Annotated in this window: 50 protein-coding genes, 1 CRISPR repeat array and 1 other annotated feature; of the genes, 12 read left to right on the forward strand and 38 right to left on the reverse strand. The window is 54.3% G+C overall.

What is annotated here, in order from left to right; translation table 11 throughout:
* Window positions 1-237 precede the first annotated feature (237 nt).
* The gene (locus DWZ54_RS09735; RefSeq protein ID WP_118475909.1) at window positions 238-3129 is read left to right on the forward strand and encodes an EAL domain-containing protein; all 2892 of its coding nucleotides are present in this window, start codon (window positions 238-240) and stop codon (window positions 3127-3129) included.
* Window positions 3130-3396: 267 nt separating this feature from the next.
* Window positions 3397-5958 (forward strand): EAL domain-containing protein, encoded by a 2562-nt coding sequence (locus DWZ54_RS09740; RefSeq protein WP_118475911.1) that lies wholly within the window; start codon window positions 3397-3399, stop codon window positions 5956-5958.
* Between the two features lie 750 nt (window positions 5959-6708).
* Here the strand turns inward: DWZ54_RS09740 and DWZ54_RS09750 are convergent.
* From DWZ54_RS09750 to DWZ54_RS09775, 6 genes are all read right to left on the reverse strand, one after another.
* Complete coding sequence (locus DWZ54_RS09750) at window positions 6709-7623, reverse strand: prephenate dehydrogenase (RefSeq protein ID WP_370245769.1); 915 nt, start codon at window positions 7621-7623, stop codon at window positions 6709-6711.
* On the reverse strand, window positions 7620-8633 hold the full coding sequence (gene aroF / locus DWZ54_RS09755) for a 3-deoxy-7-phosphoheptulonate synthase (RefSeq protein ID WP_118015631.1): 1014 nt from the start codon (window positions 8631-8633) through the stop codon (window positions 7620-7622). Before aroF ends, DWZ54_RS09750 begins: the two co-directional genes overlap by 4 nt.
* Before the next feature lie 83 nt (window positions 8634-8716).
* Window positions 8717-8947, reverse strand: a binding site (T-box leader).
* Window positions 8948-9056: 109 nt separating this feature from the next.
* Window positions 9057-9509, reverse strand: a complete 453-nt coding sequence (locus DWZ54_RS09760; protein ID WP_118015632.1) for an N-acetyltransferase — start codon at window positions 9507-9509, stop codon at window positions 9057-9059.
* 4 nt (window positions 9510-9513) lie between these two features.
* The gene (nth, locus tag DWZ54_RS09765; RefSeq protein WP_233541677.1) at window positions 9514-10236 is read right to left on the reverse strand and encodes an endonuclease III; all 723 of its coding nucleotides are present in this window, start codon (window positions 10234-10236) and stop codon (window positions 9514-9516) included.
* A gap of 178 nt (window positions 10237-10414) precedes the next feature.
* Window positions 10415-11776: a PFL family protein gene (locus DWZ54_RS09770; protein WP_118015633.1), complete on the reverse strand. Its 1362-nt coding sequence runs from the start codon at window positions 11774-11776 to the stop codon at window positions 10415-10417.
* A gap of 187 nt (window positions 11777-11963) precedes the next feature.
* Window positions 11964-12233, reverse strand: coding sequence for an ACT domain-containing protein (locus tag DWZ54_RS09775; protein ID WP_118475915.1), 270 nt, complete (start codon window positions 12231-12233; stop codon window positions 11964-11966).
* 332 nt (window positions 12234-12565) lie between these two features.
* Between DWZ54_RS09775 and DWZ54_RS09780 the strand changes: the two genes are divergently transcribed.
* The 3 genes from DWZ54_RS09780 to DWZ54_RS09790 all read left to right on the forward strand — a co-directional run bounded on the left by DWZ54_RS09780 (window position 12566) and on the right by DWZ54_RS09790 (window position 16817).
* Complete coding sequence (locus DWZ54_RS09780; RefSeq protein ID WP_118475917.1) at window positions 12566-13447, forward strand: aminotransferase class IV; 882 nt, start codon at window positions 12566-12568, stop codon at window positions 13445-13447.
* Window positions 13448-13747: 300 nt separating this feature from the next.
* Window positions 13748-15133 (forward strand): pyruvate carboxylase subunit B, encoded by a 1386-nt coding sequence (locus DWZ54_RS09785; protein ID WP_118475919.1) that lies wholly within the window; start codon window positions 13748-13750, stop codon window positions 15131-15133.
* 262 nt (window positions 15134-15395) lie between these two features.
* The gene (locus tag DWZ54_RS09790; RefSeq protein ID WP_118475921.1) at window positions 15396-16817 is read left to right on the forward strand and encodes a sodium:alanine symporter family protein; all 1422 of its coding nucleotides are present in this window, start codon (window positions 15396-15398) and stop codon (window positions 16815-16817) included.
* Window positions 16818-17341: 524 nt separating this feature from the next.
* Here DWZ54_RS09790 and DWZ54_RS09795 read toward each other — a convergent pair.
* Both DWZ54_RS09795 and DWZ54_RS09800 read right to left on the reverse strand, forming a co-directional pair.
* Window positions 17342-19111, reverse strand: coding sequence for an autotransporter outer membrane beta-barrel domain-containing protein (locus tag DWZ54_RS09795; protein ID WP_118475922.1), 1770 nt, complete (start codon window positions 19109-19111; stop codon window positions 17342-17344).
* Window positions 19112-19332: 221 nt separating this feature from the next.
* Window positions 19333-20385, reverse strand: a complete 1053-nt coding sequence (locus DWZ54_RS09800; protein ID WP_118475924.1) for a hypothetical protein — start codon at window positions 20383-20385, stop codon at window positions 19333-19335.
* Window positions 20386-21464: 1079 nt separating this feature from the next.
* Here DWZ54_RS09800 and DWZ54_RS09810 point away from each other — a divergent pair.
* Window positions 21465-22316 carry an Rpn family recombination-promoting nuclease/putative transposase gene (locus DWZ54_RS09810; RefSeq protein ID WP_118475928.1) on the forward strand — a complete coding sequence of 284 codons (852 nt, stop codon included), beginning with the start codon at window positions 21465-21467 and terminating at the stop codon, window positions 22314-22316.
* 488 nt (window positions 22317-22804) lie between these two features.
* Here the strand turns inward: DWZ54_RS09810 and DWZ54_RS09815 are convergent, their stop codons facing one another.
* The 13 genes from DWZ54_RS09815 to DWZ54_RS09875 form a co-directional block, all read right to left on the reverse strand.
* On the reverse strand, window positions 22805-23200 hold the full coding sequence (locus DWZ54_RS09815) for a hypothetical protein (RefSeq protein ID WP_118475930.1): 396 nt from the start codon (window positions 23198-23200) through the stop codon (window positions 22805-22807).
* 9 nt (window positions 23201-23209) lie between these two features.
* Window positions 23210-23962, reverse strand: coding sequence for a SagB/ThcOx family dehydrogenase (locus DWZ54_RS09820; protein ID WP_233541678.1), 753 nt, complete (start codon window positions 23960-23962; stop codon window positions 23210-23212).
* Between the two features lie 4 nt (window positions 23963-23966).
* Window positions 23967-24677, reverse strand: a complete 711-nt coding sequence (gene hisIE, locus DWZ54_RS09825; protein ID WP_118476030.1) for a bifunctional phosphoribosyl-AMP cyclohydrolase/phosphoribosyl-ATP diphosphatase HisIE — start codon at window positions 24675-24677, stop codon at window positions 23967-23969.
* Between the two features lie 8 nt (window positions 24678-24685).
* Window positions 24686-25444: an imidazole glycerol phosphate synthase subunit HisF gene (hisF, locus tag DWZ54_RS09830; RefSeq protein ID WP_118475933.1), complete on the reverse strand. Its 759-nt coding sequence runs from the start codon at window positions 25442-25444 to the stop codon at window positions 24686-24688.
* A gap of 5 nt (window positions 25445-25449) precedes the next feature.
* Window positions 25450-26181 (reverse strand): 1-(5-phosphoribosyl)-5-[(5-phosphoribosylamino)methylideneamino]imidazole-4-carboxamide isomerase, encoded by a 732-nt coding sequence (hisA, locus tag DWZ54_RS09835; protein ID WP_118475935.1) that lies wholly within the window; start codon window positions 26179-26181, stop codon window positions 25450-25452.
* Between the two features lie 168 nt (window positions 26182-26349).
* Window positions 26350-26961 (reverse strand): imidazole glycerol phosphate synthase subunit HisH, encoded by a 612-nt coding sequence (hisH, locus tag DWZ54_RS09840; RefSeq protein WP_118475937.1) that lies wholly within the window; start codon window positions 26959-26961, stop codon window positions 26350-26352.
* A gap of 12 nt (window positions 26962-26973) precedes the next feature.
* Complete coding sequence (gene hisB, locus DWZ54_RS09845) at window positions 26974-27564, reverse strand: imidazoleglycerol-phosphate dehydratase HisB (RefSeq protein WP_118475939.1); 591 nt, start codon at window positions 27562-27564, stop codon at window positions 26974-26976.
* A complete protein-coding gene (hisC, locus tag DWZ54_RS09850) occupies window positions 27561-28598 on the reverse strand; it encodes a histidinol-phosphate transaminase (RefSeq protein WP_233541683.1) in 1038 nt (345 codons plus the stop codon). Before hisC ends, hisB begins: the two co-directional genes overlap by 4 nt.
* A gap of 194 nt (window positions 28599-28792) precedes the next feature.
* Window positions 28793-30136 (reverse strand): histidinol dehydrogenase, encoded by a 1344-nt coding sequence (gene hisD / locus DWZ54_RS09855; RefSeq protein ID WP_118475943.1) that lies wholly within the window; start codon window positions 30134-30136, stop codon window positions 28793-28795.
* The gene (gene hisG / locus DWZ54_RS09860) at window positions 30137-30799 is read right to left on the reverse strand and encodes an ATP phosphoribosyltransferase (protein WP_118015647.1); all 663 of its coding nucleotides are present in this window, start codon (window positions 30797-30799) and stop codon (window positions 30137-30139) included. It abuts the gene before it with no gap.
* A 96-nt stretch (window positions 30800-30895) separates the two neighbouring features.
* Window positions 30896-31474 (reverse strand): HD domain-containing protein, encoded by a 579-nt coding sequence (locus DWZ54_RS09865; RefSeq protein WP_118475945.1) that lies wholly within the window; start codon window positions 31472-31474, stop codon window positions 30896-30898.
* Complete coding sequence (gene hisZ, locus DWZ54_RS09870) at window positions 31471-32655, reverse strand: ATP phosphoribosyltransferase regulatory subunit (RefSeq protein ID WP_118475947.1); 1185 nt, start codon at window positions 32653-32655, stop codon at window positions 31471-31473. The genes DWZ54_RS09865 and hisZ overlap by 4 nt, the downstream gene beginning before the upstream one ends.
* Before the next feature lie 113 nt (window positions 32656-32768).
* Window positions 32769-33092: a YerC/YecD family TrpR-related protein gene (locus DWZ54_RS09875; protein WP_118475949.1), complete on the reverse strand. Its 324-nt coding sequence runs from the start codon at window positions 33090-33092 to the stop codon at window positions 32769-32771.
* A 306-nt stretch (window positions 33093-33398) separates the two neighbouring features.
* Between DWZ54_RS09875 and DWZ54_RS09880 the strand changes: the two genes are divergently transcribed.
* From DWZ54_RS09880 to DWZ54_RS09890, 3 genes are read left to right on the forward strand one after another with little or no spacing between them, the layout of a single operon-like run.
* Window positions 33399-35177, forward strand: a complete 1779-nt coding sequence (locus DWZ54_RS09880) for an ABC transporter ATP-binding protein (RefSeq protein ID WP_233541679.1) — start codon at window positions 33399-33401, stop codon at window positions 35175-35177.
* Window positions 35170-36816, forward strand: coding sequence for an ABC transporter ATP-binding protein (locus DWZ54_RS09885; RefSeq protein WP_118475953.1), 1647 nt, complete (start codon window positions 35170-35172; stop codon window positions 36814-36816). Before DWZ54_RS09880 ends, DWZ54_RS09885 begins: the two co-directional genes overlap by 8 nt.
* 19 nt (window positions 36817-36835) lie before the next feature.
* Window positions 36836-37048, forward strand: coding sequence for a hypothetical protein (locus DWZ54_RS09890; protein ID WP_118475955.1), 213 nt, complete (start codon window positions 36836-36838; stop codon window positions 37046-37048).
* A gap of 192 nt (window positions 37049-37240) precedes the next feature.
* Here the strand turns inward: DWZ54_RS09890 and DWZ54_RS09895 are convergent, their stop codons facing one another.
* On the reverse strand, window positions 37241-37519 hold the full coding sequence (locus DWZ54_RS09895) for a helix-turn-helix domain-containing protein (RefSeq protein ID WP_118475957.1): 279 nt from the start codon (window positions 37517-37519) through the stop codon (window positions 37241-37243).
* Between the two features lie 340 nt (window positions 37520-37859).
* A CRISPR array of direct repeats spans window positions 37860-38347; the repeat unit is 37 nt; unit sequence ATTGTAGCCCTCCTAATACCGTTTTCGGTATTGAACC.
* Window positions 38348-38441: 94 nt separating this feature from the next.
* Here DWZ54_RS09895 and DWZ54_RS09900 point away from each other — a divergent pair.
* The 3 genes from DWZ54_RS09900 (at window position 38442) to DWZ54_RS09910 (ending at window position 41208) form a co-directional block, all read left to right on the forward strand.
* Window positions 38442-39962, forward strand: a complete 1521-nt coding sequence (locus DWZ54_RS09900; RefSeq protein ID WP_118475959.1) for a DNA methylase — start codon at window positions 38442-38444, stop codon at window positions 39960-39962.
* Window positions 39959-40399 (forward strand): hypothetical protein, encoded by a 441-nt coding sequence (locus DWZ54_RS09905; RefSeq protein WP_118475961.1) that lies wholly within the window; start codon window positions 39959-39961, stop codon window positions 40397-40399. The genes DWZ54_RS09900 and DWZ54_RS09905 overlap by 4 nt, the downstream gene beginning before the upstream one ends.
* Window positions 40400-40530: 131 nt before the next feature.
* Entirely contained in the window at window positions 40531-41208 is a 678-nt protein-coding gene (locus tag DWZ54_RS09910) for an NUDIX hydrolase (RefSeq protein WP_118475963.1), read from the forward strand.
* 74 nt (window positions 41209-41282) lie between these two features.
* Here the strand turns inward: DWZ54_RS09910 and DWZ54_RS09915 are convergent, their stop codons facing one another.
* The 16 genes from DWZ54_RS09915 to DWZ54_RS09995 form a co-directional block, all read right to left on the reverse strand.
* The gene (locus tag DWZ54_RS09915) at window positions 41283-42155 is read right to left on the reverse strand and encodes an Rpn family recombination-promoting nuclease/putative transposase (protein WP_233541680.1); all 873 of its coding nucleotides are present in this window, start codon (window positions 42153-42155) and stop codon (window positions 41283-41285) included.
* A gap of 577 nt (window positions 42156-42732) precedes the next feature.
* Window positions 42733-43641 (reverse strand): DNA-binding protein, encoded by a 909-nt coding sequence (locus DWZ54_RS09925; RefSeq protein WP_118475966.1) that lies wholly within the window; start codon window positions 43639-43641, stop codon window positions 42733-42735.
* Between the two features lie 157 nt (window positions 43642-43798).
* Window positions 43799-44671, reverse strand: a complete 873-nt coding sequence (gene rfbA, locus DWZ54_RS09930) for a glucose-1-phosphate thymidylyltransferase RfbA (RefSeq protein ID WP_118475968.1) — start codon at window positions 44669-44671, stop codon at window positions 43799-43801.
* Between the two features lie 86 nt (window positions 44672-44757).
* The gene (gene rfbC, locus DWZ54_RS09935; RefSeq protein WP_118475969.1) at window positions 44758-45324 is read right to left on the reverse strand and encodes a dTDP-4-dehydrorhamnose 3,5-epimerase; all 567 of its coding nucleotides are present in this window, start codon (window positions 45322-45324) and stop codon (window positions 44758-44760) included.
* A 52-nt stretch (window positions 45325-45376) separates the two neighbouring features.
* Complete coding sequence (locus DWZ54_RS11820; RefSeq protein ID WP_147369914.1) at window positions 45377-47320, reverse strand: hypothetical protein; 1944 nt, start codon at window positions 47318-47320, stop codon at window positions 45377-45379.
* 27 nt (window positions 47321-47347) lie between these two features.
* Window positions 47348-47737 (reverse strand): GtrA family protein, encoded by a 390-nt coding sequence (locus DWZ54_RS09945; RefSeq protein WP_118475973.1) that lies wholly within the window; start codon window positions 47735-47737, stop codon window positions 47348-47350.
* Window positions 47715-48668 carry a glycosyltransferase family 2 protein gene (locus DWZ54_RS09950; protein ID WP_118475975.1) on the reverse strand — a complete coding sequence of 318 codons (954 nt, stop codon included), beginning with the start codon at window positions 48666-48668 and terminating at the stop codon, window positions 47715-47717. The genes DWZ54_RS09945 and DWZ54_RS09950 overlap by 23 nt, the downstream gene beginning before the upstream one ends.
* 81 nt (window positions 48669-48749) lie before the next feature.
* Complete coding sequence (locus DWZ54_RS09955) at window positions 48750-50864, reverse strand: glycosyltransferase (RefSeq protein WP_199663342.1); 2115 nt, start codon at window positions 50862-50864, stop codon at window positions 48750-48752.
* A gap of 42 nt (window positions 50865-50906) precedes the next feature.
* The gene (locus tag DWZ54_RS09960; RefSeq protein ID WP_118475977.1) at window positions 50907-51638 is read right to left on the reverse strand and encodes an ABC transporter ATP-binding protein; all 732 of its coding nucleotides are present in this window, start codon (window positions 51636-51638) and stop codon (window positions 50907-50909) included.
* Window positions 51639-51654: 16 nt separating this feature from the next.
* Window positions 51655-52437, reverse strand: a complete 783-nt coding sequence (locus tag DWZ54_RS09965; RefSeq protein ID WP_118476034.1) for an ABC transporter permease — start codon at window positions 52435-52437, stop codon at window positions 51655-51657.
* Window positions 52438-52442: 5 nt separating this feature from the next.
* Entirely contained in the window at window positions 52443-53282 is an 840-nt protein-coding gene (locus DWZ54_RS09970) for a glycosyltransferase (protein WP_118475979.1), read from the reverse strand.
* A gap of 47 nt (window positions 53283-53329) precedes the next feature.
* Window positions 53330-54283: a glycosyltransferase gene (locus tag DWZ54_RS09975; RefSeq protein WP_158573648.1), complete on the reverse strand. Its 954-nt coding sequence runs from the start codon at window positions 54281-54283 to the stop codon at window positions 53330-53332.
* Window positions 54284-54296: 13 nt separating this feature from the next.
* The gene (locus tag DWZ54_RS09980; protein ID WP_118475983.1) at window positions 54297-55169 is read right to left on the reverse strand and encodes a glycosyltransferase family 2 protein; all 873 of its coding nucleotides are present in this window, start codon (window positions 55167-55169) and stop codon (window positions 54297-54299) included.
* Between the two features lie 242 nt (window positions 55170-55411).
* On the reverse strand, window positions 55412-55768 hold the full coding sequence (locus DWZ54_RS09985) for a PhoU domain-containing protein (protein WP_118475985.1): 357 nt from the start codon (window positions 55766-55768) through the stop codon (window positions 55412-55414).
* A 1-nt stretch (window position 55769) separates the two neighbouring features.
* Window positions 55770-56519 (reverse strand): phosphate ABC transporter ATP-binding protein PstB, encoded by a 750-nt coding sequence (gene pstB / locus DWZ54_RS09990; protein ID WP_118475986.1) that lies wholly within the window; start codon window positions 56517-56519, stop codon window positions 55770-55772.
* A gap of 116 nt (window positions 56520-56635) precedes the next feature.
* Complete coding sequence (locus tag DWZ54_RS09995) at window positions 56636-57337, reverse strand: hypothetical protein (RefSeq protein WP_118475988.1); 702 nt, start codon at window positions 57335-57337, stop codon at window positions 56636-56638.
* Window positions 57338-57671: the final 334 nt, after the last annotated feature.

Below are 57671 nucleotides of genomic sequence, written 5' to 3' on the forward strand. Positions count from 1 at the left end.
CTACGACGCTTGTGGATATTCGCAGTCGAGTCGTGTTCTTGCCCGTCAGCTCATGGACCCCTTTCGGCCCTGCGGGCCACTTTCCCCGTGCGCGGGGACAGCTTTCGCTTCGATGCAGCGGCTGTGGCTCTGTTTTTTATTAAGATTTTCTAATCGACAAGGCCATACAGAAATGATAGAATTCATTAATAGAAATAAAACGTTATCTGACATACAGATGGTCAGGAGTCGAGCATCATGAAACCAGAAGAACAATCCCCCACCAACACCTATGAACCGCAGGACCTGCCTGCGAACCTGCCGATGCCGTTTTACGTCTGTCAGGCGCGCGAGCCGCACGATGTGCTCTACGCAAACGAAGAACTCCTGGAGCTCCTGGACTGCCGGGACCTTGCAGAACTGCGCACGCACATCAGCCATCGGGTGAGCAACATGGTCGCGCTCGAAGACTCTGTCCACATCCAGCACGAAGTCAACGAGCAGCTAAAAGCCCGGCACGACCGCTTCGAGCACGTCCACGCGCGCATCTTCACGCGCATGGGACGCATCCGCTACGTCGAATTCTCGGGCCGTCTCGTGCGCGCCGCGGCAGGCAGCGGGCGCGAGGACGTCTTTTACTGCCTCATGACGGAACTCGAGCGGCAGCCCGTCGGACCCCCGATTGCCAAGGACGTGCGCGACTACGTCGTCAACCACATCGACGAAGCCATCGAAAAACACTGGATTCAGATCTACTACCAGCCGGTCATCCGCACGCTCACGGGCAATCTCTGCGGCTTTGAGGCCCTCGCGCGCTGGATCGACCCGCACATCGGCTTCCTCGCGCCCTTCTCCTTCATCCCCGCACTCGAACAGACGCGCCAGATCTACAAGCTCGACAACTTCATCCTGCAGGAAATCTGCCGCACGGCCCACCAGCGCCTCGAGAAAGGCGAGCCCTTCCTCCCCGTCTCCTTCAACCTCTCGCGCCTCGACTTCACGCTCATCGATGTCTTCCAGGCCATCGAGGACACCGTCGCCGCCTATGACCTGCCACGCGACCTCATCCATATCGAGGTCACGGAAAGCGCGATGGCCCGCGACCCCGGTCCCATCCGCCAGACAATGGACCGGCTGCGCGCAGCGGGCTACGAGGTCTGGCTCGACGACTTCGGCAGCGGCTACTCCTCGCTCAACATCCTCAAGGACTGCACGGTCGACCTCATCAAGCTCGACATGGGCTTTTTGCACAATTTCACGGATAAATCGCGCCAGATCATCGCCTCGACCATCGACATGGCAAAAAGGCTCGGCATCAAGACGCTGACGGAAGGCGTCGAGACGCAGGAGCAGGCCGACTTCCTCGCCTCCATCGGCTGCGGACGCCTGCAGGGCTACTTTTTCGGCAAGCCGCAGCCGCTTGAAGGGTCCTTCGCGCACATCGCCTCGCAGGACCGCGGCCTCGAGTCGCGCAAGTGGCACCATTACTACGATACGGCAAGCTCCGTCATCCATCAGACGAAAAGCCCGCTGGCCCTGATTGATTTTGCCGATGACAAGGCCCGCTACCTCTACCTCAACGCGAGCTACGCCGAGCAACTCCTGGGCCTGCACTACGACCGCTCGTCCGCCGAGGAGGCACTCAACGCACCGAAGACAAACATCTACGACACCTTCCGCGAATTTTTGCAGATCGCGCGGCAGAGCGGCAAGCGCGAGACGTATTTCTACATCGACGAAGGCAATTACGTGCGCGTGATGATCGAGGTCGTGCTCGAATCCGCCGGCCACACGCTGCTGCTCATGAACCTCAAGAACATCACGGCCGATCACGAGCGGCTCGAGCACACGAAGCTCGACACGAACCTGCGCTACCTCTATCAGTTCTTCGACAGCATCCATCTCATCGATTTCGACGCCGACACCATCGAGCCGCTGTTCCTGCACGAGACGCCCGGCGCGGACATCCTGCTGACAAAACGGCACGGCTGGCAGGCGCTGCTCTCCTCCTTCGGGCAGAAGCACCTGCACCCCGACGACCGGCCGCGCTACGAGGCCTACTGCTCCTGTGACGCGTTCTGCCGGAAGCTCGCAGCCGCCCCCTCCGGTCAGCTGCACGACTGCTTCCGCGTGCAGGATCAGAACGGCAATTACGCCTGGAAGGAATTCACGGCCATGCTGCTGCCCAACACGCCGGGCCGCCGGCTGCTGACGACGATCCAGGACATCGGCCTGCCCGCTCTCACCATGCAGACGATGCTCCAGGAGAGCGGCGAGGTCGGGAATGTACCGGCCGGCATGTCCCTCGCGGCCCTGCTCTGGAAAAACCTCCAGCAGAATTCCAGGCTCTGCTATTTCTGGAAGGACCGGGAGCGGCGTTTCGTCGGGGCCTCGAAGGCCTTCCTCGCCTACTACGGCTTCCGCTCGGCCGACGCTATCATCGGCAAGACGGACGAAGACATGGGCTGGCACGTCGACAACGGTCCCTACCGCGACGATGAGATCGCCGTCATCGAGCACGGCCGCGTCATCGAGAAGCATGCGGGCCAGTGCATCATCCGCGGCGTGCTGCACCACATCACTTCCTACAAGTGGCCGATCTACCAGGACGGGCAGATTGTCGGCCTCATGGGCATGTTCTTCGACATCGACAGCGTGCTGCGCGAGCGGCTCAAGAATGCCCGGATCACGTATGAGGACGGCCTCACGCACCTCATGAACCGCCAGGGCCTCCTGGACGCCCTCATGCGCTACGAGGAGCAGTGGCAGCTGCACGACCGCCCCTACAGCCTCGTGCTCCTCGGCAGCCGCTCCTACAAGCGCATCTCGGACTCCTACGGCGAGAAGGTCTTGAAGGACCTCATCCGCAAGAAGGCCAGCCATCTGCGAAAACTCGCCGGCAAGGATTCGGCCATCGCGCGCGTGACGCAGTCGATGTTTGCACTCGTGCGCGGCAAGAGCCGGGACGGCGAGGTCGAGGCACTCACGCAGCACATCATCGAAGACCTCGAGGGCATACACGAGATCGACGGCAATCCCGTCACGATCACCGTGCAGTGCGGCATCGCCCACAGCGACGAGCCCGGCATCTCGGGCGAGAACATCTACCAGACGGCCTTTACGCGCCTGCAGCATACCCCCCGAAAATGAAAACAACTCTCAAGCAATGAGCCGGCGTCCCGCTTCGCCCGCGGCGGCCGCAGCCGGCAAAGGGCCCCGCACTTCCGGGACAAGCATCCACAGCCTCTAGGCGGCACAAAACATGCGTCCGGATTTCCGGAAAAACACTGCCCGTTCATGTAAAATGTGACGGAAATCAATCCTATCACAACCCCATCTATGGTATAATGAAAGCGTATTTAAACGAATCGATGAATAACTACAAATAATAGATACCAGAAGGGATACAATTGCCATATGGACGAGCAGGAAATCAAGGATTACGTCATCCATCATCTCGATACGGCCATCCAGAATCATTGGCTTCAAGTTTATTATCAGCCGGTCATCCGCACGCTGACGGGCGAGCTCTGCGGCCTCGAGGCGCTCTCGCGCTGGGTCGACCCGCAGGTCGGCTTCCTCTCCCCCGCCGCATTCATCCCGGTGCTCGAGGAGGCACAGCTCATCCACAGGCTCGACACGTACGTCCTCCGGGAGGTCTGCCGCATGCTGCGCGGCCGTTTCGACGCGGGCCTGCCCGTCACGCCCGTTTCGTTCAACCTCTCGCGCCTCGATTTCAGCATGCTCAACATCTTCGCGCTCATTGAGGGCGTCCGCAGCGAATTCGACCTGCCGCGCGACCTGCTACACATCGAGGTCACCGAAAGCGCGATGGCCAAGGATCTCGGCCCCATCCGCCAGACCATCGACAAGCTGCGCGCCGAGGGATACGAGGTCTGGATCGATGATTTCGGCAGCGGCTATTCGTCGCTCAATATCCTCAAGGACTGCACAATCGACCTCATCAAGCTCGACATGGGCTTTTTGCGCACGTTTACGGAAAAATCGCGCAAGATCATCGCGAGCGTCATCGATATGGCCAAGGAGCTCGGCATCAAGACGCTCGCGGAGGGCGTCGAGACGCAGGAGCAGGCCGATTTTCTCGCGTCGATCGGCTGCGGGCGCCAGCAGGGCTATTTCTACGGACGGCCCGAGCCGCTGCCTTCCGCGCTCGCGCGCATGCAGGAGCAGGGACGCACAACCGAGCTTCGCAAGTGGCACCATTACTACGATGTCGCGAGTGCCGCAATCCGCGCGACGAATCAGCCGCTCGCGCTCTTTGAGTTCTACGACGACAGCGTCCACTACCTCTACGCGACCCCCGCCTACCGTGAGCAGCTGATGTCCACGGGCTACGATCTCACGAAGGCGTCGACGGCGCTCAACGATGCGACGAATCCCTTCTTCTATCAGAATTTCCGCGAATTCTTCCTGCAGGCCCGCGCATCGCAGCAGACGGAGACGTATTTCTACGTCGAGAACGGCAGTTACATCCTCGTGCGCATCAGCATCCTCTACGAGGCCAACGGCCACACGCTCGTGCTGACGGAGTGCCGCAACATCAGCCAGGATACCCTGCATCTCGAGCATCAGAAGCTCGACCGCAACCTGCGGTATCTCTACTGGCTGTTCGAGTACGTCCACATCGTCAATTTCGCCGAGGACTCCATCGAGCCGCTCTTCATCCACACGAGCCCGCTGCACACGCCGCTGCGGCAGAAATGCTACGGCATCCGGCAGCAGCTGCACGATGTCTGCGAGCATATCATCTACGAGGAGGACCGGCCGCGCTTCCGGCGCTTCTATGAGCTTTCGACCATCGTCAGCCGCATCGAGAAGAGCCCGCACAACCGGCTCGTGGACCGGTTCCGCCTCATCGACGCGCACGGCAATTACAACTGGCGTTCGTTCACGCTCATGCTTGTGCCGAATTCGGGCTCGCGGCTCTTGCTCTCGCTCGTGCAGTGCATCGATGAACCCTGCCATAAGATCCATCAGCGGCTCAAGACGTGCCCGGCGCTGACGGCGCCGCCTGCTTCGTCCGTCGGCAGCCCGGCCGCTGTCTGCCGCCCGGGTTCCCTTTCGCATGAATGCCTCGCGCCGCTTCTCTGGAAGAGCCTGCAGCAGAATTCGCATATCTGCTATTTCTGGAAGGACCGGAAACGGCGGTTTCTCGGCGCGTCGAAGGCCTTTCTCGCCTATTACGGCTTCACGTCGGAGCAGGTGATTCTCGGCAAAACCGACGAGGATATGAATTGGCATGTAAACGGCATGCGCTACCAGGCTGACGAGCTCGCGGTCATCGAGCAGGGACATGTCGTCCGCGGCGTGCCGGGCCAGTGCATCGCGCGCGGCGTGCTGCGCCACATCGTCTGCTACAAGTGGCCGCTCTACAAGGACGGTCAGATTGTCGGCCTCATGGGCGCGTTTTTCGATACCGACACGGAGCGGCAGCGCCTCGCACAGGAGTCGGCTTCGTCGTATGAGGATACCGTGACGGGCCTCTGGAACCGCCAGGGCTTCCTCGACGCGCTGAATGCCTACAGCGAGCAGTACCGGAAAAACGGCCAGGGGTACACGCTCACGATCTTTAAGGGCCGCTTCGACGAGCGGCTCGCGAGCACGTACGGCCGGCAGCTGCTGACGCATCTCCTGCAGGAGGAGGCCCGCCGCCTGCGCGAGCTTGCAGGCAAAGATTCCGTCATCGCTCGCCTGCGCCAGTTCACGTTCGCCATCCTGCACCGCGATGCCGGGGATAAAAGCACGGAAGGCAGCGCGGCTGGGACGGAACGTGCCGAGAAGCTTGCGGCGAAGATCCAGCAGAGCCTCCACGATATCCACGAGATCGACGGCAACCCCGTCACGATCTCGTTCCGCTACAGCGTCGTCCACGCCGCAGAGGCAGGCCGCGCCAAAAAGGATTCTCAGGCTTCCCTCGCCCTCTACCGCCAGGCCATCGCCCGCCTGCGCCACAGATAAAGACGGACCTCATCCACCGCTGACGCGGTCCCCCTTCCCCAGTGGGGAAGGCTTGGGGCTCATGCCCTTCGGAAGAACATACGAGTCTAACAAGTTGCGCAGCCTTCCCGCAGCCGAAGGCTGACGGATGAGGTCGGGGAAGCTGTCGCGCCCTGCCGGCCATGGACCTCTTCCACCGCTACGCGGTCCCCCTTCTCCCTGCGGAGTACGCCGCCAGACAGGACTCGTCATCTGTTTGCTTCGAACTCCGCAAGTCCATGGACCTCTTCCACCGCTGCGCGGTCCCCCTTCTCCCTGCGGGGAGAAGGCTTGGGGCTCTTGCCCTTCGGCAGAACACGAGCGCAGCAAGTCGCGCAGCCTTCCCCGCGCACGGGGAAGGTGCCCCGAAGGGCCGGAAGAGGTCCTTGAACTGGCGGGTACCAGCACAACTCGACTATAAGCACCAGCGAGCGGCGTAGCCCCGCGCACGGGGAAGGTGCCCCGAAGGGGCGGAAGAGGTCCTTGAGCTGACGGGCATCAACACGACTCGACTGCGAATATTTACAAGCGTCGTAGCCCGCGCATGGGGAAGGTGGCAGCCGAAGGCTGACGGATGAGGTCGGAACAGTTGTCGCGCCCTGCCGGCCATGGACCTCTTCCACCGCTACGCGGTCCCCCTTCTCCCTGCGGGGAGAAGGCTTGGGCTCACATAAAAACGCCCTGACGTTTTTGTCAGGGCATTTTTGCGTGCGGCAGGCTTTGTACAGGGGATTAATTGGGGTCGAATTTCTTCGTAGCGTTTTCGAGCAGGCTGTCGCGGCAAGCTTTGGACGCGGCGAAGTAGTCGTGGATGGCGGGGCGGTCGTGGCGCTCGATGGCGCCGATGACTTCGCCGAGGATGTTCTGGAGGTTCTTCAGGTCGCTGGCGATGGCGTCACCGTTCGTCATGCAGATATCGGCCCACATGTCGGCGTTCGAGGAGGCGATGCGCGTCGTGTCCTTGAAACCGCCGCCGATGAGCTTGATGCACGACTCGCGGTCGTCGCCCGAACGGTTTAAAAGCGTCACGAGCGCGGCGGCCGTGACGTGCGGCACATGGCTGATGACGGAGGCGCAGCGGTCGTGCTTGGCGATGTCGAGCGTCGTGAAGTTCGCGCCCGTGTACTTGAGCACGCTCATGAGCTTTGCGTGGGCCTCAGGCGGCGCGCCGGTGTCTTCGACGATGACGTAGGCTTTGCCGACGAAGAGGTCTTTGACGGCGGCCTCGACACCGCTTTTCTCGCGGCCCGTCATCGGATGGCCGGCGATGTAGTAGATGTCTTTCGGCAGGATCTTCTGCAGATGCTGCCAGATGTAGCCTTTCGTGCTGCCCGCGTCGGTGAGGATGGTGCCGGGCTTTAAATACGGCAGGATCTTCTCGACCATCGGCACGATCTGGAGGACCGGCGGGCTCAGAAAGACGATGTCGGCATCCGCGACGACGGACGGAAGGTCCGACGATGCGTAGTCGACGGCACCGAGCGCGACGGCTTTGTCCATCGAGGACTGATGCCGGCAGAGGCCCGTGATGTAGATGGCGTCGCCGAGCTTGTCCTTGAGGCAGAGACCGAGCGAGCCGCCGATGAGGCCGACGCCGATGATGGCAAATTTCAGTTTCGCCTGCTTCCTGTCACTCATGCCGCTCATAATGTACGCCCCATGACTTCGCAGATCTTGCCGAGCTCGCTCATGAGCGCGTTGAAGTTCTTCGGCGTCAGGCTCTGGTCGCCATCTGAAAGCGCGACTTCCGGATGCGGATGGACCTCGATGATGAGGCCATCACAGCCCGCGGCGACGGCAGCGCGTGCCATCGGGCGCACCATTTCCCAGCGGCCCGTGCCGTGGCTCGGATCGACGATGATCGGCAGATGCGAGAGTTCCTTGACGGCCGCGACGGCGCTGAGGTCGAGCGTGTTGCGCGTGAACGTCTCATACGTGCGGATGCCGCGCTCGCAGAAGATGACCTGCTCGTTGCCGCCCGCCATGATGTATTCGGCCGCGTTGAGCCATTCGCTGATCGTCGCTGCGAGGCCGCGCTTGAGCATGACGGGTTTCTTCGCCTTGCCGAGCGCCTTTAAGAGCTGGAAGTTCTGCATGTTGCGCGCGCCGACCTGGTAGACATCGGCGTATTTGCCGACGAGCTCGATGTCGTCCTTGTCGACGATCTCCGTGACGACCTTGAGGCCCTCTTCATCGGCGACCTGGCGCAGCATCTTGAGGCCTTCCTCGGCGAGTCCCTGGAAATCGTACGGGCTCGTGCGCGGCTTGAACGCACCGCCGCGCAGGAATTGGGCGCCGCCCTGTTTGACGGCATGCGCAGCCTCGCGCAGCTGGTCGATGCTCTCAACAGAGCACGGCCCTGCCATGACGACGACTTCCTTGCCGCCGATCTTGACGCCGTCGACGTCGACGATGGTGTCTTCCGGATGGAAATGGCGGCTGACGAGCTTGTATTTCTCCGTGATGCGCACGGTCTTCTCGACGCCTTCCATCATGTTCATCTCGAGGTTCGCGATCTTCTTGCGGTCGCCGATGACGCCGATGATCGTGCAGTCCTCGCCCGTCGAGAGATGGGCCTTGAGGCCGACCTGGTGCAGGCGGTCCTCGATGTGTTCGATATTCTCTTTCGTGGCATTCGGTTTCATGACAATGATCATAATGAGTTCCTCCCCTGTTTCTGCGGATGATGGCGGTGGTGATGAGAATTGGACATGTCCCGATACAAAAAAGCCCGCCCCTCTACAGGGACGAGCTGATATACCCGTGGTACCACCCTGCTTGCCGATGCAAGCCTCTCCTTTCGGATACTGACATATCCTAGCCTCTGATAACGGTGGCATTCCGGCGCGGCCTACTCCTTTCAGCCTGCTGCTCCTGAGTGTATTTCGTCCGTGCCCCCTGCGGCGTTTCACCGGCCCGCCGCTCTCTGTCAGGAAGTCCTCGGAGTACTTCTCTCAATCGTCGCATTTCACTTGATGTATATTACAATAACAGTTTTTGCGGGAGTTGTCAACGTTTTTTCGCAAAAACGGCAAAAACTGTACCGTCCTTGCAGACATTTATATCAGCAAAGGCACGGCTCAGACGCGCACCATGGCGATCTCGTCGCAGTTCGGGAATTTCGGGCAGTCGATGCATTCCTTCCAGACCTTGTGCGGCAGCTCTTCCTTCGTGATCGTCTGGAAGCCCAGCTTCTGGAAAAAGCCCGGCTTGTACGTCAGCGTGAAGTATTTCTCGACGCCAAGTGCATCGCCCTCCTCGATGAGGCGGCGCACGATCTCGGCGCCGATGCCCTGGCGCGTGAGTGCGGGCGAGATGGCCATCGTGCGGACTTCGGCGAGCTTGTCCCAGATCATGTGCAGGCCACCGACGCCGACGACCTTGCCGTCATCGTCGACCGCGACGATCATGTCGCGCAGCGTCTCGTAGAGTGTGTTGCGCGCGCGTGCGAGCATGACGCCGTCCGTCGCGTAGTTGTTGACGAGATCATAGATCGCTTCGATATCCTGAAAGGTTGCTTTGCGGTATTCCATTCTGTTATTTCCTCTCCTTTTCCGATGCGTCTTTGGCTGCCGGTGCGTCTTTCGCGGCTTTGGCAGCGCGTAACGCCTTGGCCGGCGTGTCTGCTGCGGCCTCACAGCTCGGGCAGACGGGCGCGAGCGGACAGATGTCGCAGGCGGGCTTCCTGGCCTTGCAGATCTTGCGGCCGTGCCAGATCAGCCAGTGATGCGCGTCGGACCATTTTTCGCGCGGGATGTTCTTCATGAGGCCCTGCTCGACGGCGAGCGGCGTCGTGCCCGTCGCGAGCTGCAGCCGGTTCGCGATGCGGAAGACGTGGGTGTCGACAGCGATGGCCGGCTGATGGAAGGCCACGCTCATGACGACGTTGGCCGTCTTGCGCCCGACGCCCGGCAGCTTCTGAAGCTCCTCGAAGTCCGCGGGGACCTCGCCGCCGTACTGCGTGCAGAGCATCTGGCAGGCCGCGAGGATGTTCTTGGCCTTGTTGCGGAAGAGCCCGCAGTCGCGGATCTCGTTCTCGAGCGCCGGCAGGCCCATCGCGACGATGTCTTCGGGCCCGTGGACCTTCGCGAAGAGACGCTTCGTCGTGACGTTGACGCGCTTGTCGGTGCACTGCGCCGAGAGGATGACGGCGATGAGGAGCTCAAAGGCGTTATGAAAGATGAGTTCGGGCTTCGCGCCGCGGTACGTCTCCTCGAGGATGGCGAGCTGCTCGGCCCGTATTTTCTTGGTAATGCGCATAAATCCACTTCCTGTCATGGCAAAAGGAAAGGCCCAATCCATGAATTGAGCCTTTTCCCGAGTTTCACGATTTATTCCATTATAGCAGATTCCGACCGTCTGGCAAGATGCGGCCCGAGCAGCTCAAGCTGCTTCCGCGGCCAAAGGCGCCTCAGCGGCCCAAACTGCTTCCGCTGCATCAGTTCGTCAGGCTGCGGATTGGCGCCGGGATGCGGCCGCCGCGCGCGATGAACGCCTCGGAGCTGTACTGGTTGCGCACGGGGACGATCGGGCAGTAGCCGAGAAGCCCGCCGAACTCGACGACGTCGCCGACTTTCTTGCCGGGGACCGGGATGACGCGCACAGCCGTCGTCTTGTTGTTGATCATGCCGATGGCGGCTTCGTCGGCGATGATGCCCGAGATCGTCGCGGCCGTCGTATCGCCCTCGATGGCGATCATGTCGAGGCCGACGGAGCAGACGCACGTCATGGCCTCGAGCTTCTCAATCGAGAGGCTGCCCTCCGAAACGGCGTGGATCATGCCCTCGTCCTCGCTGACCGGGATGAAGGCGCCCGAGAGACCGCCGACGTGCGACGAGGCCATGAGGCCGCCCTTCTTGACGGCGTCGTTGAGGAGGGCGAGCGCAGCCGTCGTGCCCGGCGCGCCGCAGCTCTCGATGCCCATTTCCTCGATGATGCGCGCGACGCTGTCGCCGACGGCCGGCGTCGGAGCCAGCGACAGATCGATGATGCCGAACGGCACGCCGAGGCGCTTCGAAGCCTCGCGCGCGACGAGCTGGCCGACGCGCGTGATCTTGAAGGCCGTCTTCTTGATGGTTTCGGCGACTTCCGTGAAATCCGCGCCCTTGAGGTCCTCGAGCGCGTGCTTGACGACGCCCGGGCCCGAAACGCCGACGCTGACGACCTTGTCGGCCTCGCTGACGCCGTGGAACGCGCCGGCCATGAACGGATTGTCACCCGGCGCGTTGCAGAAGACGACGAGCTTCGCGCAGCCTAAAGCCTGCTGGTCGCGCGTGAGCTCGGCCGTGCGCTTGATGACCTCGCCCATCTCGCGCACGCAGTCCATGTTGATGCCCGTCTTCGTCGAGCCGAGGTTCACGGACGAGCAGACGAGATCCGTCGTCGCGAGCGCCTGCGGGATCGAGTTGATGAGCACGCGGTCGCCGTGCGTGAAGCCCTTCTCGACGAGCGCCGAAAAGCCGCCGATGAAGTTGATGCCGACTTCCTTGGCCGCGCGGTCCATGGCCTCGGCGACCGGCACGTACGAATCCGTCTTGCAGGCATCGGCCGCGATGGCGATTGGCGTGACCGAGACGCGCTTGTGGATGATGGGGATGCCGTACTCCGCCTCGATGTCCTCGCCCGTCTTGACGAGGAATTCCGCCGACGTCGTGATCTTGTCGTAGACGTTCTGGCAGAATTTCTCAATGTTCGGATGTGCACAGTCGCGCAGCGAAATGCCCATCGTGATCGTGCGGACATCGAGCTTGTTCTCCGTAATCATGCGGTTTGTTTCTAAAATATCATCAATCGTTATCACAAACAAAATCCTCCTGAACGCAAAAGAAGCCCGGGCCGCCCTGCTGCACCTGCCGCAGGGCAAAGGTCCCGAAACGCTTTCTTTCTAAAATAACGGTTATGCTGCCAAAATCACCGCAGCAGGCTGCGCGTCCCGCCTCCTGAATCTCCTGGATTTCCTGAACGCAGGGGCAAACGCCGCACGCCCTTTAGATGCGGTGCATGACGTTGAAGATATCCTCATGCTGGGCTTTAATCTCGACGTTGATCTCCTGGCCCTTCTCCTTGAGCGTCTTCTGCAGGTCGGCAAGCTTGATTTTGCTCTCGCTGATCTCGGCAATCATGACCATGTTGAAGAAACCGTCCATGATGTTCTGATTGATGTTCAGGATGTTGACGTTGTTCTCAGCCAGGATCTGGCTGACCATGGCGATGATGCCCACGCGGTCTTTGCCGACAACCGTTACTACGAGTTTCATTTACACATTACCCCTTTTCTTCTGCTCTGTGCCGCGTGCCTGTAACGGCAACGCACCATATATCAGCACAATGATTTCTTCCATTATAACAAGGCTCTCTGGAAAAACCAATACCCCGCGGGAAATTTATGCGAAATTCCAGGCCGGGACCAGCGCGGCAAGAGAAAACGCGTTCGCACCAAAAGGCAGGCGGCTCCCCTGCCACGGTCTCCGGCAGGTCCGAGCCGCCAGCGTGACGGCTGCGGCAGATGGCAGCGGATATGGTATAATAAAGGAAGCGGCCTGCGGCATAGAGCTGCGGGCCCCAGTTTCAGATGAAAGGATGATACCATATGGATTATGGATTCTTTGACGGCGCGTTCGTGCCGCTTGATGAAGCCGCGGCGGCCGTTGACGACCGTGGCTATGCGATGGGTGACGGGGCCTTCGAGGTCACGCGCGTCTATGACGGCAGATGCTTCGCGCTGCCCGAGCATATCAAGTCCCTGCGCCATTCGCTGCGCGAGCTTGCCATCCCGATCACCTACATGGACGAGGAGCTCACGGCCATCCACGAGGACCTCATCAAAAGGAGCGGCGTCAAAAACGGCCTCATCCGCCTGCAGGTGACGCGCGGCCTCGGCAGCAGCAGTCTCGCCTTCCCCAAAATGGTCGTGCCGCTGCTCTCGGCTGCCATTCACGATTTTGACGGGGCCGAAGCCGAGGCGGACGGCGCCGGCAGTGAAAGAGACGGCGCGCCCAAAGGACTTGCGGCCATCTTTGCCGAGGACATGCGCTGGCTGCGCTGCGACATCAATTCCCTGAACCGGCTCGGCAACGTGCTCGCGCAGGAGGAAGCGCAGCGCCGCCACGCCGATACGGCCATCCTCTGCCGCCAGGATACGAACCTCATCACGGAGAGCACCGACGCCAATTTCTTCATCGTCAAGGACGGCCTCGTCTGGACGCATCCTGAGGGCCACCTCATCCGCAGCGGCGTGACGCGCGCACAGCTCCTCGGGCAGATTTTCCCGCAGCTCCAGCTGACCGTTGTCGAGAAGGCGTTCGCGCCGGCCTTCGCGCTGACGGCTGAAGAAGCCTTCGTCGCGAGCACCGCGCGCGGCATCGCTCCCGTCACGAAGATCGACGGCAAGGCCATCGGCACGGGCGAGCCCGGCCCCGTCACGCAGTCCCTCGCCGCAGCTTACCAGGATTTCATCAAAGCCCACCTTTGATAAAGGATAAGTATCTTCAGACATACGATAACCGCATGTTATCGTTGCGATTCTTATATGATAAGATAAACGCAGATAATGATTCGAATTGGTTATCGATTGGGAAAAAAATCACGTTCTCCATTGACAAAGTCATTTTTAGTACCTATACTAGTCTTGTGATGCGAATTTGTGTGAACTCGTGAAAAACAATGTACGACGCGCGTTTCCCCTATTTCACAAAACGTTTTTGCCCATTTTAACTATGTATTCTCAATAAGTTCCATTTATGGAGCAATTATCCTAAGGAGAGTGTTATCTATGGCTAAGAAACCCGTTCAAATCATGGAGACTGTCCTGCGCGATGGTCATCAGTCCCTCTGCGCGACGCGCATGCGCACGTCCGACATGCTGCCGCAGCTCGAGGCGCTCGATGCCGTCGGTTACAAGGCCCTCGAAGCCTGGGGCGGCGCCACGTTTGATACCTGCCTGCGTTTCCTCGATGAAGATCCGTGGGAGCGTCTGGATACGCTGAAATCCAAGCTCAAGACCCCGATCCAGATGCTGCTGCGCGGCCAGAACCTCCTCGGATACAACCACTATTCCAACGATGTCGTCGAGAAATTCGTCCAGAAGGCTTCGGCACACGGCGTCGGCGTCTTCCGCATCTTCGATGCCCTCAACGATGTGCGCAACCTGCGTGTCGCCATCGATGCCGCTCTCAAATGCCCGGAGAAGCCGGAGGTCCAGGGCTGCCTCGTCTACACGGTCAGCCCGGTCCACACGAACGAGATGTTCGTCGACCTCGCAAAACAGCTGCAGGAGATGGGCTGCCATTCCATCTGCATCAAGGATATGTCCGGCCTCCTGAAGCCGTATGTCGCCGAGGACCTCGTCAAGAAACTCAAGGCTGCCCTCGATATCCCGGTTGAGCTCCACACGCACTGCACGTCGGGCTTTGGCCATGCGACGTACCTCAAGGCCATCGAGGCCGGCGTCGACATCATCGACTGCGCACTCGCACCGTTCTCCTCCGACACGTCCCAGCCGTGCACGGAGACGATGATCCGCATGCTCGAAGGCACGGAGCGCGACACGGGCATCGACGTCCAGCAGCTCACGCCGATCTCCAAGTACTTCCTCGAAGTCAAGAAACGCCTCATCAAGGAATTCAACCTCAAGGGCTATTTCGACATCAACCCGAACGTCCTCGACTTCCAGATTCCGGGCGGCATGCTCTCGAACCTCGCCAACCAGCTCAAGGAAGCCGGCATGGAAGACAAGTATCAGGATCTGCTCGACGAGATGCCGCGCGTCCGCAAGGACCTCGGTTATCCGCCGCTCGTCACGCCGTCCTCCCAGATTGTCGGCACGATGGCCACGTTCAACGTCATGGCCGGCGAGCGCTACAAGATGGTCCCGACGGAGTTCAAGGATCTCGCACGCGGCAAGTTCGGCCGCACGCCGGTTCCTGTCGACCGCGACTTCCTGACGAAGACGCTCGGCATCGCACCGGAAGACATCATCGAGGATTGCTCCATCGAGGATGCCAAGGCCAAGACGTTCGCCGATTTCAAGGCGGAGCTCAAGGACAAGGGCTATCTGAATCCGTCGGATGAGGATGTCCTCTCCTACGCCCTGTTCCCGCAGGTCGCTGAGGAGTTCTTCCAGCGCCACTTCCAGAAGATCACGGCTTACGTCAAATAAGCATCTCATACAACATCTCGTTTAAAGTCTCTTTCATCAAAGGACGGAGTTCGCAGCCCGGCGGATTCCGTCCTCTTTTTTTGTCCGCGTGCCGCCTCCCAGCTGCCGCTGGACGGAGTGCGGCCAGCCTCCCATGATTCTGTCACTTTTGCCCATCCCGGCGGCTCGTCATGCTTGACCGCCTTAGAAATATTCTATATAATAAGTATGTTATTTTTTTATAGTTTAAAACGGATCACCGGCAGAAATGGAGTTTGATGAAATGGAAATCCTGAACTCGATTGTCAATGCAATCAACAATGTACTCTGGTCCTACGTCCTCATCGTCGTGCTCGTCGGCTGCGGCCTCTGGTTCACGTTCTCGACGCGCTTCGTGCAGCTGCGGCTGCTGCCCGAGATGCTGCGCCTCCTGACCGAGGGCATCGGCAAGAAAACCGAAGGCGACGCCATCAGCTCGTTCCAGGCCTTCTGCGTCAGCACGGCCTCGCGCGTCGGCGTCGGCAACATCGCGGGCGTCGCCATTGCCATCGTCACGGGCGGCCCGGGCGCCGTCTTCTGGATGTGGGCCATCGCCTTCCTAGGCTGTGCGACGGGCTTTGTCGAGAGCACGCTCGCGCAGATCTACAAGCTGCCGCGCGGCAACGGCAAATTCCACGGCGGCCCCGCGTACTACATCAAGAACGCGCTCGGCCAGCCCGGCATCGCCAAGCTCTTCGCCATCCTGATCTCCGTGACGTTCGGTCTCATCTACGTCTCGGTCCAGGCCAATACCATCGCGCTCTCCGCGAAGACGGCGTTCGGCATCGACCCGCTGCTCTCGGCCGTCTTCCTCTGCGTGCTCACGGCCCTCGTCATCTTTGGCGGCATGACGCGCATCGCGAAATTCACGGAATTCCTCGTGCCGATCATGGCGGGCCTCTACCTTTTGACGGCCTTCGTCATCATCGTGCTGCACATCGACATGATTCCCTCGATGTTCGCGCTGATCCTCCACGACGCCTTCTCGCCGCAGGCAGCCGTCGGCGGCGGACTCGGCACGGCCGTCCTCACGGGCGTCAAGCGCGGCCTCTTCTCGAATGAAGCCGGCGAAGGCTCCGTGCCGAACGCCGCGGCCACGGCCGATGTCACCCACCCCATCAAGCAGGGCCTCGTGCAGTCGTTTGGCGTTTACGTCGACACCTGGATTGTCTGCTCGGCCACGGCCTTCATCGTGCTGCTGACGGGCCAGTACACAATCGGCGGCGACCTCACGGGCATCGAGCTCGCCCAGGCCTCGCTCGCGAGCATCTTTGGCCCCATGGCCCCCGCGGCCGTCGCCATCCTCATCCTGATGTTCGCTTTCAGCTCGATTGTCGGCAACTACTACTACGGCGAGATCAACATCGCCTTCTTCGAGGGCAATACGAAAAAGGCCCTGACCATCTTCCGCATCGGCGTCGTGCTCATGGTTCTCTTCGGCTGCCTCGCCGAACTCTCCCTCGTCTGGAACCTCGCCGACCTCTTCATGGGCTTCCTCTGCCTCACAAACCTCTACGCCGTCGCGCGCCTCTCCAAATACGCGCGCATTGCGCTGTTTGACTACGTCAAGCAGAAAAAACAGGGCGTCGAGGAGCCCGTCTTCGACCCCGCCATCTTAGGCGACGAACGCGGCGTCCACGCCTGGGGCGTCGACCGCGAAAAATAATACATCCCACCCAAAAGGAGCTGCCAAACGGCAGCTCCTTTCGCGTCCCCAGGCTTTCAGCCCGTGCAATGGCGTCCCCTTTAGGGAAGCTGTCAGCGCAGCTGACTGAAGGGGTGACGGCTCGCAGCAACTTGCCATTTCCATGCAAATTGAAATATGCGCGGAACTTCGTCCATGGACCTCTTCCGGCCCTTCGGGCCACCTTCTCCGTGCGCGGAGAAGGCTTGGGGCTCGTGCAGATAGCGTCCCCTTTTGGGAAGCTGTCAGCGCAGCTGACTGAAGGGGTGACGGCTCGCAGCAACGTGTCATTTTGATGTAAATCAAAATATGTGCAGGTCCTCGCCCATGGACCCCTTTCGGCCCTGCGGGCCACTTTCCCCGTGCGCGGGGACAGCTTGAGGCTCGTGCAATGGGGAGGATGAGGTTGGGGAAGCTGTCAGCGTAGTTGACTGAAGGGGTGACGGCTCGCAGCAACAACAAAAAAAGACGCGGCAGGCGTGATGCCTGCTGCGTCTTTTTTTCTATCAGAACTGCCAGTTGATGCCGATGTTGCCCTGCCATTTCTTGTGCCAGTCGCTGCCGAACGAGCGCTGGACGTCGCCGTAGAGGATCGTGCGGTCATTCAGGCGGTACGTGCCGCCAAGGCTGGCTTCGTACCAGGTGCTGCCGTAGTCACGCGACCAGTCCATCGTCTCGCCGTCGGCTGCAGAGAGATGCATCGCGCGGCGGCCGCCGAACTCGTGCAGCGCGGAGAGGCGCAGGTAGTAGTCAAGCGGCTTCTCGGCATCCGGCGTGCGGCGGCCGAAGACGAAGCCGACGCGGCCGATGAAGCTGTCGTAGTCGTCCATGTGTACCTGCTTCTCGCGTGCCGTCGTGTAATGCGTGCTGCCGAGATGGCCATAGACAAGCTGCGCCTGAGGCTCGATGAAGACACCTTTGTCATTGAGTTTCATCGTCTTGCCATACTCGAGGCTCAGGCTCGCCGCACGCGTGCGGTAATTCGCCTGATCCGGGTACGAACCGAACGTATGAAGGTCCACATCATCGCGGCCCCACTTGGCCACGGCGTCCGTGTAGACGCCCGAGTCGCCGAACCACGTGCCGTAGACACCAGCCGCCAGCGAATGGTTGCTGCTCGTGCCGTAGTCGTAATGCGGCGAAGCGATGCCGCGCTCGCCGAAGAAGCCGTAGAAGCTCTTGGGATCCGCCGCGTAATCATAGCCGAGCTGCAAAGCGTGATAGCGGCTGTCGTAGCCCGGCCCATCGAACTCGCCGCCGTACATGCGCGCCCAAATGCCCGACGCATCCTGCTTGTCCTTGAGGAACCGCAGCTCGCCCATACGCTGGCGCAGCGTCTCGATATCCATGCGGTACGAGCCGTAGGCGTAATCGGCCGCGCCGAGCAGCGGCTTCGTGTCCTTGTTGATGCTCTTCTGGATTTTCGTCAGGTACCATTCCGTCTCTTTCCCAACGACATTCCCCTGCGCATCCTTTACCGTATCGCCGCGCTGGATGGTCGGTGTCACATCCCAGAGCCCGCCTTTATCGAGGGACTTGCCGGCAAATACGGCGTTCCTGCTTTCATCCGTGATGAGTAGCAGATTCCTGACACCGGTCACCTCCTTGCCCGTGAGGAAACTCTTGTCGTAAACCTGCACGCTGCCCTGGCTGCCGGCCGCAGCTTCAGTAATGTTGATTTTGTCGCCATCCGTCTGGCTGTCCAGGTCCGTCTTCATCAGGAACGTACCGCCTTGCCCGTCGAATGTACCGATGTTTAGCGTCTGGTACGCATCATTAGCCCTCATATCCACCACAGAAGACGTATTGGTCAGGGATGTCAGAGAGCTGTCGCCCTTCATATGCCAGATTGAACCATCCTGCATCGTCAGATTCAAGGTTCCGGCCGTATCGGTATTCTGATAATCAGTGCCACGGCCTTCCCAATCGCCTTGCTTCAGCGTGATATTGGCAGTGCCACCATGACCAGCAGAGATATTGCCCTTGATTTCGCCGCCTTCCGCCGTAGTCAAATCAATGGTTCCTGCCGGCAGATTCGTTGCCTGGGTTTCATCGATATCAGTATCAATATCCGCCATGATATTGCCGTAGATGCCTTTGGCCTTGTCCACGGTGATCGTTCCGTCGCTCAGTGCCGCCAGCGCCGAAGCATCGACATCCCCGTAATCCTTATCCTGGTAGCTAAGATCATTCAGATCCTCGTGAACATTGATGATGGCATTCTGCTTGATATTTACATTGGACAGCCCGAAATAATCGCCATAATCATCTTTCACTTTTTCGACTCCTGCAAGAACGCCTGCTGCCCCTGCATTCTGAATCCGTACAGTGCCACTTCCATCTTGATGTTTCCCATCAAAAGTAATGGTACTACCGTCCAGCGCTTTCACTTCTCCGTTGATGAGATTGTTGTCGGCATTGAGCGCAATAGCACCCTCATACCGGCTGTAAAGAGCTGCATCTGCCCCGGAAACGGTAATATTCTGAGCCGTTCCCGTTACAGCACCGGTAATATCTTGTATCCCGTATCCCCTTCTCCGGTACCACCAATGATCTTCAAGGTATCCTGTGCATCCAGCGTGATTTTGCTGTCGTCTGTGGAAGCACCGTTTAAAAATATCCCTCGGAAGCCATCTACCGGAGGATTGCCATCCAGAGTGAGGTTCCGGCCGCTGAGAGACATGTCCACCAATCCCATTCCCTGCAGGGCTGTGCTGTAGCCGTTAACATTCAGATTTTCTGCTGCTTTCATTGTGAGTTTCGCTGTGGATGGATATCCGTAGGCATAGACGCCCACAGAATAATAAGCAAGATTTTCATTGGGTGTGCTGCAGGTAACATTGATATTCTTTGCCTGAAACTCCATCGTCCCATCTTGATATATCTGATCCATATGGATGCCGCGCTGCTCATTATCCAGATTGAAATCTCCGGTCATGTTGAATTTGACACTCTTAGCATCCTGTCCCAATATCCCATGGCTGCGCACCAGTGGACTATTCGCCGATGTATTGTTGTTAATAGAATCAATAGTCACCGAATGACCGGAAATGGAAGATGTGCTTTTGTTACTAAAATACAGAGTCTTTACAGAATGGCCAGTTAAATCATCGTCAAATACTTTGTCCCTGCTTTTCGCATCATTATAGAAATGATAATCAGCTCCCGCAGATTTCCCATCAATTTTGTCATCTATGGTCAGTCTGCCATTTACACTCCGGAAACTCCGATTGTATCCGACTGCTTCGAAATCGTATGTTCTCCCGTCGGCTTTCCCCACATGGATCGTCATGTTCTGTGCACTGTCGGACACAGCAAAGGCATCTTCCATCGTAGGACGATTGAGAAAAACTCCTTTTTCAAAGGTATATTCGGATTTTACGTCGGCAGGAGGAATGATCTCTCCCTGATACTCCACAAAATCCGTATAATCTCCTGGATGGCCGGTAAACGCCTCCGCTGCCCAGGCATGGTTCTGGAATGCATATCCTCCCGTAACGGCCATAACAGCCAGCATGATCCGCAGCTGTTTTGCTTTTTTTCGATTCATACGAAACCCTCCCATAATACATATGGTGTAAATCCGGTTTACATCATCATGGCTCTCGTTCTACATAAACTGGGAGGATTGTAGCACATATCAAAAAAAAAAAACAGTGCTAAATATCGATTCTTTCTTATCCACAAGCCTAATCTTATTCTAATGAAATTTTAGTCAATTTTTCATAGTCTTTCTCGTGAAGACATCGCTATTGAGGCAAGAATCAAGTCGCCACAAGGATTTGTTTGCATTCAGACATCATAAAAATAAAATTCATAAAACTTTTGTATTGTGGTACAGGACTAACAATCCCGTGAGAGCTGCCATGCAGGAAAACCTGCATGCTGATAATTAAAATGCACACGTCCCCATGGACCTCTTCCGCCTCGCAGGCTCGGCACCTTTTCCGACCTCATCCGTCAGCCTATCGGCTGCCACCTTCCCCAAAGGGGAAGGCTATGGAGAAGTCTTCGCTTCGATGTAGATAACTCAAGCGGAGAGATGTATTCCGCCTGGAGGCGCAGAGCGATTGCCCGCAGGGCTGGGACCCAACAAAAAAAATCCTTTGCGCTGAATGTCAGAACGCCGCGGCAGGCGGCGAGCTGTCTTTGTCGTTCGTAGTAGATTGGTCCCCATTCAGCGTCGCGCTGAAGCCGGAATACATCCCGCAGCGCCTTGCCCATGGACCTCTTCTACCGCTGCGCGGTCCCCCTTCTCCGTGCGCGGGGACGGCTTTGGGCGTCCCCTTGGGGAAGCTGTCAGCGCAGCTGACTGAAGGGGTACCTGCTCGCAGAATCATAGTGCTTCCGTGTAAACAAACATCACGTATCACAATCTCATTTCATCGAGCAGCAACGCCAATACCTGCTGAATCCCCTATCGGCCCTGCGGGCCACTTTCCCCAAGGGGAAAACTTGTTTAGCCAGCCGACTCCGCGCATCGTTGCGCCCTCATCCCTGTCCTTTCACATTTAGCGGCGCGACGAAGCCGGAATACATTCCGCAGCGTCTTGCTGCTAGCTGCCTCCAGCCCCTGACAACCTTTCGTTTTATATGATATAATAAAGACAAAAAGAAAAGGTGCCTGCCATGAAGCCGAAACGGTCTTACAAAGATTCGCTTTTCCGTCACATCTTCAACGACAAGCGGCGGCTCGCCAGCCTCTACACGGCCCTGACCGGCCGCAGCGTTGCTCCGAAGGACATCACGATCACGACGCTGCGCGGTGTGTTCTTCAACGACATCAAGAATGACATCAGCTTCCGCATCGGCGACCGCGACATCATCCTCATGGAACACCAGAGCTCATGGAATCCCAACATGCCGCTGCGCATGCTCTGGTACATCGCCAAGCTTTACAGCCGCCAGCTCGACTCCCGGGAGCTCGTCTACCGCTCGCGTCTCATCCCCATTCCCGCGCCGGAATTCTACGTCTTCTACAACGGCAGTCACGACGAACCCGACTACCAGGAACTCCATCTTTCCAGTGCCTTCTCTCACGCAACCAATTCCCTTGAGCTCGTCGTCAACTGTTACAACATCAACTACTCCACCCAAAATAGGCTCCTTGATTCCTGCTACGAGCTTCGCTGTTGCAGCATCTTCGTACAGAAAGTCCGCGATGGCCTCCGAGACGGACTTGAGCTCAAAATTGCCATACGTCAAGCCATTACCTACTGCAAGACACATGACATATTAGCAGATTATTTCCAGAAGAACGAAAGTGAGGTGTTCGATATGGTCAACTTCAAATGGGATCAGAAACGCGCGCTCGAAGTCGCAAAAGAAGACGGTTTCGCTGATGGCGAGCGCAAAGCCTCGATGAAGATCGCGCTGTCTCTTTTAAAAAAAGGCCTTCCAATAGGCATCATCACCGACTCGACCAACCTCTCACTTGAAGAGATCCGCAAAATCGCCAAAGACAACGGTCTGGCCTTCTGACTAGTCCCTTAATACAAAAGCGAAAAAGCCATGTTCGTATTTTGAGCATGGCTTTTTCTCCATTCAAAGTACTTTGCCCATGGACCTCTTCTGGCCCTGCGGGCCACCTTTCCCGGGGATGCCACCGGCATCCCGCGCTTCGCGCCCGTGCGCGGAGTTACCATGCAAGAAAATCCCCTGCGTCTTGTTGCTTCAGCTGCACACGTCCCCACGGACCTCTTCCGGCCCTGCGGGCCACCTTCTCCGTGCGCGGAGAAGGCTTTTCTTTCGAAGCGTTGCCTCCCCGACCTCATCCGCCCTTCGGGCACCTTCCCTCAACCTCATCCGTCAGCCTATCGGCTGCCACCTTCCCCAGAGGGGAAGGCTTTGGGGAAGGCTTTGGATGCAAAAATCCTTCTTCCGGCATGCGGAAGAAGGATTTTTCGGTTTCTATGACGTACCGGCGGTGCGGACAGGATTGTGTCAGGCGCACGGACCGGAAATGCTGGTCAGATATGGAAGAAGTTCATGCATTTCATGGTCAGCTGCTTGGCGTCGGCGTTTTTGTGCTTGAGCAGGTACTCGAGCGTGTAGACGTAGAAGAACGAAGAGATTGGGACGAAGCGGCGGCCTTTGCGGAAGTTGCCCCAGATCAGGAGCTTGTGGTAGATCTTGGCGAAGTCCTCGGGGGTCGCTTCGTATTTCTTCATGATGCGCCGGAGCTTCCAGTCCGACTGGCAGGCGGCGTAGATCTTCGGCAGCAGCGCGGAGTTGTGGACGTCGTCGCTGTAGGCCTGGATGAGGCGGTTGACGACGGACGAGCGGTGCAGGGAATGGTACATCTCCAGGCCGAACACGCCGATGATTACGATCAGCACGAAAAAATAAAGTGAATATACGTTCATGCTCTCACCTCAGCGCATGGGCTTGCCGGCCGTCGCGGCGTAGATGGCGAATTCCTCGCGGCCATCGAGCGCCAGCGCCTGGTTGAGCGCCGCGTCGTCGAACGAGCCAACGGCACAGACGCCGGTCTTGACGGTCTGCGCCGCGAGATAGAGATTCTCGCAGACGTGGCCGGCATCGAGGAAGAGATAGCGGTAGGCGCGCGGGCCGTAGCGGTGCGTCATGCGGTCGCGCACGGCCGACCAGACGAAGGTCACGGCGCTCTTTTCCACCATGCGGCGGCCCGGGAAGGCCGCGAGGAACGCTTCTTTGTCGAGGTCCGTGAGCAGCAAGAGCGCGTGGTCAAACGGCAGGAAGCGGTAGAAACCGGGCTTCAGCCCTTCGACGCGCTGCACGAAAAGATACGTCTCGAGCGCGTGGCGTGCGCCGGCCGACGGCACGTTGCGCATGCTGCCGCCGTTCGGCAGGGCCATCTTGACGCCCTGCGTGCACCAGAGAAGATACGAGAGCTCCTTGACGGGGATGGGCTCGTCCTGCTGGTACTGGCGCACGGAGGTGCGCAGCTCAATGGTTTCAAGGAAATTGACGTTGATGTCGGGGAAAAAATCCGGCTCGGGCAACGTCACAAAGCTCCTACCGTTCTGCGGCGGCACGTATTTCTCGGGGGCCGGCACGGGCACGCCCTCTTGCAGCGGCACATCCTGGCAGTGCTCGAGCGTCGTGCCGGCCATGAACTGTTCTTCAAGCGAAAGATCCAACATCATCACCTCAGAGATTCGGGCGGACGCCTGTCTTGCCCGTGAATTTATGGTAGCTGGCACCTTTGCGGCGGCCCATGAGCTCGGCGAAGAGCTCCTCCGGCGAGATGTTGTGGTACGCGAGCAGCACGAGGCAGTGGTACCAGAGATCGCCCATCTCGTAGACGATATCCTTGCGCACGTTGTTCTTCGAGGCGATGATCGTCTCGACGGCCTCCTCGCCGACTTTCTTCAGGATCTTGTCCTGGCCCTTCTCAAAGAGATAATTCGTGTAGGAGCCTTCGACCGGGTTGACGCGGCGGTCCTGGATGACGTTGTAGAGGTCGTAGAGGACGGTCGCGAGGTTGGCCTTTTTCTCCGGCGGGATGACGGCGATGCCCTTCTGCTCCTCGCCCGCGAGCTTGCGGCCCGAGAAGCAGGTGTACGTGCCCGTATGGCAGGCCACGCCCGTCTGGTGCACGCGCACGAGCAGCGTGTCGCCGTCGCAGTCATAGGAAATCTCGCGCACGCGCTGGACGTTGCCGGATGTCTCGCCCTTCTGCCAGAGCTTCTGGCGGCTGCGGCTGAAGAACCAGGTGTAGCCGGTCGCAAGCGTCTTCTTGAGGGATTCCTCGTTCATGTAGGCCAGCATGAGCACCTGGCCGTTCTCCTCCTGCACGATGGCAGGCACGAGGCCTTTTTCATCAAATTTGACCATCGAGATATCGACGTTGTTTTGCATTTGTTCCATCAGAATCGAACCTCCACTCCGCGGGACTGCAAGTATTCCTTGACCTGACGGACCGTGAACTCACCGTAATGGAAGACGGAAGCCGCGAGCACGGCGTCGGCCTTGCCGAGCGTCAGCACATCGTAGAAATGCTCGAGCTTGCCGGCACCGCCCGAGGCGATGACGGGCACATCGACGGCCTCCGATACCGCGCGCGTGAGCTCGATGTCGTAGCCGTCCTTCGTGCCGTCGGCGTCCATGCTCGTCAAGAGGATCTCGCCGGCACCGAGGGAGACGGCTTTTTTAACCCACTCGAGGCAGTCGAGCCCCGTCGGCGTGCGGCCGCCGTTGACGTAGACTTCCCACTTGTGGTCGCCCGCGCGGCGCGCATCGACGGCGAGCACCATGCACTGGCGGCCGAAGCGCTCGGCCCCCTCGCGCAGAAGCGAGGGGTTCTTGACGGCGGCGGTGTTGAGGGACGTCTTGTCGGCGCCGGCCTTCAGCATGCGGCGCATGTCTTCAACCGTGCGGATGCCGCCGCCCACCGTGAACGGAATGAACACCTGCGAGGCGCAGTCGCGCGCGACCTGAACCATCGTCTGGCGGTCGTCGCTCGAGGCCGTGATGTCGAGGAAGACGAGCTCATCGGCGCGTTCGGCGTCGTAGCGGGCCGCGAGCTCCACCGGGTCGCCCGCGTCGCGCAGCCCGACGAAGTTCGTGCCCTTGACGACACGACCGTCCTTGACATCCAGGCAAGGAATAATGCGTTTTGTATACATATATTTTAGTCCTCCTTCGCCGCGATTTCAATAGCCTGCGCGAGGTCGAGCGTGCCCATGTAGATGGACTTGCCGACGATGACGCCTTCGATGCCGTCCGCTTCATGCGGCTTCAGGGCCTCGATGTCCGCGAGCGACTTGACGCCGCCCGAGGCGACGACCGCGACGCCGCTCTCGCGCGCAAGCTTGGCCGTGGCCTCGACGTTGACGCCAGAAAGCGTGCCGTCGCGCGAAATATCCGTGTAGATGATCGTCCTGACGCCTGCTTTCTTCATCTCTTTGGCGAGTGCCGTGGCCTCGACATCGCCCGAGACACCCCAGCCGTCGACGGCGACGATGCCGTCCTTCGCGTCGATGCCGACGACGATGCGGTCACCGTACTTCGCGCAGGCTTCCCGCACGAGCTTTGGATCGCGCACGGCCACGGACCCCAGGATCACACGGCGCACGCCGAGCGCGAGCACGTCGTCGATGTTCTTCATCGTGCGGATGCCGCCGCCGAGCTCCACGGGGATGTCGACGGCCGCAAGGATCTTCTTCACCGTCTCGAGGTTGCGCGACTCGCCCGCAAGCGCCCCGTCAAGGTCGACGAGATGCAGGAACTGCGCTCCCTGTGCCTGCCATTTCTTCGCCATTTCCTCGGGGCGGTCCGAGAAGACCGTCTCCTGCTTGAAGTCCCCCTTCAAGAGCCGCACGCATTTTCCGCCGCGGATATCGATTGCTGGAAAAATAATCATCGGAAATCCCCCTGCCTCTCGCTGTTCATTGCTGATTGTTCCATTGTTCCATTTGTATGGTTTCGTCCCGTATGTCTTCTTCCGAAAAAACGGCAAACGGCCGAAATCACGTTCAGCCGCTTCGCCGTTCTCGTTTTCCTGTATATGGCTGCCTCTCAGCTTTGCCTCTTATGCTTCGATAAAATTCTTCAGGATGTGCAGGCCCACGTTGCCGGATTTCTCAGGGTGGAACTGCGTAGCCTGGACGTTGCCCTTGGCGACGGATGCCGTGAGCTGCTCGCCGTACTCCGTCACGGACGTGATGACCACGGGGTCCTCGGGCACGGCGTGGTAGCTGTGCACGAAGTAGACGTAGGGTTTCTCCCCGAGCCCTGCGAAAAGGTCCGCCTTCTGCCGCGGCTCGCGGATGGCAAGCGAATTCCAGCCCATGTGCGGCACCTTGAGTCCCGGGGCCTGGATCTTTTTCACGAGCCCCGGGATGAGGCCGAGGCCGCGGACGCCCGGGCTTTCCTCGCTGCCGTCAAAGAGAATCTGCAGGCCGACGCAGATGCCGAGCAGCGGCTTGCCTTTTGTGACGCAGTCCAGGAGCGCCGGGATGAGGCCGCTTGCCTCGAGGTTCTTCATGCAATCGCCGAAGGCCCCGACGCCCGGCAGCACGATCTTGTCGGCCGCGCGGATGACCGCCTCGTCACTCGTGACGCGGACATCGGCGCCGAGTGCCGCAAAGGCCTTCTCGACGCTGAAGAGGTTGCCCACGCCGTAATCGATTACTGCAATCATACTTCCGCCCCCTTACAATGAACCCTTGGTCGAAGGAATGCCCTCGACGCGGGGGTCGTCCTCGACGGCGATGCGCAGCGCATGGCCGAGCGCCTTGAAGATGGCTTCGACCTTGTGATGCGAATTCTTGCCGTAGAGCACGCGGACGTGCAGCGTGATGCCCGCATGGACGGCAAACGCGCGCAGGAATTCCTCCGTGAGCTCCGTGTCGAAGCCGCCGATCATCGGGGCCATCTCGCCGCCCTCGTAGACGAGGTACGGCCGGCCACTGATGTCGAGCGAGACGAAGGCCAGCGCCTCATCCATCGGCAGGTAGAACGTGCCGTAGCGGCGGATGCCCTTCTTGTCGCCGATGGCCTTCTTGAAGGCGTCGCCGAGCGCGATGCCGATGTCCTCGACCGAGTGATGGCCGTCGACGTCAATGTCGCCGTCGCAGGCCAGCGTGAGATCCATGAGACCGTGCGAGGTCATGAGGTTGAGCATGTGGTCGAAAAAGCCGATGCCCGAGTCGATGACGCCGTGGCCGTTGCCGTCGAGGTTCAGGATAAGCTTGATGTTCGTCTCTGCCGTCTTGCGTTCGACGGTTGCCGTGCGCATACTCATGCTCTGCCCTCCGTGAATGCCTTGAAATAATTGTACCAGGTGTCGTTCTCCTCGCGGCGGCCCATCGAGATACGCAGGCAGTCCTTGAGGCCCGGCGCCTCGCCGAAGTGGCGCACGCCGATGCCCTTCGACTCAAAGAGCTCGTTGAGGGCCTTGGCCTCGGCATAGTGCACGAGGATGAAATTCGTCTCGGACGGGTAGACCGTGACGCCCGGCAGCTTCTTGAGCTCTTCCTGCATGCGCTTGCGCTCCGAGATCATGATCTGGATGTGCGGGATGAATTCCTGGCGCATCTGGTAGCAGATGTCGGCCGTGACGAGCGACAGGACGTTCATGTGGTACGGCATGTACGATTTGTCGATCATCGCCACGATCTCGCGGCTTGCGAGCATGTAGCCGACGCGGCACGAGGCAAGGCCGTAGGCCTTCGAGAACGTGCGCGCGATGATGAGGTGCGGGTATTTTTTGAGGAGGCCCGTGGCCGTCTGGCCGTAGAATTCGATGTAGGCCTCATCGACGAGGAACGGGCAGGAAATGTTCTTCGCGATGTATTCGATCTGGTCGAGCGTATAGGCGTTGCCCGTTGGGTTGTTCGGGTTGCAGATGACGGCAAGCGACGCCTTCTCGTCGTTGACCGTGCGCACGAATTTCTCGATGTCAAGCGAGTAATCCACCGGCGAGAGGTCGACGGGCACGCCCGTGGCCTCGGCGGCCTTTGCGTAAATCGTGTACATCGAGAACGACGGCTGCGGGTAGACGATCTTGTGCGCAGGCGAGCCGCCGAAGCAGTAGAAGAGTTTCTCGATGATCTCGCTCGAGCCGCTGCCGATGAGGATGTTCTCCTTCTGCAGCTTGAAGTTGCGCGCGATCTGCTCACGCAGGAGGTCGTACTCCTCATTCGGGTAGCGGTTGAAGGCCACGCACGAAAGGCGGCTCATCACGCGCTCCGCCACGAGCGGCGGCATGTTCATATTGCATTCGTTGGCATTGACCTTGATGTCCCAGTCGCGTTCGACGACGTCGTAGGACGGCATATCGGCAAGGCCTTCGCGATAGTTGAAGTTCGTCAATTCCCTTTCCCCCTCATCGTATCTCAATATCTCAGTATCTCGGTATCTCTCATGCATTTGTTCATCCATGTTCCCGGCGCATAACGCCTGCCTGGCAAAACAATCCGGCAAGACGGCCGGTATATCGCCCGTATCGGCGTGCGCGGCAGCCGTGCGGCTTATTTTTCGCGCTTGCGCAGGCGGATGGCATTGGCATGGGCCTGCAGTCCCTCCGTCTCGGCGAGGCGGATGATGTCCTCGCTGACATCCTCGAGCGCCGGCTGCGTGTACGAGATGATGCTCGTGCGCTTCATGAACGTCTCGACGTTGAGCACGGAGTAATAGCGTGCCGTGCCGCCCGTCGGCAGCACGTGGTTCGGCCCCGCGAAGTAATCGCCGAGCGGCTCCGGCGAATACGCGCCGAGGAAGACGGCGCCGGCGTGGCGCACGTACGGCAGCAGCTGGAAGGGCTGAGCCGTCAAAAGCTCCATGTGCTCCGGAGCCGAAACATTGGCAAAGCACATGGCCTGCATCATGTCGTCGGCGATGACGATGAGGCCGTTGCGGTCAATCGAGGCCTGCGCGATCTCGCGGCGCGGCAGCTTCGCGAGCTGCTTCTCGGCTTCTTCTGCGACCTTTGCCGCGAGCTCCGCGTCGTCTGTGATGACGATGCTCGACGCGAGCGGGTCATGCTCGGCCTGGCTCAGCATGTCGGCGGCCGTGTAGACGGGGTCGGCCGTCTTGTCCGCGACGATGAGGATTTCGCTCGGGCCTGCGAGCATGTCGATGTCGACGTGGCCGTAGACCTCTTTCTTCGCCAGGGTCACGAAGATGTTGCCCGGGCCCGTGATCTTGTCGACGCGCGGGATTGTCTCCGTGCCAAAGGCCATCGCGGCAATCGCCTGCGCGCCGCCGATCTTGTAGATCTTCTTGACGCCGGCCGCGCGCGCGGCGACGAGGACGTACGGGTTGATCTTGCCGTTCTTCGGCGGCACCATCATGATGATCTCGCCGACGCCTGCCACAGCGGCCGGCACCGCATTCATGATGACGGAAGACGGATAGGCGGCCGTGCCGCCCGGCACGTAGATACCGACGCGGTCAAGCGGGATGAGGGACTGGCCGAGGATCGAGCCCTTCTCGCGGTACGTCATCCACGAATTCGGCTTCTGCTCCTCGTGGTAGCGGCGCACGTTCGCGGCCGCTTTGCGCAGCGACTCGACGACGGCGGGGTCCGCGGCCTTCTCGGCTGCCGCAAACTCCTCCTCCGTCACGAGGAAATCCTCGGGCTTGTAATCGACCTTATCGATGAGGTGCGTGTAGCGGATGACGGCATCATCACCCTCGCGGCGCACATCGCCGACGATCTGGCGCACGAGCTCGGCGGCCGTCATGTCGCGGCCGAACGTCTTCTTGTTGGCCTCGCGGATCTTCGGGTTGAGCTCGACTTCATCGAAGGCAGCCTTCGTCAGAAGGCGTTCGACCTCGGCCTCTCCTGCTTCACTGGCTTTTATGATTCTCATTTATGCTTCCTCGCTTTCCAGGATTTTCTTCAGATCGGCCGCCATCTGGCTGATGCGGTCAAATTTGAGCTTGAAGCTCACGCGGTTGACGATGAGACGTGCCGTCGCGTCGAGGATGTAGGCAATCTCCTCGAGGTCGTTCTCGCGGAGCGTCGTGCCCGTCTCGACGATATCGACGATGCTTTCCGAGAGCCCGACGATCGGGCCGAGCTCGATAGAGCCGTTGAGCTTGATGTATTCCATCTGCATGCCATGCTGGTTGAAGAACTGCTCCGCAATGTGCGGGAACTTCGTCGCGACGCGCGTGTGGTCGTAGTCGACGAGCTTCTCGCGCTTTTCGGCCTTCGGCACGGCCATCATGAGGTGGCAGCGGCCAAAGCCGAGATCCAGAAGCTCATAGACGTCCTTGCCGGACTCCAGCAGCACATCCTTGCCGATGACGCCGATATCCGCCGCACCGTACTCCACGTAAGTCGGCACATCGGCCGTCTTTGAGACGATGAACCGGATCTTCTTCTCTTCATTCGTAATGACCAGCTTCCTCGACTTGTCCGAGAGCCCTTCTGCCGTGTAGCCGATCTTCGCGAGCAGGTCGGCGGAAAGGGAAAACAGCTTGCCCTTCGGCAGGGCGATGGTCAAGTACTCCATATTATTTGACGTCATAGCGGACCTCCAAGTTTTTCTGTTAGTCTTTATCTAATTAAAGCGTTAACATGTAAAATATGTTAACATGTAATCCTGTTTTCGTCAAGATTTTTTCTAGTTCTGTTCATCGGCGGCCTTGAGGATGCGCAGGACGGGCGGGTCTAAAAGGCTCGGCGGCTCGTGGTGCTGCGCGATGATGGCGGCTTCCTCGACAAGGCCGGCGGCGCGGAGCTTCGCGGCGCCGATGGATGGATGATGGCGGTAGACGTAGAGCGCATGGCCGAGTTTCTGCCACGGCACATGTGCGTCACGGCACATCATCCGTCTGCCGACGGCGGGCAGGCCGTGCATCACGAGCACGGCGAAGACCTTGCCCATGACGTCGAGGTCCCCCCTGACGCGTCCCACGTCATGCAGGAGCGCGCAGCGTGCGAGAAGCGCCCGTTCCTCACGCGGGAGATGCTCGCGTGCCGCCATCTCCTCCGCCATGCGCTCCACATGCAGCACGTGGCACTGATCCGCCGGATGCATCGCGCGGAAAAGCGGCAGAGCGTCAGTCGGCAGCAGGGCCTGCACGTGGCGCCAGTCTTCCTCGGTCATATGCTCCGTCATGGCACGTGCAAACTGGCGCACGCGCCTTGCCCCCGGCAGGCGCCAAAGTTTTCCTTCCCGCCCTGCACCATGCCTTCTCATCCGAGATACACCAGCTCGTCGTAGCCCTTGGCCTGCTGCATGGCGGCCGCTTCCGCGCGGGTCTGGCCCATGAGAGCAAGCTCAACGACCTTGCCGGCCTCGCGCAGCTCCTGTGCCTTCGTGATGGCCTCCGCCTCCCGGCCTGCCGCATAGCTCAGGTAGACATCCTTGGGCTGATCGGGCTTCTCGAGGCCCTGGCGCGTCAGCGCGAGCAGGATGCGCTCGATGCCGATCGCAAAGCCCGTCGCCGGGCAGGCCGTGCCGAACTCCGAGAGCAGGTGGTCGTAGCGGCCGCCGCCCGCGAGCGGGAAGCCGAGGCCCGGCGTATACGCCTCAAAGACCATGCCCGTGTAGTAGCTGAAGTCACGGATGATGCCGAGGTCGAAGCGCACGTATTTTTCAACGCCGTACGACTGGAGCAGGCGGTAGATGGCCGCGAGGTTGTCGAGCGCGCGGCGGCTCTGCTCATTGAGCGCGAGCGCATAGCTCTGCTGCAAAAGCTCCGCGCCGCCATTCAAGAGCGGCAGGCGGTTGAGCGTCTCGCGGGCCTTTTCGGGGAGGTCAAGCCCCGCGACGATCTCGCCGAACGCGACGAGGTTGTGCTTCTCCATGGCGGCCTTGAGCTTCTCCTGCGTCGCCGCCGCGAGCTGGAACTGGTTCATGATGCCCGTGACGAACTCGACCTGGCCGAGGCAGATCGTGAAATCCTTGAGTCCGACGCGCAAGAGGCCCTGGATAGCCAGCGCGATGACCTCGGCATCGGCAAAGGCCGTCGCACTGCCCATGAGCTCGACGCCGCCCTGATGGAACTCGCACTGGCGGCCCGCCTGCGTCTGCTCGTAGCGGAACGCGCTGCTGATGTACGAGAGCTTCAGGGGCTGCGGGTAGTCGCGCAGGCGGCTCGCGGCGAGGCGCGCGATTGGCGTCGTCATCTCGTGGCGCAGCGCCACCGTGCGGTTGTCCTTGTCAAAGAGCTTGAAGAGATGCTGCTCGAGCTCCCGGTCGGTGCCGCGCGTCAGGTTCTCGAGGTATTCGATCGTCGGCGTGACGACCTCGTCGTACCCCCACTCGGCAAAGAGCGAGGCGAGCTCCGCCTCGATGGCCCGCTTCTCCGCAGCCTCGACGGGCAGGAAGTCGCGCGTACCGTACGGGATCTCAAGGGCAAATTTCTGGTTTTCCATGTTGTTCTCTCCTAATCAGGTCATAGTCATCCGGTCATAGTCGGATTGCGGTCATCTCATCCTTGCTGGCTCCTGCCATCTGCTGGCATCGGGCGTCCCGGCCGCAGGATGTCTCACTTCTGCCGCGCGGGCTTTTGCGCATCTTCGCCCGGTGCGAGCCGGTCGAGCACGATGTGGTAGCCGTCTGCGCCGTAATTGAGGCAGCGCTTGACGCGGCTGATCGTCGCCGTGCTCGCGCCAGTGCGTGCGACGATGTCGTCGTACGTGTGGCCGGCACGCAGCATGCGCGCAACCTCGAGCCGCTGGCTCATCGCCTTGAGCTCGCTGATCGTGCAGATATCCTCGAAGAACTGGTAACATTCGTCCACCGTCTGCAGCGAGAGCATCGCCTGGCAGAGCTGGTCGTTGAGCTCATCCTTGAGTTTTGGGTTTACCATACCCTTCCTTGCCTCCTCCATCTCAGCTTCCTCAGCTTCCTTATCAAAACAAATTCTCCCGAAAAGCCCCGCCCGCTGCGAAACTTTTCGTCTTTATTCCTTTAGTCTGTGAAAATTTAATGTCATTATAGCACAGCAGGAGACAAAAGAAAAGGCGTCGCTGAAAAAATGTTACAGATTTTAATAATACGACCGGCAGGACACAGGATTTTGTAATTCTTTTGTCGAAATTCATCCATGTCTTGGAAAAGAGGGAATATTGCCATATTTAATAGGAAGAAACGATTCGATTGCGGGGTGTTTGCCTTGAAGACGTCTCCTGACTCCATCCGCTATTATTTCCAGCAGGAAAAGCGGCCGCTCGCCATCGTGACCGCGAGCGGCCTGCTCTACAATGTCGGCATGATTGCCTCGCCGTGGTTCGACGGGCAGCTCGCGCAGTGCCTCTACGACATCTTCGGCGGGCGCAGCACGGCTTCTGACATGTACCGGCTCTGCGCGCTCTACCTCCTCGTCATCCTCGTCGTGCAGGGCGCGCGCTATTTCAAGCGGCTCTACGTGAGGAAATTCGCCAACAACGTCAGCCTCGCCATGCGCGACCGGCTCTACCGCCGCCTCGTGCAGATGCCGGCAGGCAAGCTCGCGCACGAAGATACGGGCAGCCTCATGACGAAGGTCATCGCCGACATCGACGCGTGTGTCGAGGGCATGCGCAAGGCTACGACGGAAGTCTTCGACACGGGCGTCGTCATGGCCGCCTACCTCGTCATGCTGCTCTATTACGACTGGCGCCTGACGCTCTGCGTGCTCGTCTTCCCGCCCATCGCCTACGTGATTGCCAGTTTCCTGCGCCGCCGCGTCGCGCGTGCCGCGGCTCTCAGCAAGGAAAAGAGCGGCCTGCTCGCAGGCGTCACGCTTGACCGCACCCGGAATGCGCTGACGTATCGCCTGTACGGCGAGGAGACGAATGCGGACCGCCGCTCTGAAGAGGCCCTGCAGCAGTACGAGCAGGCCATGATCCGCGCGAACCTCTACGAAAACGCGCTGCAACCCCTCTACCGCATCACCGCGCTTGCCGGCACCGTCCTCATCATCTGGCAGGGCGGCAGAAACGTCCTCGGCCAGGGCTTCACGGCCTGGGACATCGCCGCGTTCTCGACATACCTCGCCTGCTTCCTGAAGCTCGCGGTCAAGGCCTCGCACGGTGCCAAGCTCTTCAACGCCGTCCAGAAGGCCCAGGTGTCGTGGCGGCGCATCCGGGGCTTCTTCGGCGGCGAAGGGCAGGAGCTGCCGGCGCCGCGTCCCATGGCCCGGCCCGCCGTGCTGCGCGTCCGGAACCTCTCCTTCACGTATCCCGGCGAAAAATCCCCCGTCTTTTCCCATCTGTCGTTTACGGCGCGCCCCGGTGAGATCATCGGCATCACGGGGCCCGTGGCCTCGGGCAAGACGACGCTCGGCCGACTGTTTCTCGCAGGTGCCCCGCACGGCGGCCACATCTGTTTCGGCGCGGAGGAAATCGGTCCGGGGCACCGCCCGCCGCTCGGCATTGTCGGCTACATGGGCCACGTGCCGGAGCTCTTCGCGGGCACGCTTGCCGAGAACGTGCGCTTCGGCAGCACGCGGGACATCTCGGAAGTGCTGGCAGATGTCTGCCTGACGAAGGACCTCCTGGACTTTCCCGAGGGGCTTGCAACGAGGATCGGGCCCGGCGGCCTCAGGCTCTCGGGCGGCCAGCAGGCAAGGCTTGTGCTCGCGCGCACGCTCTTTACAAATGCGCCGCTCCTCGTGCTCGACGACCCGTTTGCCTCCGTCGATTACGCGGTCGAGGCGGCCATCCTCGAGAGCCTGCGGCGCCATTACGCGCACGCCGTCATCCTGCTCATCTCGCACCGCCTCGCCGTTTTCCCCAAGCTCGACCAGGTCATCTGCCTGACGGGCACGGGCGAGGCTATCGTCTCCACGCACGCCGCTCTTTACCGCGAAAATGACACGTACCGCCGGCTCTATGATCTCCAGCACCGCAGCGGGCCGGACGGCGCAAAACAGCAGGACGAAGCTGAGAAAGGGGGTGGCCGCCATGCGTGAGTGCATCGTTTCGATCCTGCGGCAGCAGTGGCCGCGTCTCCTGGGACTCGCCGCCGTCATCGCGGCCTCCATCGCCGTGAGCATCGCGCCGCCCCTCGTGCTGCAGCGGGCCGTCGACGGCCTGGCCTCGGGGAATATCGCCCCCGACGCCCTGCTCCTCCTCGGCGTCCTCTATTTCGCGCTCTGCACCGTCTCCGGCCTCATCGACACGGGCAGAGAAACGCTCATCACCGTCCTCGGCCAGAAAATCACGCACGGCGTCCGCTCCGCCATGTGCCGGCGGCTCGGCCGGCTGCCCGCCTCCTATTTCGTCGCGCAGGAGCCTGGCCAGGTGACCTCGCTCTTCGTCAACGACGTCGACACGCTCGAGAACCTCTTCGACTCGGGCATCGTCAGCATGTTTGCCGACGCCTTCACCATCGTCAGCATCCTCGCCGTCGTCAGCCACCTGAGCCCCGGCCTCGGCGTGCTGCTGCTCCTCTGCCTGCCACTGCTCTTCCTGCTCACGCGCTACTTCCAGCGCCGCATGCTACAGGCTCAGCTCGACAACCGCCGGGCCATCGCGAAGACCAATGCCCTCATCCCTGAGACCGTCGCGAACATCCGCACGATCCACCTCTGCCAGCAGGAAGGCTACATGCATACGCGCTACCTGCGCGCCATCCGGCAGAGCTTCGCGGCCATGGAGCGCAGCAATTTCTGCGACTCCATCTACTCCCCGATCATCCTCACGAGCGGCACGGCCATCATCTGCCTCATGATGGCCCTCTCCGTCACGAGCGGCACGCTGCAGGAATTCTTCGGCATGACCGTCGGCAGCGTCGTCGCCCTCATCGCCTACGTGCGCCGCATCTTCACGCCGCTTGAGGCCATCGGCATGGAGATCCAGAGCATCCAGTCGGCCGTCGCGGGCATCCGCCGCCTGCAGGACTTCTTCGCCCTGCCGCTCATGCCCGAAGTGCCGAAAAAACGCGCAGACGAAAAAGCGGCAGCCTCCTCCAAGCTGCCGCCGCTCGTCATCGAGGACCTCGCGTTTGGCTACGGCGAGGAACCCGACCTCTTCTCGCACCTCTCCCTGACCATCCGCGAGGGCGAACACGTCACGCTCACGGGCCGGACCGGCATCGGCAAGAGCACGCTCTTCAAGCTCGTGCTCGGCTTCTACGCGCCGCGCGCAGGCAGCATTCGGATTGCCGGCCTCGCCCCCGCAGAAATCGCCGAACGTGACCGGCGCCGCCTCATCGGCTGCGTCTGGCAGGAATTCTGCCCCGTCCGCGGCGGCATCCGCGAGCAGGTGACGCTCGGCGATCCCGGCATCTCAGACGAAGAAGTCCGACAGGCCCTCGCGCTCACGGGACTCCTCTCCCTTTGCCAAAGCCTGCCGCAGGGCCTCGCGACGCCCCTCAAAGACGCCGGCTTCTCCCAGGGCCAGCTCCAGCTGCTCGGCATCGCGCGCGCCATCGTCAAGCACCCGCGCCTGCTGCTGCTCGACGAGATCACCGCCAGCCTCGACGCCGCCACTGAGAAACAGGTCCTTGCAGCCCTCAAACGTGCCGCCCAGGACCGCGCCGTGCTCTCCATCTCCCACCGCCTCTACGAAACCACCGGCGGCCGCCTCCTCGAGCTCCGGCGGCCATGAAAAGGAGTGTGCAACTGTTATGATGAAAAACAATCCACCAGAATGCGTCCTGCCGTCCCCGGACGATTACAATGCTCTGCTCGAAGATCTCTGCAATGCCGAACTTCTCCGCACTGCCGCAAAACGATTGAAACACTACGATTCCGCCGATACCATCCCCATCGAAAAGGTCGCCGCCCAAAACGGCATCGACCTTAATACCTTGTCAGAGGAGGACATAGAGCTCGATTGACACTCCCCATGCGTAAACGCAGGGGATTCTTAATTCAACGACCGTTGCGAATCGACCTAAGCCTATTCGTCTTACACAATCTCCAAAAGCGTAATACGCAAATTTGGCGGACGCGCCTTATATCCCCAGCCCTAAAGGACGGGGTTTTACGGCGCTTTCGATAAAACTGTCTTGCACGAGTTCCATCCGTGTTCACCCGACAGCGGAAACTTGGAGTTTTAGATTAAGGGCCTGCATGAGTTTGACAAGCGTATCGAGTTTTGGCGTTGTCTTCAGGGTCTCGATGCGGGCTACCGAAGACTGGGGAATACCACACCGCTCCGCAAGGGCGCTCTGACTGATGCCCAGTTCCTGTCTTCGCTGGATGATAGAAGAAACAATATCGCTTACTTCTTCAATTTCCTCCATATTGCGGCGTTCTTCCTCACTAACTGCTTTTACATGATTTTTATAGTCTGCCCATCTTCTCATGCTTTTTCCTCCTTCATGTTCTTATCATAATGATAGCATATATGCTATCATTATGTGAATTACATACCCTGTATTCTTCGCTGCCCGAGGATTTGACAAAATATTCCCATGATGGTATACTGCAAAATATAGAAAACCATTTTGAGGGGCAAAAACGCCCCAGGTTTTCCGTTTTTCCACCGAACACCGCCAAGCCTTGCAAGTCAAGCGTTCCCGTAATCTGATTTGCTTGAAAAGCGAACATGGGCTTTCACCGCAGCGTTCGAAAAACCGAAAAACGACTGAGGTTTTCCACTTTACTGATCTGGGGCCAGTAACCCCAAGGGCTCAGGGGCACAGTATTGTAGCCCTCCTAATACCGTTTTCGGTATTGAACCACCTCATAACCAAGATTCCACGCATTATCGGCGATGTGATTGTAGCCCTCCTAATACCGTTTTCGGTATTGAACCATCTTGCAAGCTCATCCGAGCACGCGCTTCGCGCGCCGATTGTAGCCCTCCTAATACCGTTTTCGGTATTGAACCGTCTCACTGCTCGAGGGCGCGAAGGCCGAGGCCGTCGATTGTAGCCCTCCTAATACCGTTTTCGGTATTGAACCAGGTCGAAATCTTTTTCAGCCTCTCTCAAAGCGGAGTATTGTAGCCCTCCTAATACCGTTTTCGGTATTGAACCCCTTACGAGCGACGATCCGCGGCTTCCAATCCTTGACCGATTGTAGCCCTCCTAATACCGTTTTCGGTATTGAAACCTCTCCAAATCCGGTTCTGTTCAGGGCCTCCATTAACTGAATTGTAGCCCTCCTAATACCGTTTTCGGTTTTCTCCCATCATCATCAAATTAAAAATCCCCGCTTACATATAGATTCCACAAATCCATATGTAAGCGGGGATTTTTCTGAACATAAACGAAAGGAACGCGTATGCGCACTTACCTTGCCATTGACCTCAAATCCTTCTACGCCTCAGTCGAATGCCGGGAACGGGGCCTCAATCCGTTGACGACGAATCTGGTCGTGGCGGACCCGACGCGGACGGAAAAGACCATCTGTCTGGCCGTTTCGCCGTCGCTCAAGGCCTATGGCATTCCGGGCCGTCCGCGCCTGTTCGAAGTCGTGCAGCGCATCAGGGGCGTAAACAGCCAGCGGCGGTTTCACGCACCCGGCCACACGCTGACGGGGAAATCCGCCGATGCCGAAGAACTCGCGCAGCATCGGGAATATGCCGTCGACTACATCACGGCCACGCCGCGCATGGCCCTCTACATGGCGTACAGCACGCGAATCTACCAGATTTACCTGCGCTATGTCGCCCCGGAGCTCATTCATATCTATTCCATTGACGAAGTCTTCCTCGATGTGACGAACTACCTGCGGCACTTCAAGCTGACGGCGCATCAGCTTGCGCGCAAATTGATCCGCTCCATCCTCGCTGAGACGGGCATCACGGCCACGGCCGGCATCGGCACGAATCTCTATCTCGCCAAAGTGGCCATGGACATCGTGGCCAAGCACGTCCCGGCCGATGAAGACGGCGTGCGCATCGCCGAGCTCGACGAGCTGCGCTATCGGCAGGAACTCTGGCATCATCAGCCCCTCACCGATTTCTGGCGCGTCGGCAAAGGCTACGCCAAAAAACTCCAGGAACAGGGGCTGCGGACGATGGGCGACATTGCCCGCTGTTCGCTCGGCAGCCAGGCGGACTATTACAACGAAGACCTGCTGTACCGGCTGTTTGGCGTCAACGCGGAACTGCTCATCGACCACGCCTGGGGCTGGGAGCCCTGCACGATGGCCGACATCAAGGCGTATCAGCCGGAAAATCACAGTCTGGGGTCCGGACAGGTCCTGCAGTCCCCCTATCCGCATGACAAGGCACGCCTCGTGGCCTGGGAGATGGCCGACCAGCTCGTCCTGGACCTCGTGGCCAGACATCTCGTCGCGGATCAGATGGTCCTGACCGTTGGCTACGACCGGGAAAACCTCAAAAGCGAAAAGGGCCGTCCGGCCTACCGCGGGCCGGTGCATATCGATCGTTACGGCAGAACCGTGCCCAAGGCCGCCCACGGCTCGCTCGCCCTCGGGAAATACACCTCCTCCAGCAAGCTCATCCTCACCAAGGTGATGGAACTCTTTGACAAGATTACCGATCCTTCTCTGCTCGTCCGGCGCCTCACGCTCGTCGCCAACCACACGCAGCCGGAAGGCACGCAGGCGCAGGAAAAGCCGCAGGCAGAAGAACTCGACCTCTTCCGCGATTACGCCGCCGAAGCGAAACAGCAGGAACAGGAAAAGCAGGACGAGCAAAAGGAAAAATCCGTTCAGAACGCCATCCTGGCCATCAAGGGGAAATACGGCAAGAACGCCCTGCTGCGGGCCGCCAACCTGCAACAGGGCGCCACGATGGTCGAACGCAACGGACAGATTGGGGGCCACAAGGCATGACGAAGAACCAAACGTATGCGGACATCATCCACCTGCCGCACCACGTCTCATCCCGCCATCCGCAGATGCCGCGCGCAAAGCGGGCCGCGCAGTTCGCCCCCTTTGCAGCCCTGACCGGCTACGAAGACGCGCTGACCGAGACGACGCGGCCGCTCGTGCAGCGCATCGAGCTCTCCGACGACGAAAAAGCGTGCTTGGACCAGCGCCTGCAGGCACTTTCCGCGCAGATCCAGGACCAGCCGGCCGTCACCATCACCTGGTTCCAGGAAGACCTGACGGCTGGAGGCGGCCTCTACGTGACCACCAGCGGGCAGCTCAAGACCATCGATACCGCCCATAACGGCCTGCTCCTGACCAGCGGAAAATGGATTTCCCTCCGCGACATCCTCACACTGTCTGCGAGGCCAGACGCCTCCGCACGGCCGCAGGACGACTGAAAAAGCCGCCATCCTGCCGCCAGCAGCAAGAAACGAGCGCAAAAAGCAGGAAACGCGTTCGTCTTGCAGAACTATTCTATAGATATATGCCAAAAACATTCAAGCGAAGCAAACGGAAAGGTGCCGATAACATGAACCAGGACCAGAAGCATACAGAAAAAAGCGGAAACAAAACACGGCTCATCACAGCCAATCAGCAGCAATGGCTCGACTGGATCGTAAGGCTCCAGAGCCTCGCACAGGCCGGGCTCCACTACGGGCGCGACCGCTTTGACCTGGAACGCTACACGGAGATCCGGGACATCGCCGCCCGTATGATGGCCGCGCAGGCCGACCTGCCCCTTGCAAGGATCCGGGAACTCTTCTGCAACGAGGAAGGCTACCAGACGCCAAAACTCGACACCCGCGCCGCCATCTTTGAAGACGGCAAGATCCTGCTCGTCCGCGAGAGCTCCGGCAAATGGACGCTGCCGGGCGGCTGGTGCGACGTCGACCAGTCGATTGCCAGCAACACCATCAAGGAAGCCAAGGAAGAGGCCGGCCTCGACGTCGAAGTCGAGCGCGTCATCGCCATCGACGACTGGCGCCGCCACAACAAAATCAACAACCCCTACGGCATCATCAAGATCTTCTCACTCTGCCGGGCCCTCGGCGGCTCCTTCCAGCCCAACATCGAAACGATCGAAACGCACTATTTCGCACGCCGCGAGCTGCCCGAAAACATCGCCGAAGAAAAGACAAGCCGCGAACAAATCGACCGCTGCTTCGACGCCGCCGCTGACCCCAGCTGGCAGACACGCATCGAATGAGTTTCCAAAGCAAAAATTCCGACATATGAGCAAAATGCAGCCATCCGAACGGATGACTGCATTTTTATTACCAGTCAGCGCGTGGTCAGCTTGCGGAAGGCTTCTTCCGTCATGCCGGCCCGCTTGGCGGCTTCTTTCATCGTGATGACACCATCGTGCACAAGCTCCATCAGTATCATCCAGCGGCCCTTTACCGTACCTTTTGCTTCCCCTTCCGCAAGCCCTTCGGCACGGCCTTCCTCGCGGCCCTTTTCTTCGCGGCGGCGCAATTCCATGTAAAACGTCATGTATTCCACCTTCATTTCCTTGTTTTCCTTGGCCGTTTCCACGGCTTCTGCAATGCTTTCTGCAAACTTTCCCTGCGGGGCCTTGCCCTCGACATAGTCGAGAAACGCGGCCAAATCGCGGTTGATGCCTTCACGGCTGCCCTTGCTGTTCAAGAAAATCTTTGTCGTCTCATCGCCCATGAGGAAATGCGGTTCTTCCTGGCACGTCTCGCGAAATGTATAGAGGCTGCGTCCCCGTCCCAGCTCGTTTCGTTCAAACGGATCGAACGTGCAGATAAAGATGATGTACGTCCGGCGCAGCTTCGTGTAGAGTTCGCCTTTGTTGAGCACATCCATGTCCATCATGGCCTGATAATAGCGCGTGCGCTTCGGCAATTCGTCCGGCGTGGCGTAGTCTGTCGTCTGCATCTCGATGTCGTAGAGCGTGCCCTGGTCGTCCTCGACGTAGACGTCGAGCCGCACGCTCTTGCTGTCGCGGCGCACCCGGATATCTTTCTCCGTTTCCGGGAAGGTAATCCTGCGGATCTTGATATTCAGGATATTCTCAATCAGCCGCTTGCACAACCGTTTCCTGCGCATGACCTTCTGGAAGATGAAGTTGTCCGCAATGGTCAAATCTTCCCAAGCCTTGAGCGCATCTGCCTGTCTGTTCTGATTCACCGGCATACCTCCTCTCGCGTTTCTTCTCCTTCATTATACCGTATCATTGACACTCTCCATGCGTAAACACAGGAGCTTCTTAATTCAACGATCGTTGCGAATCGACCTAGGCCTATTCGTCTTACACAATCTCCAAAAGCGTAAATTCCCATGTGTCCCACGATATTTGTGTATGCAAATGCTTGTTATCTTTACAGCCACAAGGCCTTTAAATTGCGGCAGATTGATACACGCAGTCTCAACCCGCTAAGAACTGGTTGCCTATAGGCCTTGTTTTTCGATTCGTCCAGTATCTATTATGGCAAGACTTCTCTTTTCTTTCATATTCTTTAGGTTAAGTTCATTATACCATGAAAGCTAGCAGTTGTCCGCCTTATATCCCCAGCCCTAAAGGACGGGTTTTTACGGCGCGTTCGATAAAGTGTGTGACAAGCAAAAACCAGGTTCGCACGCCGCGAGCTGCCCGCAAACATCGCCGAAGAAAAGACGAGCCGCGAACAAATCGACCGCTGCTTCGACGCGGCCGCGGACCCCAGCTGGCAGACACGCATCGAATGAATGGCAATAACCCTGCTTCTTACGGCTGCATCTTAACAAAGTCGGGCCGGTAGTAAGCAAGCAATTTGCGGAAACGATCCTGTGCCGTCAGGCAAGTGTCACGCAAATATCCTGCTTCTCTGCCCCACTCCTTCAGTCCGCGATAATAATAATATTTGAGATCATCGGTAATGATGAAGGGGATGTGGTTCGTGCGCAGACATTCCTTGAACAAAATCAGCCTGCCGATACGCCCATTGCCATCCTGGAAGGGATGGATGCGTTCAAACCGGACATGGAACTCGAGCAAATCATCGAAAGTTGGGTGCTGGATTTCTTTATACCAGGAAAGCAATGCGCGGATGGCAGCGGATACCTGCTTCGGCGCCGTCGTTTCCTGCTCTCCAATCGTGTTGGGCAGTTTCTTATAGCCGCCCACGGCAAACCAGCTCTGGCGGCTGTCCGTCGTGCCATTCTTCAGCATGAGGTGCAGCTCCTTGATCATCTTCTCGCTCAATTGATGCCGGGCCATCTCGATGATCCAATCCATGCATCGGAAATGGTTCATCGTCTCGACGATATCGTTTGCATTAACGGGCATCTCCCGGCCAATCGTATTCGTCTCAAAAATGTAGCGCGTCTCCTCGTGTGTCAGGCGGCTGCCTTCGATATGATTCGAATTGTACGTCATATCAATCTGTACGCGGTGATAAATGCCACCCTTCTGATGTCTGGCACGCTCCGCCTGCAGGATATCTAAAAGTGTCATCTTATCTGCTTGTTTCGTTACCCGCACCTTACGGGCCGGGCGTTGTGCCTGTGCAGGTATCAGCCAGGCACGCCCCACCTGATGTGCCCCAGGAATCTTGCCCAAACGGCAATAGTTCCGCACCGTCCGTGCAGAAAGCCCCCAACGATTTGCCGTTTCTTCGACAGATACATACTCCATTTCATCGCCCTCCTTTCCCCTTATTATCGCATAACATGCCGTTATCGGCAAGTTGTGTTGTAAAAATAATATATTTTTGCGATATAATTTGCCGATAACAGCAAACACGTCACGAACAGTCCGAAAACATCGTGATACATCTAGGAGAGATACCATGTCACTCTGCGATCATACGTAATAGATACTTTCCATAATCATTCTTCTTCAAGGATTCTGCCAAACTTTGAACTTTTTCCCGGCCAATGTACTTCATGCGGTAAGCTATTTCTTCCAGGCAGGCAATCTTGAGTCCTTGACGAGCCTGAATGGTCTGCACAAAGGACGATGCCTGCAAAAGCGACTCATGTGTACCTGTATCAAGCCAGGCATATCCACGACGCATCGTTTCAACATGGAGCTTACGTCGGGCAAGATATACCTTATTGACATCCGTAATCTCAAGCTCTCCACGTGGCGAAGGAGAAATTGATTTCGCTATCTCCACAATGTCCGCATCATAAAAGTAAAGTCCTGTCACGGCAAAATTCGATTTAGGATGAGCGGGTTTCTCCTCAAGGCTAACAGCATCCCCTGCTGCATTAAACTCCACTACACCATATCGCTCTGGATCACTCACATAATACGCAAAGACCGTTGCGCCATTTTGATTCTGTACCACCCGCTGCATCATAGCAGCAAAATCAGAGCCATAAAAGATATTATCACCAAGCACTAACGCGCAGCCCTCTCCCGCCAGCCATTTTTCACCAATCAAAAAAGCTTGTGCGAGCCCCTTCGGCTCAGGCTGGACCGCATAAGAGATGGAAATCCCCCACTGCGAACCATCACCCAGCAAACGTTTAAAGTTCACATTATCCACAGGTGTAGTAATCACCAGGATATCCCGTATACCAGCCAGCATCAGCGTGGATAATGGATAATAGATCATCGGCTTGTCATAAACTGGCATCAGCTGCTTGGAAACCGCAATTGTCAATGGATAAAGCCGTGTTCCCGAGCCACCAGCTAAAATAATTCCCTTGCGAATCATCAAAATCCCCCCAGATTATTACACCAAAAATCTTCCTGCAGATATTGCTTTCCGTCAACACCATGCAGGAAGACCCTGACACTACCTTATTCCCCGTAAACGAAATTCAGTGACGTCGCCATTCTTTCCTTCAGCGTCGGTGCTTTCTGATCTTTTGCCGATAAAATCACCGGATCTATTGGCCATGCGATGCCAATGTCCGAATCATTCCAGCAAATATTGCCATCGCACTCTGGTGCATAGTAATTATCAGCCTTATACTGCACTTCAACATCATCCGTTAATGTGATAAATCCGTGTGCAAATCCGCGTGGGATAAAAAGCTGCCGTTTGTTCTCCGCCGAAAGTTCCACACCTACCCATTGGCCAAATTGCGGAGAACCCTTACGAATATCAACAGCCACGTCAAAAATAGTACCACGAGTGGCGCGTAAGAGCTTCGCCTGACACATTGGATTCAATTGATAGTGAAGGCCACGCAAAGTCCCTTTCTGAGCAGAATATGACTGATTATCCTGCACAAAATCAACAAACAGTCCTGCATTCTCCATTTTGCGTTTTGACCAACTCTCCATAAACCAGCCTCGATCATCACCAAATACCTGCGGTTCCAAGATATAAACATCTTTAAGTTTTGTCTCCAATACATCCATTATTTATCATTCTCCTTTTTTCTAGAATAGAGTTAATATCGATTTTATTTATTCACCATAAATATTGCAACTTATATATATAAAAGTTATTATCATTATATATCATCGTATACCGGACATCAGTATCAGATAAGTCCAATTTATTTTTTGTTAAAATATATTGAACCTGTAATTTACGTAAATCATCATTTTGTAAAAATACTGTAAAATGGTCAGGGAAATTTAAAATAAATTTATTATTATTTTCTTTTCCGATAATCATTGTTATATGTGCATAACGATTATATATATTTTTAAAATCATGATTTTTATCTAACAATCCCCAACGAGCCAATACAGGATATGTATTAATACTATTAATGGTAGCAGCACCTGCCATGATTGGTATATTTTGTATACCTAATTCATCACCTTCAGTAATCCATATCCCCGGATCGTTTTCGTTTATATACTGTATATTTTTTATCAAAGAACTTTCACTAATGCTAGCAGCAGTATGCGAAATAGGATTTACCATACCTCCAGACCATATGAGTAGCAACACTGTCATGACAGAAAAACATTTATAATGTTTACTGAGAACAAAAAAACATAAAATAAATATAGTAAAGAAGGTAATAGTATAATACTTGAAATTGAAAATAGTTGGAGATGATATATATACAGTATATGCAGAAAATAAAGCCATAAAGATACTTAACGTAATTTGAATAGTTCTCGATATACTATATTTCCAAATTGCTAGAATCCGAATTAAAAGTATTACATTAATAATACCAATAGCTAAAATTATTCTGAACGTTACATTATACATAAACGTTATTTTAGCAAACCAAGCCGGCCAATTAAATATACACCACGCCAAGAAAAATACTTGAAGTCCAACCAGGAATTTTATCATATAATTCCATTTTTTATTTTTAAGGAAATAGATGCCAGCTAATATTAATCCTAACGGTGAAAAATCAAACATTCTTGAAATCTCACAGTTATTCGTATATAGAACATCCTTTATAGGGAGCCACATTCCTAAAGCGTAATTACATCCAAAATTGATAAAGTCCAATATTGAGATGCCAGCAGTTGTACAAAATCTTGATCCTGGATAAACTGTATCCTTTGTAATTTTTATTACATCTATAGATTTAAATAATATATCAACAGATATAATCGCGATAAGAATAAAAGAAAGTAAGAATAAACCGATATCAGTTTTCTTAACCGATATCATTTTCTTATATTCAAAAATAAGGCTTAATAAAACAACAAAGAAAACATAGGCACAAGGAACCTGCCATGCTGGATATAATGAAAAGATATATGATATTGAAGAATAAATAAATCCTATTATATATAATAATCTTTTTCTACTCTCAGATATAAAATATTTAAAACAACATATTACGATGCATTGTGAAAAAATTAATATTTCGGCAATGGAATTAACAGCAAACCACCATTGTATAATTGGTGAAAATGTCATTATGATGGCGTAAGTAAACGATAAGAAATGCTTATCTTTTGTAATAATTCGTCCTAATTCAAATGAAGATAAAAATAAAGCAATCAATCGTCCCATCCAAAAAAAAGAAAGCCCCTTACCAGGGTCAAGAATAAGATAGCCCCAATGAAATGGACGAAAAATAACAGGCCAATCCTTTACAGCTTGACCATACATAAGAAACATATCTGTAGAGTGAGCACGTACAATATCACTGAAATATGGAAAAGCATTATAATACTGAGAAAATTCTAACGGTGTATTTACAAACCATTCATCAGAACGAATCGGACGATTTTTTCCAAACAATACAATGTCTGGTGAATTTAAAATCTGAGAATATATTCCAATAGAAGAACCATGTATTTCAAAAAAAACTGATATTATAAATAAAATAAAGGATAATAAAAATCGATAATAAAAGATATTCTTACAAAAGCTGGAGATATTAATAGCATGCATCAATGTTATATTTATACGAAAGTTGCTATTCATAGAATTATTCTTACACCTCGGTTTCATTTACCACTCACCATTGACTGCCTTCCGCTTCATGATATAGTTCCATATTGTTACGACTGCCGTAGCAAATATTTTTGCTACCATATAATAGATTCCCATTATGCTTACAAAAATCCACATACAAAACTGATTTAGTCCTAGTCCAATAATACTGGATCCAATAAAAACAGCAGCTTGTTTTTTATTTTGCTGCTTCGCATTCTCGAATACATAAGCTATACAAAGCCAATAATTAACAAGGACTGATACCGTGAATGAAATAGCTGATGAATATAAATAATACAGGTTAAAAAATTCTGTACAAACATAAAGCAAACCATAATCTACTATGAATGATAATCCGCCGACCATACAAAATCGTATAATTTCATTTACTCGTTTCTTGGTCATTTTTTAGCATCATCCTTATAATATTCATCTGTATCTCAAAATCTTTACGAGAATTTGTTGCATTTGTATCAAGGACCAGGCTACAAGCAAACAAGAGTAATCCTGTCAGCATAAAAAAGCCACTTGCAATAAAAGTAGGAAAACGTGGAACTAATCCTGTACGAATAAATTCAAGAAGAACAGGAAGAAATAATACTACGGCGGCTATCAAAAATGCTAAGGACAAAGCACCAAAGAAACGCATTGGTTTATAATGACGATACATATTGAATATTGTCATTATCACTTTTGCTCCATCCGTATAAGTATTTAATTTACTTACACTCCCCGTTGGTCGGTCCCGATATTTTACTGGAATATTTTCAAGCATTAAATTCTTATCTAATGCATGTATAGTCATCTCTGTTTCAATTTCAAATCCTTGTGACAATATTGGAAACGTCTTAACAAACATAGGGCTAAAAGCTCTATATCCTGTCATCACATCCCTAACTGGATTCTTAGGATGCCATAAAATATTTATGAATTTCCTAACAATGTCATTACCGAAATTATGAAATAGCCGTTTATTTTCCTCAAAATAGGTAGAAGACAAACGGTCACCAATAACCATATCGGCTTTTCCCTCTAAAATCAATTGACACATCTCTCTTGCATTTTCTGCTGGATACGTGTCATCACCATCAATCATCAAATAACAGTCTGCTTCGATATCACGAAACATTGATCGAATGACATTGCCTTTTCCTTGTCGATATTCACGGCGTACAATAGCACCAGCATCATGAGCAATTTCCCCTGTTTTATCAGTGGAATTATTATCATAAACGTAAATACATGCACTCGGTAATACATGTTTATAGTCTGAAATAACTTTAGAAATGGTCATTCCTTCATTATAACAGGGAATCAAAACAGCAATTTTATCCATAATATCATCCCTTCTTTCTTATTTTATCAAGACATGCCTCATAAAATATCATATAAAATTTATTGATAAGATTAATTATTTTTATACATTATCTAAGTTCAATGAAAAGTCATTCTTTTTTACTGTTAAATTAGGATTATAATATGGATCTATATAGTGTTTTCCCCATTTTTTATAAAAATAATTATGTTCTTGATGAAATCTTCTTTTCTTTTCAGGTGTATCTTCACATCCTCTACTTTTCGATTCATAATGATATGCTTCTACATCCGGATCAAAAACGATCAAGAAGCCATTTTTCCTTGTTTTGAGACAGAGATCCACATCATTAAAAGCAACAGCCAGGTTCTCGTCAAAACCACTGATAGAATCGAACACGTTTCTTTTTATCATCAATAAAGCAGCTGTTACAGCCGATAAATTTTGTACCAAGATAGCCCGGCCAAAATAACCTGCATAATTTTTAGGAGCTCCCTTAAATGCATGATCGGCTACTCCGCCCATGCCAATAATAACGCCAGCATGCTGTATTGTCTGATCTGGGTAATATAGTTTACTTCCAACAATACCAACATCATCGCGCTGACAATAAGATAGCATCTCATGTAGCCAGTTATAAGAAATCAATTCAATATCATTATTCATTAAAACAATGTACTCACCTTTTGCATGTTTTATGGCCCAATTATTAATAGCTGAGTAATTAAATCCGAGCGGATATCTTATGACACGTATATTTCTATTGGATTTCAGTGAATTATAATAATCGAATGTTTCCTTCTGTTTACTGTTATTTTCCACTATTAAAATTTCATATTTTTCATAATTTATCGTATCAAGAATAGATTTTACGCATTTTTTTAAATCATCAATATGATCACAGGTAGGTATTATAATAGAAACAAAGGGGGTCTGTGTTAATGTGTATAAAATCTTATACTGATTACTTGCATGAGTAGGTGCATCTATAACATTAGCTTTTATCCCCAATCTATGTAAATGTTGTGCTAAAGCTCTTTTGCCCGCGATATGAGTGTATGGTTTAGCACTTGCAGACGCTGCCGTACTATTTTTATATACTCTCCAATGATAAAGCACACGAGTTATATGCTTTATATTTTTTGTTTTTTCTATACAACGCAATATCAAATCATAATCCTGCGCTCCATCCATTTCACGGCAAAAATATTTACCAGCTTCATTAAAAAGACTGTTTTTTATAACCAAAAAATGGCAAATATAATTATTTGATCTTAATAGGTCTATAGAAAAATCTGGTTTAAAGTAAGGAGCAAAAAAATTAGTTCCTGTTTCATCTGTTTTATCTTCATCAGAATACAATAAATCTGTATTGCGATCTTTGTTGATATTTGTGATAACTTCATACAAAGCATCGGGTGTCAATAAATCATCATGGTCCAGCAACGCAATATATTCTCCAGATGCCATTTCTAATGCTATGTTGCTATTCCCGGATATCCCTTTATTCTGGACTACCCTTTTTACTTTTATTCTTGAATCTTTTAAAGCAAGGTCTTTTATCGTATCATATGTATCATTATTCGTACTGGCATCTGCTATACATAATTCCCAATTTGCATATGTTTGATCTAGAACGCTTTCAATCATAGCTATCAAAAACTTTTTAGGCGTATTATAAACTGGTGTAACAATACTAATCAATGGATTATACTGGAACTTTTGTTCTCTCTGCTTTGATAATTGATCTAAAGTTGGACAATGAGATAGATACCATTGCTGATATGATACCCCTTCTATTTGTTTATATCCTTCATGTATTTTCTTAACTACACCATGAAATCCTTCATGAGATAATACAGATAATGCCTTAGTTATACTATTATAATTCATTTTACTTTTTAAATATTTAATTGAATTAAATCTCTTATTTATTTTCTTCACATTTATTAATATTTTTTTATGTCCATCATTTATGCATACACGAAAATTTGAAGCATTTTCTCTAAAATATATGTAGAATCCGCATTTTGTTGGAACCTTTTTATTTCGATAAAAATTAACAACATCTGGTCGGCTCTTTCTTTCGATCCGGATTATATCATCATGAATGATATCAACATCACCATATTCAGAAAATGCCCAACCCATGCAAATAATATTATCTCTATCTTTGTAAAAGGCATCAATGTTATAATATATTCCAGATTTATACATAAAAGCACCGTCCTTATATTGAATGAAATAGTTAATAAACATTTATCGCCCTAAATATTTATCAACTATTTCATCACTGTCTCCTATACACATCAAATTTCCTTTATTAATCCATGCAGCATGTCTGCAAATCCTTTTTACTGTATTTTCATCATGTGATACGAGGATAACAGTGGTTCCTCCACTCATCATATCGTGCATTCGCTGAGAACATTTCTCTTGAAAGGCATGGTCCCCAACAGAAAGAATTTCATCAACAATTAAAATATCTGGCTTTACAATAGTTGCAATAGAAAATCCGAGTCGAGCCATCATGCCACTTGAATAATTCTTTACAGGAACATCTTCAAAATCTTTTAGCTCACTAAAGTCTATAATTTCATCATATTTTTCTTGCATCATTTTTTTGCTATATCCTAGAATAGCTCCATTTAAAAATATATTTTCTCGCCCACTGAGATCCATATCAAAACCAGCACCAAGTTCTATCAAGGGGGCTAAACTGCCATTAAGTTGAACCGAGCCTTGAGTAGGTGTAAGAACGCCACTAATTATTTTTAAGAGCGTACTTTTTCCACTGCCATTCGATCCGACTAATGCAAAGGAATCTCCTTTTGGTATATCAATTGAAATATTTTTTAAAGCCCAAAATTCATCAAAAGAAGGACCTTTTCCTTTTAACTTTCTAACCATCCATTCTTTTATATTGTCAACACGCTCTTTCGCTAGATTGAAACGCATTGATACATTTTTTATTTCAACTGCATTATCCATACTTTTACCCCTAGTATTAAATATAAAGAATGAAATTCTTTTGATGTTTCTTGAATACCCATATTCCAAGCAACAGGAAGCCTAACGAGAAAAATACACACAGCAAATTTTCTTCGACAGTCGGCCACTTTCCATACAGTAATATATCCCGAAACAATTCGATATAATCATACAGTGGATTAAATATCATCCAGGGCTTAACCCATTCTGGTAAAATCGAGGTCGGATAAAATATCGATGTTAAAAAATTCAATGCAGATAAGAAGACGCCGTATAAATGCTTGATGTCACGAAAATAAACGACAGATACCGATAGAATGAGACTGATGCCCAATGAGAAAACAAGGATATGAACGAAGACCAGTGGCAATAATATCAAGGTGATATGCCATTCCGTGCTCGTAATCAGCATAACCAGGAAGAGTGCTATCAATGAAAAGATCATTGTCGTGAAGGTCGAAAGTACACGGGAGAGGGGGAAAATATATTTAGGAAGATACACTTTCTTTATGAGTGAGGCACCATTCAGTATGGAGTCCATAGCCATCGTAGTAGATTCGCTGTAAAAATTAAAAAGCAGCTGACCGGTCAAGAGGTATACTGGATAATTTGGTATATCAAAGCGAAAAACCGTTGAAAAGACAATTGTCAAAACCAGCATCATCAACAATGGATTTAAGACACTCCATAAATATCCTAATACCGATCTGCGATATTTTATTTTTAAATCTCGTATTACTAATTCTTCCAGCAGCCATTTATAACGGTACAGGCTGCTCTTTACTATAAAGTTCATCATACACCTCATCCAATTCGAGAAAACTTGCCATACTTTCTCTTATGTGCATCCAAAAGCGCAAAATAAATGTATTTGAATTTCTTTCCCCTATCTTTTTCAAACAGAACGATTTTAATCAATTCTTTCATAATATATTTATAATACGCTTTTCTCAAAAAAGGATATTTCCTACTGACATAAATCAGGTTTCGAAAGATGTAATACTTTCTTAACGCTCCATGATTTAAAACAGAAAATTTATACGGACCTATCTGATAGGGTTTCGTATTTCCAAGCTGATGTTTCAATTTAATCTCAAAAAATGTTTTAATAGCAAGGCCGTTCTGTCTTGCGCGATAGGCAAATTCGCTATCAACCTGATCGATAAAAAGATTTTCATCAAAGCCACCAAGCTCCATCGCCCGTGAAACATTCAATACGGATCCGGATGTTATATAGTATGTTATGATTTGATTCTCAACCTTTTCTTTTATCAAAGGTCCATAATTCAAAGCATAGGAGACAATATTGTTAGATATCTTCTCACTCTCTTCTATTTTCTTGAAATAATCTTTTATGTTTTCCCCAGGAAATGAACTATCCTGGTCCATGGTTAAAAGGAAAGAATATCCATCAAGCTGAGCTTTCTTTAAAGCATAATTCAATGCGTAAGCAATTCCTTTATTCTCACCAAAAGGAACATACTTGACTTCTGAATGCGAAGCAAAGCACTTTGATAACCAGTCATTTTCCTTTTCACTGTTGTCTAATACATACAATCTGCTGATATCATGTAAATAGGTTATAATATTATGAATTACATCCTGGTCTGGATGATAAAGGATTACGACACCTGCGATATCCATTTCATTTCACTTCTTTACGGTCCTGGAGCGATAAATTATATAATTCCTTACCTTCCTGCCTTTATCTTTTTTACTAAGAAGGAAAAAATCTTATCGGGAAGATATGGAAGAACCAATTCAAATAACGTCGTATATTTAGACAGATATCTTATTTTCCAGAGAAATACGGCATCTTGTATATTAGGAGATTGAAAATAGCGCATACGGACATCAGCCCACCTGTTATATAAAGATAACCGGTTATCTCGAAGAAAGATATTCTGCAAGCGATTTAGAAGGGTTTGATAGGATTTTATATATTGAGAAACGTAATCTTGCTTACAGCTTACATTTGCAAACGGCTTTGATTGATTCTCTGTAGAAATCCTATATTTCATAAGTGGCTGCAACGATACTTCTATTGTTCCAGATAAACCGGCAATCAAAGATAACCACCAGTCATGGAAAAAAACCTTTGGAAACGGGAGTGCCATTTGGGCAATATCAGTCCGCATCATAACAGTACACCCAGTAATAAAATTTTTTGCTAATAAATGAGGCATGATATCCTCCCCTCTATAGATAACTTGTCTAGGGCGGATTTGTGTGATACTGTCCGCTACGACGAATGAGTTTTCATCTATAACGTACATATCGCTGCAAGCCAAAGTAACATCTTTTTTTTGCAGCAAGCCAATCAAGACTTCTAATTTATTAGGCAGCCAAACATCATCCTGGTCACAAAAGGCAATATACGATGTATCTGTCAAGGCCGTCAGTTTCTCAAAAACTTTATTCGATCCTAAATTCTTCTTGCCAGAAAAATATCGAAAGGGTATATCTTTTAGATATTTACGGAATAAATCCTCATAAGGGCGTGAGTCCTGCGGGTTATCGTTCCAAATATACACCTGAAAGTTTTGGAAGGTCTGCTTTTGTATCGAAGCCAGCTCTTCTTCCAGCCAATTGATGTTTGGGTTATATAATGCCATGACAACCGTGATCAATCTAGTATCAGACACGAAGATGCCTCCATTAAATCCAACCACGTTTCCCTGCATGATACCCGATAAATTTCAGGAGGATGTGTACAGCGACTAAAGGAATCGCCATCTTGCGTCCATTTGAATACAATGTCTGCACTACAAACTTTACGAATTTAATACCTTCACTGTTTACACCTTTGTATTTACTGAATACCTCAGCATGCTCTCTATGCAGCATGCCAATTCTCACGCCACGGGAGAACTCTTCATATAACGAAAATGAATGCGAATGATGTACGCGGGCTTCGGCGTTGTAATATATATAATAGCCATTTTCTATAAAAGCATCTGCAGCCAGTGTATCCTCCCCGAACTCAACATCCAGGAAATTTCCTACTGATAACAGATTTTGACGATTATAAACGGCAAAAGAATCCGAACAAAAAATTGTCTTGATGCCAAATCTGGAAATATCATCTTTGCTTTTCATACAGCTTTTTGCCGGATAATTGAATAACCTGCCACAGTCCTCTAAATCCTTCACTGTCGTATAGGGGAGTTGTCGTCCATAGGAAAGGCCTATCCGCGAATTATCCTTGAGTGGTTGACATAACTTCATAATTGCATCAGTATCTGCTAATATCGCATCCTGTGTCATAAAAATGATATAATCTGCTTGCTCATTCTCTACAGCCCAATGGCGTGTTTTTCCATGTCCGAAGTCATGCTTGTCAATGTGATGAATTCGAAAGCCGGCATTTTCGGCTTGCTGCAACGTAGCGTCTGTAGAACCAGAATCAATGATTAACACATCCTCAGGCATAACACCAGCTTGCGCAACAAGGCTTTTTGTTAATTGTGCAAAATGAGATCCTCCATTGTATGTCGGAATAATAATACGAATCGTTTTTCCTTCTAACATATTGTCGAGCCTTAATATACCCTTTCAATTTGCAGTTTACATTCACCTGATAAGTAACATACAATAAAATCATAGCACAAATGCCCCCCCCTACAAGACACTAACATGTTTTTTCGAACGCCTGTGGGAAGGGCCCTAATTTTTTGTACACAAAAAAGCCACCTTGGGAAATCCGAAGATTTTCCAAAGTGGCTTTGCTGTCTTCCAGACAGGATCTGCAATCAGATAAGGCGGTTCTTCTTCTAGTGAATGCGTTCCGCCGTTTCGAGATAGATGACCCACTCGGCGATGTTGACGGCGTGGTCGCCGATGCGCTCGATGTCCGTTGAAATCTTGAAGCCTGTCGCGATGACGCGCAGGTCGTGGGCGATTGGCTGCTGCTTCGCGATCAGGAGGATGCACTGATCCTCCACCTTGACGATCATGTCGTCAATATCATCATCATCGTGCATGACCTTATGCGCAAGGGCCGTATCGTTCTCGAGGAGTGCCTTCATGGCGCGCTCCACGGCCAGCAGGGCTTTGTCGCCCATCGAGGCCACCAGATCCTGTACGACCTCCAGGTCATGAATGTATTCCTGTCTCGTCTGCCGTTCCATATCAGCCGAACCTCCCTGTAATGTAGTCTTCCGTTTTCTTGTCATGGGGTTTCGTGAAGATGGTGTCCGTCGTGTCATGCTCGATGAGCTTGCCGTTGAGGAAGAAGGCCGTGTAATCGGAGACACGGGCTGCCTGCTGCATGTTGTGCGTGACCATGACGATCGTATATTCCTTCTTGATTTCCTGCACGAGCTCCTCGATCTTCATCGTGGAAATCGGGTCGAGGGCCGAGCACGGCTCGTCCATCAGCACGACCTCCGGCTCGACGGCCATGACGCGCGCGATGCAGAGACGCTGCTGCTGGCCGCCGGACATGCCCATGGCCGACGCGTTGAGGCGGTCCTTGACCTCCTCCCAGAGTGCGGCGCCGCGCAGGCTCTTCTCGACGATCTCATCGAGACGCTTCTTGTCCGTGAGGCCGTGCACGCGGCAGCCATATGCGACGTTGTCGTAGATGGACATCGGGAACGGGTTCGGGCGCTGGAAAACCATGCCCACGCGCTTGCGCAGGTTGACGAGATCGACGCCTTCGCGGTAAATGTCTTCATCATCGAGCGTGATCTTGCCATCGATGCGCACGCCATCGATGAGATCGTTCATGCGGTTCAACGTCCGCAGAAAGGTCGACTTGCCGCAGCCGGAAGGGCCGATAAGTGCGACAACTTTATTTTCTGGAACCTCAAGGGTCACATCAAACAGCGCCTGATGATCCCCGTAGAACAGGTTGAGGTTCTCTGCCTTCATCTTCATAGAAAGTTCCTCCTCGAACCGAAATTATTCCGGCTGTATATGCCGGAATGCCGTTTCAACATCTTCATTGTAGCGTAAGGAGGAATTCCGTTTGTTGCTGGGATGTAAATTCTATGTTAAATCGTCTTGCCGCACCGTTGCAGCACGTCATCGAGGAACGCCTGCAGGGCCTTGCTGTCGCTGTGCTGCAGCTTGAGCATGAGGCCGTGCAGGGCCTCGCGTTCCGCATGGCGGAGCCTGGCCCCGAGCAGGAGGCGGCCGGCGGCCTGCAGATACGCGCGCACGAGCTCCTGCTGCGCACAATTTGCAAGCGACGCCTGATACTGTTCCTTCAGGATATCGAAGTCATGGTCCGTGACATGGCGAAGCTCGCGGTCCTTTTCCCGCCTGGCATCGGCGGCAAGCGTCTGCTGCGCCTTGACGGCATTGTTGAAGTCCTTGTGGTAAAGCTTCTGGCTCAGGGCGTCGGCCCGCTGGTTGAAGTCCTCCATGCTGGCCGTGAAGTTCTGCACAGCCGCCGCAAATTCCGAGACGTGCTGGAACTGCCCCGCTTCTTCCGCCCGGCTGTCATCGAGTTCCTGCAGATGGCGCGCGGCCTTTCCCGCCTCCTCCTGCAGGGCCTCGAGCTGCTCGTCATAGCGCGCGAGCACCCTGGCGGCGTCTTCTGCCTGCAGGGTCTCATGCAGCTTTTCAAGCTGCGCATGAAGCGACTCGATGTCCCCGGTGACTTCCGAAAGCCCCTGCCGGTACCGCTCCATCGCCGCCTGAAGCTGCCGGACGCGCACCATCACCGCCGGCTGTTCTTGTTTCGCTTCCATATTCTTATCTCCTTTCGAGCTGAATCACCGCAGAAGTACACAAAAATACATATAAAATGTAAACGTCTTGTTTTCTTGGATAGCCCGTAGTATAATAATCATAGGCTAAGAAGAAGTCAACGCGTGTATCACACGCAAACGAAACGCCCCGGAGTTAGGCCCTCTGGGGCGTTTCTTCTGTCATTACGGCGACATCAGACCGAGGCTAGTTACCCATAAAAAAGAAAGCAAGCAAAAAATCTAGCCCTTTGACGATGTAGTAGGCCACTACATTCACCGCGACTGCTTGCCAAAAAGAAGAAGCCAACAAATGTATCACCTCCCACCTGTTACC

The sequence above is a fragment of the Mitsuokella sp. AF33-22 genome (assembly GCF_003475755.1).
In the GTDB taxonomy this organism is placed as follows: domain Bacteria; phylum Bacillota; class Negativicutes; order Selenomonadales; family Selenomonadaceae; genus Mitsuokella.

Excerpts from the sequence above, each read along its gene's own strand:
- DWZ54_RS09735 (WP_118475909.1), top strand. The coding sequence starts at position 238 with ATGAAACCAGAAGAACAATCCCCCACCAACACCTATGAACCGCAGGAC.
- DWZ54_RS09740 (WP_118475911.1), top strand. The coding sequence starts at position 3,397 with ATGGACGAGCAGGAAATCAAGGATTACGTCATCCATCATCTCGATACG.
- DWZ54_RS09750 (WP_370245769.1), bottom strand. The coding sequence starts at position 7,623 with ATGAGCGGCATGAGTGACAGGAAGCAGGCGAAACTGAAATTTGCCATC.
- aroF (WP_118015631.1), bottom strand. The coding sequence starts at position 8,633 with ATGATCATTGTCATGAAACCGAATGCCACGAAAGAGAATATCGAACAC.
- DWZ54_RS09760 (WP_118015632.1), bottom strand. The coding sequence starts at position 9,509 with ATGGAATACCGCAAAGCAACCTTTCAGGATATCGAAGCGATCTATGAT.
- nth (WP_233541677.1), bottom strand. The coding sequence starts at position 10,236 with ATGCGCATTACCAAGAAAATACGGGCCGAGCAGCTCGCCATCCTCGAG.
- DWZ54_RS09775 (WP_118475915.1), bottom strand. The coding sequence starts at position 12,233 with ATGAAACTCGTAGTAACGGTTGTCGGCAAAGACCGCGTGGGCATCATC.
- DWZ54_RS09780 (WP_118475917.1), top strand. The coding sequence starts at position 12,566 with ATGGATTATGGATTCTTTGACGGCGCGTTCGTGCCGCTTGATGAAGCC.
- DWZ54_RS09785 (WP_118475919.1), top strand. The coding sequence starts at position 13,748 with ATGGCTAAGAAACCCGTTCAAATCATGGAGACTGTCCTGCGCGATGGT.
- DWZ54_RS09790 (WP_118475921.1), top strand. The coding sequence starts at position 15,396 with ATGGAAATCCTGAACTCGATTGTCAATGCAATCAACAATGTACTCTGG.
- DWZ54_RS09800 (WP_118475924.1), bottom strand. The coding sequence starts at position 20,385 with ATGAATCGAAAAAAAGCAAAACAGCTGCGGATCATGCTGGCTGTTATG.
- DWZ54_RS09810 (WP_118475928.1), top strand. The coding sequence starts at position 21,465 with ATGAAGCCGAAACGGTCTTACAAAGATTCGCTTTTCCGTCACATCTTC.
- DWZ54_RS09815 (WP_118475930.1), bottom strand. The coding sequence starts at position 23,200 with ATGAACGTATATTCACTTTATTTTTTCGTGCTGATCGTAATCATCGGC.
- DWZ54_RS09820 (WP_233541678.1), bottom strand. The coding sequence starts at position 23,962 with ATGATGTTGGATCTTTCGCTTGAAGAACAGTTCATGGCCGGCACGACG.
- hisIE (WP_118476030.1), bottom strand. The coding sequence starts at position 24,677 with ATGCAAAACAACGTCGATATCTCGATGGTCAAATTTGATGAAAAAGGC.
- hisF (WP_118475933.1), bottom strand. The coding sequence starts at position 25,444 with ATGTATACAAAACGCATTATTCCTTGCCTGGATGTCAAGGACGGTCGT.
- hisA (WP_118475935.1), bottom strand. The coding sequence starts at position 26,181 with ATGATTATTTTTCCAGCAATCGATATCCGCGGCGGAAAATGCGTGCGG.
- hisH (WP_118475937.1), bottom strand. The coding sequence starts at position 26,961 with ATGATTGCAGTAATCGATTACGGCGTGGGCAACCTCTTCAGCGTCGAG.
- hisB (WP_118475939.1), bottom strand. The coding sequence starts at position 27,564 with ATGAGTATGCGCACGGCAACCGTCGAACGCAAGACGGCAGAGACGAAC.
- hisC (WP_233541683.1), bottom strand. The coding sequence starts at position 28,598 with ATGCCGTCCTACGACGTCGTCGAACGCGACTGGGACATCAAGGTCAAT.
- hisD (WP_118475943.1), bottom strand. The coding sequence starts at position 30,136 with ATGAGAATCATAAAAGCCAGTGAAGCAGGAGAGGCCGAGGTCGAACGC.
- hisG (WP_118015647.1), bottom strand. The coding sequence starts at position 30,799 with ATGACGTCAAATAATATGGAGTACTTGACCATCGCCCTGCCGAAGGGC.
- DWZ54_RS09865 (WP_118475945.1), bottom strand. The coding sequence starts at position 31,474 with ATGAGAAGGCATGGTGCAGGGCGGGAAGGAAAACTTTGGCGCCTGCCG.
- hisZ (WP_118475947.1), bottom strand. The coding sequence starts at position 32,655 with ATGGAAAACCAGAAATTTGCCCTTGAGATCCCGTACGGTACGCGCGAC.
- DWZ54_RS09875 (WP_118475949.1), bottom strand. The coding sequence starts at position 33,092 with ATGGTAAACCCAAAACTCAAGGATGAGCTCAACGACCAGCTCTGCCAG.
- DWZ54_RS09885 (WP_118475953.1), top strand. The coding sequence starts at position 35,170 with ATGCGTGAGTGCATCGTTTCGATCCTGCGGCAGCAGTGGCCGCGTCTC.
- DWZ54_RS09890 (WP_118475955.1), top strand. The coding sequence starts at position 36,836 with ATGATGAAAAACAATCCACCAGAATGCGTCCTGCCGTCCCCGGACGAT.
- DWZ54_RS09895 (WP_118475957.1), bottom strand. The coding sequence starts at position 37,519 with ATGAGAAGATGGGCAGACTATAAAAATCATGTAAAAGCAGTTAGTGAG.
- DWZ54_RS09900 (WP_118475959.1), top strand. The coding sequence starts at position 38,442 with ATGCGCACTTACCTTGCCATTGACCTCAAATCCTTCTACGCCTCAGTC.
- DWZ54_RS09905 (WP_118475961.1), top strand. The coding sequence starts at position 39,959 with ATGACGAAGAACCAAACGTATGCGGACATCATCCACCTGCCGCACCAC.
- DWZ54_RS09910 (WP_118475963.1), top strand. The coding sequence starts at position 40,531 with ATGAACCAGGACCAGAAGCATACAGAAAAAAGCGGAAACAAAACACGG.
- DWZ54_RS09925 (WP_118475966.1), bottom strand. The coding sequence starts at position 43,641 with ATGGAGTATGTATCTGTCGAAGAAACGGCAAATCGTTGGGGGCTTTCT.
- rfbA (WP_118475968.1), bottom strand. The coding sequence starts at position 44,671 with ATGATTCGCAAGGGAATTATTTTAGCTGGTGGCTCGGGAACACGGCTT.
- rfbC (WP_118475969.1), bottom strand. The coding sequence starts at position 45,324 with ATGGATGTATTGGAGACAAAACTTAAAGATGTTTATATCTTGGAACCG.
- DWZ54_RS11820 (WP_147369914.1), bottom strand. The coding sequence starts at position 47,320 with ATGAATAGCAACTTTCGTATAAATATAACATTGATGCATGCTATTAAT.
- DWZ54_RS09945 (WP_118475973.1), bottom strand. The coding sequence starts at position 47,737 with ATGACCAAGAAACGAGTAAATGAAATTATACGATTTTGTATGGTCGGC.
- DWZ54_RS09950 (WP_118475975.1), bottom strand. The coding sequence starts at position 48,668 with ATGGATAAAATTGCTGTTTTGATTCCCTGTTATAATGAAGGAATGACC.
- DWZ54_RS09955 (WP_199663342.1), bottom strand. The coding sequence starts at position 50,864 with ATGTATAAATCTGGAATATATTATAACATTGATGCCTTTTACAAAGAT.
- DWZ54_RS09960 (WP_118475977.1), bottom strand. The coding sequence starts at position 51,638 with ATGGATAATGCAGTTGAAATAAAAAATGTATCAATGCGTTTCAATCTA.
- DWZ54_RS09965 (WP_118476034.1), bottom strand. The coding sequence starts at position 52,437 with ATGATGAACTTTATAGTAAAGAGCAGCCTGTACCGTTATAAATGGCTG.
- DWZ54_RS09970 (WP_118475979.1), bottom strand. The coding sequence starts at position 53,282 with ATGGATATCGCAGGTGTCGTAATCCTTTATCATCCAGACCAGGATGTA.
- DWZ54_RS09980 (WP_118475983.1), bottom strand. The coding sequence starts at position 55,169 with ATGTTAGAAGGAAAAACGATTCGTATTATTATTCCGACATACAATGGA.
- DWZ54_RS09985 (WP_118475985.1), bottom strand. The coding sequence starts at position 55,768 with ATGGAACGGCAGACGAGACAGGAATACATTCATGACCTGGAGGTCGTA.
- pstB (WP_118475986.1), bottom strand. The coding sequence starts at position 56,519 with ATGAAGATGAAGGCAGAGAACCTCAACCTGTTCTACGGGGATCATCAG.
- DWZ54_RS09995 (WP_118475988.1), bottom strand. The coding sequence starts at position 57,337 with ATGGAAGCGAAACAAGAACAGCCGGCGGTGATGGTGCGCGTCCGGCAG.